Origin of the sequence: Neohoeflea coraliihabitans, assembly GCF_019334345.1 — a bacterium.
GTDB classification, from domain to species: domain Bacteria; phylum Pseudomonadota; class Alphaproteobacteria; order Rhizobiales; family Rhizobiaceae; genus Pseudohoeflea; species Pseudohoeflea coraliihabitans.
Genome location: NZ_JAHWQX010000002.1, coordinates 112623 through 169364 on the forward strand (window position 1 = coordinate 112623; position 56742 = coordinate 169364).

At 64.6% G+C, this 56742-nt stretch carries 55 protein-coding genes (2 of these 55 running past the window's edge); 28 read left to right on the top strand and 27 right to left on the bottom strand.

The annotated features are described in order from the left end of the window. A protein-coding gene (coxB, locus tag KY465_RS06580; protein ID WP_219200901.1) for a cytochrome c oxidase subunit II crosses the window boundary here: on the bottom strand, positions 1-827 show its 5' portion. 61 nt of this gene lie to the left of the window's left edge; only the first 827 of its 888 coding nucleotides appear in the window; its start codon is at positions 825-827; its stop codon lies off the left edge, out of view. A 347-nt stretch (positions 828-1174) separates the two neighbouring features. On the opposite strand from coxB, the gene KY465_RS06585 reads away from it, so the two are divergent. The 3 genes from KY465_RS06585 to KY465_RS06595 all read left to right on the top strand — a co-directional run bounded on the left by KY465_RS06585 (position 1175) and on the right by KY465_RS06595 (position 4477). After that, a complete protein-coding gene (locus KY465_RS06585) occupies positions 1175-1705 on the top strand; it encodes an invasion associated locus B family protein (RefSeq protein WP_219200902.1) in 531 nt (176 codons plus the stop codon). A 182-nt stretch (positions 1706-1887) separates the two neighbouring features. Then, positions 1888-3303, top strand: coding sequence for a metalloprotease TldD (tldD, locus tag KY465_RS06590; RefSeq protein ID WP_219200903.1), 1416 nt, complete (start codon positions 1888-1890; stop codon positions 3301-3303). A gap of 106 nt (positions 3304-3409) precedes the next feature. Further along, on the top strand, positions 3410-4477 hold the full coding sequence (locus KY465_RS06595; protein ID WP_219200904.1) for a polysaccharide deacetylase family protein: 1068 nt from the start codon (positions 3410-3412) through the stop codon (positions 4475-4477). Positions 4478-4510: 33 nt separating this feature from the next. On the opposite strand, the gene pdxH is transcribed toward KY465_RS06595, so the two are convergent. After that, positions 4511-5131: a pyridoxamine 5'-phosphate oxidase gene (pdxH, locus tag KY465_RS06600; RefSeq protein WP_219200905.1), complete on the bottom strand. Its 621-nt coding sequence runs from the start codon at positions 5129-5131 to the stop codon at positions 4511-4513. 41 nt (positions 5132-5172) lie between these two features. Between pdxH and KY465_RS06605 the strand changes: the two genes are divergently transcribed. The 4 genes from KY465_RS06605 (at position 5173) to KY465_RS06620 (ending at position 8309) form a co-directional block, all read left to right on the top strand. Next, the gene (locus tag KY465_RS06605) at positions 5173-5631 is read left to right on the top strand and encodes an RT0821/Lpp0805 family surface protein (protein WP_219200906.1); all 459 of its coding nucleotides are present in this window, start codon (positions 5173-5175) and stop codon (positions 5629-5631) included. Positions 5632-5768: 137 nt separating this feature from the next. After that, complete coding sequence (locus tag KY465_RS06610) at positions 5769-6734, top strand: DnaJ domain-containing protein (protein WP_219200907.1); 966 nt, start codon at positions 5769-5771, stop codon at positions 6732-6734. Positions 6735-6853: 119 nt separating this feature from the next. Beyond that, entirely contained in the window at positions 6854-7672 is an 819-nt protein-coding gene (fabI, locus tag KY465_RS06615) for an enoyl-ACP reductase FabI (protein ID WP_219200908.1), read from the top strand. 43 nt (positions 7673-7715) lie between these two features. Next, positions 7716-8309, top strand: a complete 594-nt coding sequence (locus KY465_RS06620; protein ID WP_255561510.1) for a histidine phosphatase family protein — start codon at positions 7716-7718, stop codon at positions 8307-8309. 4 nt (positions 8310-8313) lie between these two features. Here KY465_RS06620 and KY465_RS06625 read toward each other — a convergent pair whose 3' ends face one another. Continuing rightward, positions 8314-8580, bottom strand: coding sequence for a DUF1344 domain-containing protein (locus KY465_RS06625; protein ID WP_219200909.1), 267 nt, complete (start codon positions 8578-8580; stop codon positions 8314-8316). A gap of 187 nt (positions 8581-8767) precedes the next feature. Between KY465_RS06625 and aroC the strand changes: the two genes are divergently transcribed. Beyond that, positions 8768-9862, top strand: a complete 1095-nt coding sequence (gene aroC / locus KY465_RS06630; protein WP_219200910.1) for a chorismate synthase — start codon at positions 8768-8770, stop codon at positions 9860-9862. A 13-nt stretch (positions 9863-9875) separates the two neighbouring features. Further along, positions 9876-10973, top strand: a complete 1098-nt coding sequence (ribB, locus tag KY465_RS06635) for a 3,4-dihydroxy-2-butanone-4-phosphate synthase (RefSeq protein WP_219200911.1) — start codon at positions 9876-9878, stop codon at positions 10971-10973. A 4-nt stretch (positions 10974-10977) separates the two neighbouring features. On the opposite strand, the gene KY465_RS06640 is transcribed toward ribB, so the two are convergent. Then, positions 10978-12177 (bottom strand): winged helix-turn-helix domain-containing protein, encoded by a 1200-nt coding sequence (locus tag KY465_RS06640; RefSeq protein WP_219200912.1) that lies wholly within the window; start codon positions 12175-12177, stop codon positions 10978-10980. Between the two features lie 101 nt (positions 12178-12278). Between KY465_RS06640 and KY465_RS06645 the strand changes: the two genes are divergently transcribed. The 5 genes from KY465_RS06645 to KY465_RS06665 all read left to right on the top strand — a co-directional run bounded on the left by KY465_RS06645 (position 12279) and on the right by KY465_RS06665 (position 17535). Continuing rightward, positions 12279-13205: a histone deacetylase family protein gene (locus KY465_RS06645; RefSeq protein ID WP_219201699.1), complete on the top strand. Its 927-nt coding sequence runs from the start codon at positions 12279-12281 to the stop codon at positions 13203-13205. Positions 13206-13207: 2 nt separating this feature from the next. Continuing rightward, positions 13208-13453, top strand: coding sequence for an exodeoxyribonuclease VII small subunit (locus KY465_RS06650; protein ID WP_219200913.1), 246 nt, complete (start codon positions 13208-13210; stop codon positions 13451-13453). Positions 13454-13554: 101 nt separating this feature from the next. Next, positions 13555-15471 carry a 1-deoxy-D-xylulose-5-phosphate synthase gene (dxs, locus tag KY465_RS06655; protein ID WP_219200914.1) on the top strand — a complete coding sequence of 639 codons (1917 nt, stop codon included), beginning with the start codon at positions 13555-13557 and terminating at the stop codon, positions 15469-15471. Between the two features lie 37 nt (positions 15472-15508). Then, positions 15509-16279 (top strand): TlyA family RNA methyltransferase, encoded by a 771-nt coding sequence (locus tag KY465_RS06660; protein ID WP_219200915.1) that lies wholly within the window; start codon positions 15509-15511, stop codon positions 16277-16279. After that, positions 16276-17535 carry a class I SAM-dependent RNA methyltransferase gene (locus tag KY465_RS06665; protein ID WP_219200916.1) on the top strand — a complete coding sequence of 420 codons (1260 nt, stop codon included), beginning with the start codon at positions 16276-16278 and terminating at the stop codon, positions 17533-17535. The genes KY465_RS06660 and KY465_RS06665 overlap by 4 nt, the downstream gene beginning before the upstream one ends. 20 nt (positions 17536-17555) lie before the next feature. Here the strand turns inward: KY465_RS06665 and KY465_RS06670 are convergent, their stop codons facing one another. Both KY465_RS06670 and KY465_RS06675 read right to left on the bottom strand, forming a co-directional pair. Beyond that, positions 17556-18308, bottom strand: coding sequence for a crotonase/enoyl-CoA hydratase family protein (locus KY465_RS06670; RefSeq protein ID WP_219200917.1), 753 nt, complete (start codon positions 18306-18308; stop codon positions 17556-17558). 24 nt (positions 18309-18332) lie between these two features. Then, positions 18333-20123 carry an acyl-CoA dehydrogenase family protein gene (locus KY465_RS06675; RefSeq protein ID WP_219200918.1) on the bottom strand — a complete coding sequence of 597 codons (1791 nt, stop codon included), beginning with the start codon at positions 20121-20123 and terminating at the stop codon, positions 18333-18335. A 274-nt stretch (positions 20124-20397) separates the two neighbouring features. Here KY465_RS06675 and KY465_RS06680 point away from each other — a divergent pair, with 274 nt between their 5' ends. From KY465_RS06680 to KY465_RS06690, 3 genes are all read left to right on the top strand, one after another. Then, positions 20398-21387 (top strand): L-threonylcarbamoyladenylate synthase, encoded by a 990-nt coding sequence (locus KY465_RS06680; RefSeq protein WP_219200919.1) that lies wholly within the window; start codon positions 20398-20400, stop codon positions 21385-21387. A gap of 67 nt (positions 21388-21454) precedes the next feature. Beyond that, positions 21455-22897 (top strand): FAD-binding oxidoreductase, encoded by a 1443-nt coding sequence (locus KY465_RS06685; protein ID WP_219200920.1) that lies wholly within the window; start codon positions 21455-21457, stop codon positions 22895-22897. A gap of 218 nt (positions 22898-23115) precedes the next feature. Next, entirely contained in the window at positions 23116-23676 is a 561-nt protein-coding gene (locus KY465_RS06690; protein ID WP_219200921.1) for a DUF6101 family protein, read from the top strand. Between the two features lie 100 nt (positions 23677-23776). On the opposite strand, the gene ubiA is transcribed toward KY465_RS06690, so the two are convergent. Then, positions 23777-24742 (bottom strand): 4-hydroxybenzoate octaprenyltransferase, encoded by a 966-nt coding sequence (gene ubiA, locus KY465_RS06695; RefSeq protein ID WP_219200922.1) that lies wholly within the window; start codon positions 24740-24742, stop codon positions 23777-23779. Positions 24743-24909: 167 nt separating this feature from the next. On the opposite strand from ubiA, the gene purD reads away from it, so the two are divergent. Both purD and KY465_RS06705 read left to right on the top strand, forming a co-directional pair. Next, positions 24910-26184 (top strand): phosphoribosylamine--glycine ligase, encoded by a 1275-nt coding sequence (purD, locus tag KY465_RS06700; RefSeq protein WP_219201700.1) that lies wholly within the window; start codon positions 24910-24912, stop codon positions 26182-26184. A 116-nt stretch (positions 26185-26300) separates the two neighbouring features. After that, on the top strand, positions 26301-26978 hold the full coding sequence (locus KY465_RS06705) for a plant virulence effector HPE1-like domain-containing protein (RefSeq protein WP_219200923.1): 678 nt from the start codon (positions 26301-26303) through the stop codon (positions 26976-26978). 40 nt (positions 26979-27018) lie between these two features. Here KY465_RS06705 and glyS read toward each other — a convergent pair whose 3' ends face one another. From glyS to KY465_RS06745, 8 genes are all read right to left on the bottom strand, one after another. Next, on the bottom strand, positions 27019-29208 hold the full coding sequence (gene glyS, locus KY465_RS06710; RefSeq protein ID WP_219200924.1) for a glycine--tRNA ligase subunit beta: 2190 nt from the start codon (positions 29206-29208) through the stop codon (positions 27019-27021). Between the two features lie 123 nt (positions 29209-29331). Continuing rightward, positions 29332-31254, bottom strand: coding sequence for a DUF2207 domain-containing protein (locus KY465_RS06715; RefSeq protein WP_219200925.1), 1923 nt, complete (start codon positions 31252-31254; stop codon positions 29332-29334). Between the two features lie 40 nt (positions 31255-31294). Then, positions 31295-31855 (bottom strand): LemA family protein, encoded by a 561-nt coding sequence (locus tag KY465_RS06720; RefSeq protein ID WP_219200926.1) that lies wholly within the window; start codon positions 31853-31855, stop codon positions 31295-31297. Positions 31856-32001: 146 nt separating this feature from the next. Continuing rightward, positions 32002-32934 carry a glycine--tRNA ligase subunit alpha gene (locus tag KY465_RS06725; RefSeq protein ID WP_219201701.1) on the bottom strand — a complete coding sequence of 311 codons (933 nt, stop codon included), beginning with the start codon at positions 32932-32934 and terminating at the stop codon, positions 32002-32004. 207 nt (positions 32935-33141) lie between these two features. Continuing rightward, positions 33142-33333, bottom strand: a complete 192-nt coding sequence (locus KY465_RS06730; RefSeq protein ID WP_219200927.1) for a hypothetical protein — start codon at positions 33331-33333, stop codon at positions 33142-33144. Positions 33334-33397: 64 nt separating this feature from the next. After that, a complete protein-coding gene (locus KY465_RS06735; protein ID WP_219200928.1) occupies positions 33398-34258 on the bottom strand; it encodes a S49 family peptidase in 861 nt (286 codons plus the stop codon). A gap of 176 nt (positions 34259-34434) precedes the next feature. Then, entirely contained in the window at positions 34435-35379 is a 945-nt protein-coding gene (locus KY465_RS06740) for a tRNA1(Val) (adenine(37)-N6)-methyltransferase (RefSeq protein ID WP_346432605.1), read from the bottom strand. Further along, positions 35376-35615 (bottom strand): putative signal transducing protein, encoded by a 240-nt coding sequence (locus KY465_RS06745; protein WP_219200929.1) that lies wholly within the window; start codon positions 35613-35615, stop codon positions 35376-35378. The genes KY465_RS06740 and KY465_RS06745 overlap by 4 nt, the downstream gene beginning before the upstream one ends. A gap of 108 nt (positions 35616-35723) precedes the next feature. Between KY465_RS06745 and KY465_RS06750 the strand changes: the two genes are divergently transcribed. The 5 genes from KY465_RS06750 to rnhB all read left to right on the top strand — a co-directional run bounded on the left by KY465_RS06750 (position 35724) and on the right by rnhB (position 42023). After that, on the top strand, positions 35724-36740 hold the full coding sequence (locus tag KY465_RS06750) for a polyprenyl synthetase family protein (RefSeq protein WP_219200930.1): 1017 nt from the start codon (positions 35724-35726) through the stop codon (positions 36738-36740). A 167-nt stretch (positions 36741-36907) separates the two neighbouring features. Beyond that, positions 36908-38857: a tetratricopeptide repeat protein gene (locus KY465_RS06755; RefSeq protein WP_255561511.1), complete on the top strand. Its 1950-nt coding sequence runs from the start codon at positions 36908-36910 to the stop codon at positions 38855-38857. A 9-nt stretch (positions 38858-38866) separates the two neighbouring features. Continuing rightward, positions 38867-39799, top strand: coding sequence for a 4-(cytidine 5'-diphospho)-2-C-methyl-D-erythritol kinase (locus KY465_RS06760; RefSeq protein ID WP_219200931.1), 933 nt, complete (start codon positions 38867-38869; stop codon positions 39797-39799). Between the two features lie 234 nt (positions 39800-40033). After that, entirely contained in the window at positions 40034-41191 is a 1158-nt protein-coding gene (locus KY465_RS06765; RefSeq protein WP_219200932.1) for a PA0069 family radical SAM protein, read from the top strand. Positions 41192-41363: 172 nt separating this feature from the next. Beyond that, a complete protein-coding gene (gene rnhB / locus KY465_RS06770) occupies positions 41364-42023 on the top strand; it encodes a ribonuclease HII (protein WP_219200933.1) in 660 nt (219 codons plus the stop codon). Between the two features lie 142 nt (positions 42024-42165). On the opposite strand, the gene KY465_RS06775 is transcribed toward rnhB, so the two are convergent. The 9 genes from KY465_RS06775 to KY465_RS06815 all read right to left on the bottom strand — a co-directional run bounded on the left by KY465_RS06775 (position 42166) and on the right by KY465_RS06815 (position 49482). Further along, complete coding sequence (locus KY465_RS06775) at positions 42166-42657, bottom strand: F0F1 ATP synthase subunit B (RefSeq protein ID WP_219200934.1); 492 nt, start codon at positions 42655-42657, stop codon at positions 42166-42168. A 12-nt stretch (positions 42658-42669) separates the two neighbouring features. Continuing rightward, the gene (locus KY465_RS06780; protein WP_219200935.1) at positions 42670-43287 is read right to left on the bottom strand and encodes a F0F1 ATP synthase subunit B; all 618 of its coding nucleotides are present in this window, start codon (positions 43285-43287) and stop codon (positions 42670-42672) included. 66 nt (positions 43288-43353) lie between these two features. After that, positions 43354-43581 (bottom strand): F0F1 ATP synthase subunit C, encoded by a 228-nt coding sequence (locus tag KY465_RS06785; protein ID WP_131569648.1) that lies wholly within the window; start codon positions 43579-43581, stop codon positions 43354-43356. Positions 43582-43656: 75 nt separating this feature from the next. After that, positions 43657-44415, bottom strand: a complete 759-nt coding sequence (locus KY465_RS06790; protein ID WP_219200936.1) for a F0F1 ATP synthase subunit A — start codon at positions 44413-44415, stop codon at positions 43657-43659. A 105-nt stretch (positions 44416-44520) separates the two neighbouring features. Next, positions 44521-44925 (bottom strand): AtpZ/AtpI family protein, encoded by a 405-nt coding sequence (locus tag KY465_RS06795; protein WP_219200937.1) that lies wholly within the window; start codon positions 44923-44925, stop codon positions 44521-44523. A 278-nt stretch (positions 44926-45203) separates the two neighbouring features. Then, entirely contained in the window at positions 45204-46382 is a 1179-nt protein-coding gene (locus KY465_RS06800; protein ID WP_219201704.1) for a cell wall hydrolase, read from the bottom strand. An 85-nt stretch (positions 46383-46467) separates the two neighbouring features. Then, positions 46468-47946 carry a ribosome biogenesis GTPase Der gene (gene der / locus KY465_RS06805; RefSeq protein ID WP_219200938.1) on the bottom strand — a complete coding sequence of 493 codons (1479 nt, stop codon included), beginning with the start codon at positions 47944-47946 and terminating at the stop codon, positions 46468-46470. A 147-nt stretch (positions 47947-48093) separates the two neighbouring features. Continuing rightward, the gene (locus tag KY465_RS06810; RefSeq protein ID WP_219200939.1) at positions 48094-48765 is read right to left on the bottom strand and encodes a tetratricopeptide repeat protein; all 672 of its coding nucleotides are present in this window, start codon (positions 48763-48765) and stop codon (positions 48094-48096) included. A 129-nt stretch (positions 48766-48894) separates the two neighbouring features. Further along, entirely contained in the window at positions 48895-49482 is a 588-nt protein-coding gene (locus tag KY465_RS06815; RefSeq protein WP_219200940.1) for an NnrU family protein, read from the bottom strand. A gap of 115 nt (positions 49483-49597) precedes the next feature. Here KY465_RS06815 and KY465_RS06820 point away from each other — a divergent pair, with 115 nt between their 5' ends. Both KY465_RS06820 and KY465_RS06825 read left to right on the top strand, forming a co-directional pair. Further along, positions 49598-49936, top strand: coding sequence for a TraR/DksA family transcriptional regulator (locus tag KY465_RS06820; RefSeq protein WP_219200941.1), 339 nt, complete (start codon positions 49598-49600; stop codon positions 49934-49936). Positions 49937-50053: 117 nt separating this feature from the next. Further along, positions 50054-51043 (top strand): polysaccharide deacetylase family protein, encoded by a 990-nt coding sequence (locus tag KY465_RS06825; protein ID WP_428982982.1) that lies wholly within the window; start codon positions 50054-50056, stop codon positions 51041-51043. Positions 51044-51064: 21 nt separating this feature from the next. On the opposite strand, the gene sbmA is transcribed toward KY465_RS06825, so the two are convergent. The 3 genes from sbmA to KY465_RS06840 all read right to left on the bottom strand — a co-directional run bounded on the left by sbmA (position 51065) and on the right by KY465_RS06840 (position 55728). Continuing rightward, complete coding sequence (gene sbmA / locus KY465_RS06830) at positions 51065-52396, bottom strand: peptide antibiotic transporter SbmA (RefSeq protein WP_219200942.1); 1332 nt, start codon at positions 52394-52396, stop codon at positions 51065-51067. A 284-nt stretch (positions 52397-52680) separates the two neighbouring features. Continuing rightward, complete coding sequence (locus KY465_RS06835; protein WP_219200943.1) at positions 52681-54303, bottom strand: BCCT family transporter; 1623 nt, start codon at positions 54301-54303, stop codon at positions 52681-52683. Between the two features lie 210 nt (positions 54304-54513). After that, the gene (locus tag KY465_RS06840) at positions 54514-55728 is read right to left on the bottom strand and encodes a YbfB/YjiJ family MFS transporter (RefSeq protein ID WP_219200944.1); all 1215 of its coding nucleotides are present in this window, start codon (positions 55726-55728) and stop codon (positions 54514-54516) included. Between the two features lie 189 nt (positions 55729-55917). Here KY465_RS06840 and KY465_RS06845 point away from each other — a divergent pair, with 189 nt between their 5' ends. Further along, positions 55918-56715 (top strand): 3-hydroxybutyrate dehydrogenase, encoded by a 798-nt coding sequence (locus KY465_RS06845; protein WP_428982954.1) that lies wholly within the window; start codon positions 55918-55920, stop codon positions 56713-56715. Positions 56716-56725: 10 nt separating this feature from the next. Beyond that, positions 56726-56742, top strand: the 5' end (the start) of a protein-coding gene (locus KY465_RS06850) for a patatin-like phospholipase family protein (protein ID WP_219200945.1). Its footprint extends 1057 nt past the window's final position; 17 of the gene's 1074 nt are visible here — the first part of the coding sequence; its start codon is at positions 56726-56728; the stop codon falls past the right edge of the window.

A 56742-nucleotide genomic window follows, 5' to 3' on the forward strand; every position in this document is an offset into this window, starting at 1 on the left:
AGGTTCTGGTTGGCGCCTTCGAGATCGTCGGCGGCAGCGGCGAACCAGGTGTTGTACTGTTCTTCCGAGACCACGCGAATGGCGATCGGCATATAGGCATGGTCCTTGCCGCACAGCTCCGAGCACTGGCCGTAATACAGGCCCTCGCGCGTGGCGTTGAACCAGGTCTCGTTGAGACGGCCGGGCACCGCATCCATCTTGACGCCGAAGGACGGCAACGCGAAGGCGTGGATCACATCGGCCGCGGTGACGAGAACGCGCACGGTCTTGCCAACCGGCACGACCACCTCGTTGTCGACCGCGAGAAGGCGCGGATAGTCGGCGAGATCTTCCTTGCCGGCATCGGCGCGGTCGGCATCGGCGAGCATCAGCGAATCGAAGGAAAGTTCGCTGTCGTCTTCGCCCTGATATTCAAAGCCCCAGTACCACTGATAGCCGGTGGCCTTCAAAGTGATGTCGGCCGGCGGCGGGGTGTATTGCGCCGTCAGAAGATTGAAGGAGGGAAACGCCAGAAACAGCAGGATGAACACCGGCGCCAGCGTCCAGACCACTTCGATCATCGTGTTATGGCTGGTGCGCGAGGGCACCGGGTTGGCCGACTGCCGGAAGCGCACGATGACATAGGCCAGCAGCGCCAGAACCAGCAGGGTGATCGGAATGATGAACCACAGGGTGTAGATCTCGAAGGCGATGATCTGCTCCATGATTCCGGAGGCGGCATCCTGGAAACGGATCTGCCAGTCGACCGGCTGGCCGGGTGCGGCCAGCGCCGTTTCAGCCATCGCCGCAGAGAACGCAGCCACGGCTGCGACAAGCTTGCTCTTCACGATATTCTCTCCCTCGAGCGGGTGCCGCACCGGCGAGCGCGGAAACCCTCATTCGCATGGGGCGCTTAAAACCATAGTTTAGCACTGCTCGCAACTCTCCGCATGACATGTTCCTGCGGCATTTTTGCATCCCGCGCGCCAGCCGTGGCGATTGCCGATGCTGCGGCCATGCCAGCAGCACTGCCCGTTGCGGGCGCGCCAGGCCGGCAAACGGCCTCATTTTTGCCGCCCATGCATGGGACAGGGCGCAGAACGGGTTTCAATTTGCCGGCTCCACACTACACAATAGGCAAGTGATTCGCCGCTACGGCAATCCCCAACCGACGAATCCGGGCCATGGGTGGACAATGAAGACGAAGCTAGGGACATTTCTGCAAAGCGCGCTCATCCCGCTGGCGCTGGGCCTCGGCGCGGCGAGCCTTGCGGCCACATCGGCGGCGGCACAGCAGGCCGGGACGGTTCAGTCGACACATGGCGCCTGGTCGGTGGTCTGCGATACGCCGGCGGGCGCGCCCGAAGAGCAATGCGTCCTGATGCAGAACGTGGTTGCCGAGGACCGGCCGGAAGTCGGCCTGTCGGTGGTGGTGCTGAAGACGGCGGACGAGAAATCGAAGATCCTGCGCGTATTGGCGCCGCTCGGCGTGTTGCTGCCGTCCGGTCTCGGGCTGAATGTCGACGGCAAGGATATCGGCCGCGCCTATTTCGTGCGCTGTTTCAGCGATGGCTGCTATGCCGAGGTCATCCTTGATGATGCCCTGCTCGGAACGCTGCGCGGCGGCGCGCAGGCGACGTTCATCGTCTTCCAGTCTCCGGAAGAAGGGATCGGCATTCCTGTTGATCTGGGCGGCTTCAGCGATGGCTACACCGCCCTTCCCTGAGCCGGACTGCTTTCCCCTTTACGGCGCCTGACCGAAATTCCTGGCGAAATTGGCGCTTTGCCCATCGAAATTCGGGGCGATGATTGCCATCTTAGGGTTCTGGCCCTCGAGGCCAGATGCGCGATCTGCGTTGCACGATGCATGATCGCCGGCGGTGCAGTCCCTTGCAGATTGGAGCTTTCATGACCCGGGATCTTCTGAGCGAATTCGACATCGACACGGCGCGCGTGGACCGGCTTGTCGGCGATGCCCTCAAGGGCTCCGAGGACGGCGAGCTTTATTGCGAATTCAGCGAGACGGAATCGCTGCTGTTCGACAATGGCCGGCTGAAATCAGGGGCCTATGCGACGGATCGCGGCTTCGGCTTGCGGGCGGTGGCCGGCGAGACCACGGGATTTGCCCATTCGGGCGAATTTTCGGAAGCGGCGCTGAAGCGGGCCGCGGATGCGGTTTCGGCGGTGGCGCGTGGCGGCGGCGGCACCTATTCACCGCCCCCGCAGCGGACCAACCGGTTGCTTTACACCGAAGCCAATCCGATCGGCACGCCGGGCTTCGAGGACAAGGTGGCGCTGCTGCAACGGGTCGATGCCTATCTGCGCGACAAGGATGAACGGGTGCGCCAGGTCACGGCGTCACTGGCGGCGAGCTGGCAGGTGGTCGAAATCCTCAGGGCCGACGGACACCGGGTGCGCGACATCCGGCCGCTTACGCGCATCAATTTCAACGTCATGGTGGGTGAAGGCGACCGCCAGGAATCGGGCTCGTTCGGCATGGGCGGGCGCAAATTGTTCGGCGATTTCCTGACCGAGGAAAGCTGGCGGGAGGGCGCCGACGAGGCTTTGCGCCAGGCGCTGGTCAATCTCAGCGCGATCGACGCGCCGGCCGGTGCGATGGATGTGGTGCTCGGGGCCGGCTGGCCCGGGGTGATGCTGCACGAGGCGGTCGGGCACGGCCTGGAGGGGGATGCCAACCGCAAGAAGACATCGGCATTTGCCGGGCTGATGGGCGAGCGCGTTGCCTCGAAGGGCGTGACCGTGGTCGATGACGGCACGATCGCGGATCGACGCGGATCCCTTTCGGTCGATGATGAAGGCACCCCGTCGGGTTACAATGTGCTGATCGAGGACGGCATCCTCGTCAACTACATGCAGGACCGGCAAAATGCCCGCCTGATGGGCATGAAACCAACTGGAAACGGCCGCCGGCAGTCCTATGCGCATCAGCCGATGCCGCGCATGACCAACACCTACATGCTGTCGGGCGAGGCCAGCAAGGACGAGATGATCGCGGCGGTCAAGAAGGGGATCTATGCGGTCTCGTTCGGGGGCGGCCAGGTGGACACGACGAGCGGCAAATTCGTCTTCGGCTGCACCGAAGCCTACATGATCGAGGACGGCAAAATCGGCGCTCCGGTGAAGGGGGCGATGCTGATCGGCAACGGTCCGGAAGCGATGCAACGTATTGCCATGGTCGGCAATGACATGGCGCTCGATCCGGGCATCGGGATGTGCGGCAAGGCCGGACAGAGCGTCCCGGTCGGCGTCGGGCAACCGCATGTGCTGATGAATGCGATCACCGTCGGCGGCACGCGCGTGTGAGTGCCGATGCTGCGGCGCGATCCCCGAAATCTGCTCCACATCGCGTTTTAAGTTCGATTAAGGCCTGTCTGCTAGAACGATAAATGAGAGGGAGACAGGTCTTCGAATGTTGCACGGTCCACATGCGATCGCGGCCCGGCGCTGGCTGAAACATGCCGCCATTTCCGGCGGTCTCGATGTTCTCGGCGTGGCGGCGCGAAGCGGGCTCGGCGGGAGGTTGAGCGGGCGCGGCGCGATCTTCACATTGCACCATGTGCGGCCGGCGGAAGACAGTGATTTCGCGCCGGCGGCGCATCTGGAAATCACGCCGGAATTTCTCGATGCGGCAATCTGCAGCCTGAAGGCCATGGGGCACCAGCCCGTATCCCTGCTGGATCTGCCGGCACATCTGGCCAGGGGGCCGGAGGCGGGGCCGGCCATGGTGTTCACGCTGGATGATGGCTACCGGGACAATCTGCAGCACGCGCTGCCGGTGTTCGAGCGGCACGGCATCCCGTTCACGGTCTTCGTGACCGGCGGCTTCATCGACCGGACCCATTCGATCTGGTGGAAGACGGCGGCGGCGCTGATCAGCCGCGTCGAGCGTTTCGACTTTGCCTTTGATGGCACGGAAGACAGCGTTTCGACGCGCACATTGCGTGAAAAATATGCCGCCTATGACCGGTTGCACCGCACACTCGGGGCGCATGACCAGGCGCGCTTCATCGAGGATCTGGACAGGCGGGCGCGAAAAGCCGGCATCGAGCCCCTGGACATTGTCGATCGCGAGGTGATGACCGATGCGGATCTGCGCTGCCTCCTGCAAAGTCCGCTGGCGACACTCGGCGCCCATACGATCAGCCATTGCAGCCTGGCGCATATCGATGCCCAGGCACTGGAAGCCGAGATCGGCGAGTCGGCCGAACGCGTCGCGGCAATCACCGGCCGCTGCCCGCGCGCCTTCGCCTATCCCTATGGCGATCACCGCGCCGCCGGCGCGCGTGAATTCGAGGCGGCGCGCGCGTTCGGCTTCGATCTGGCGGTGACGACCAATGCCGATGTGCTGCGCGGCTCGGCGCTGAAGCGTCTGCATGCCCTGCCGCGCATTTCGCTCAATGGCTATTATCAGAAGGCGCGGCACGTCGCGGCGCTGGCATCGGGCCTGCCCTTTGCGGCGCGCCGGCTGTCGGCGTGACCGGATCCGGGCTGCCGGCCCGGGCTCATCATCCTAGGGGTAGAGTTGCGCCCGTTGCCAGTCGCCGGCAAGGTCGGTGCGGCGGAATTCCAGCCGGTCGTGCAGGCGAAACGGCCGGTCATGCCAGAATTCGATCTGCAGCGGCCTGATCCTGAAACCCGACCAATGGGGCGGGCGCGGGATGTCGCCGAGCGGATATTGCGCCGTCACCCTGGCCACCGCCTTTTCCAGCGCATAACGGCTTTCGAGCGGTCGAGACTGGCGCGAGGCCCAGGCGCCGATGCGGCTGCCGCGCGGGCGCGAGGCGTAGTATTCATCGGCCTCGGCGTCGGAAACGATCTCGACCGCACCGCGCACGCGGATCTGCCGGCGCAGACTTTTCCAGTGCAGACACAGGGCTGCCTTTTTTGTCGCCAAGAGTTCGCGACCCTTGGCACTTTCGAAATTGGTGTAGAACACGAACCCCCGGGTATCGAAATCCTTGAGCAGGACCATGCGCACGTCGGGGAGACCCTCCGGATCGACAGTCGCCAGAGCCATCGCCGTCGGATCGTTGATCTCGCTTTCAACGGCATCGTCAAGCCATTGCCGGAACAGCGCGAAAGGGTCGTGCGCCTGCGTGAAGTCATCACTTGTTAACCCTGTTTCTGGCATGATCGGCCTCTTGTGTTTCCGGCGCGGAATGATTGCAGACGATGGATGACCTAGCAAAAGCCCTGGTTGCAGGAAAGAGGCGCGCCTCGGGCAGCCCGTTGCGCCGCGTGCTGGTCGCCACGCTGGCCGTGCCGCTGCTCGCCACGGGCGGCTGCATGAGTTCGAGCTCCGATCCGGTCGCCGCTTTGAAAATCGATCCGTCGATTACCGGCTCGATCACGCCCTTGTCGGTGGATGCCGATGTGATGTCCGACGAAAGGGTGATCGCACGAGCGGTCGGTGCCGCCGACCCGAAGGTGCCCTCGCCCTGGGCCAACAACCAGACCGGGGCCGCCGGGGTGATCAGCGCCGTCTTCGAGATCCGCAAGGGCAAGGGCAATTGCCGCAGTTTCCGCACCAGCCGGCACGGTTTTGACGGCATCGCGCTCTATGAGGGCGTGGCGTGCCAGGCTCCGGACGGCGCTTGGACGCTGTCAGCCTTCGAGCGATCGGAAGGTTAAGGGGCGCCGGCCCTGGCCGCCTTTTCATCCGCGCATCTGCGGACACGGTGCGCATATACCGATGGTTAGCAAATCGCATCTAGACTTGCCGCTTTGAACCCGCCTGTGGCGCGGGTCCCTGAGCACGGGAACAAGTTATGCGTAGCCCCTATGCGGTTCTGGGTGTCGCCAGGACTGCTGATACCAGCAGCATCAAGGCCGCCTATCGCACGCTGGCCAAGTCCCTACACCCGGACCAGAATCGCGATGATCCCGACGCCGGGTCGCGTTTCGCGGAAATCACCCAGGCCTACAAGGTGCTGATCGATCCGCAACGGCGACGGGCTTTCGATCGCGGCGAGATCGATGCGGAGGGCCGGCGCCGGCCCCGCCGGGGCACCGCACGGGGGGCCGCCAAGGCGAGAAGCGCGCGCCCGGCCCAGACGGGGGCCGACAGTTTCGATGCCATGGTGCGCGAGATCTTCGGCGAAGACGCGGAGACGGCCGCACCCGCTTCCGGCAGCAAAGCGCCGGATCGCGATCCCCTTTCGGCGCTTGACGGCCTGTTCGCCAAGTGGAAATCCGTGCATCGCGCCGCCCGCGAGAACGCCGCCGAACCGCGGACGGCGATCAGCGAAGTGCATGTCAGCGCTGAAATCGAGCTCGAATCGGTTCTGACCGGGACGACTTTGCAGGTGCCGCTCGAGGGTGGCGGCTCGCTCCCCCTGCCCGTTCCCGCCGGGATCGCCGATGGCAGCGAACTGACCGTGGCGAAGCCGGACATGAAGGTGATCGCCACCGTGCGATATCGCCCGCATCCCTCGTTCCGCGTCGATGGCGCCGACCTGCACACCGACCTGGCTATCGAGCTGAACGCGGCGGTGCTGGGCGGCCGGCAGGTGGCAAGGGGACTGGACGGGCCGGTCAAGATCACGCTGCCGGAATGGACAACAGGCAGCGAACCTGTCCGCATCGCCGGACGCGGGCTGCCGCGCGGTGGCCTGGAAACCGGCGCACAGGCTCGCGGTGATCTCGTGGTGCATCTGCATATCCGCCTGCCCGGACAGCCCGATGCGCATCTGGTCGATCTTCTGCGTTCAAAGCGCTCGTCGTTTTTCATTTAAAGCGGGTAAAACCTGCTTTTTCCAAGAGTGGAAAATTGCAAAAGCCAGTAATCCAGCCGGTTGTGCCAATCGGCGGGCTGTGCAATAGCCAAAGCAGACCAGACAGGATGGAGATTGTGATGGGTGGGACTTCCGGCCTTATGCAGGGTAAGCGCGGGCTTATCATGGGAGTTGCCAACAAGCGCTCGATCGCCTGGGGTATTGCCAAGGCCTGTGCAGACGCCGGTGCCGATCTCGCGCTGACCTATCAGGGCGATGCGCTGCGTCGCCGCGTCGAGCCGCTGGCCGAGGAGCTGGGCGCCGTGGCGATCGGCCATTGCGATGTCACGGATATCGGCACCATCGACACGATCTGCGATAACCTCAGGTCGCACTGGGGCAAGATCGACTTCGTGGTGCACGCCATCGCGTTTTCAGACAAGGATGAGCTGACCGGTCGCTATGTCGACACCAGCCGTGACAATTTCGCCAAGACCATGGACATCTCGGTGTATTCGCTGACCGCCCTGGCCAAGCGCGTCGAACCGCTCCTGAGCGACGGTGGCTCGATCCTGACACTGACCTATTACGGCGCCGAAAAGGTCATGCCGCACTACAATGTGATGGGGGTCGCCAAGGCGGCGCTGGAAGCGAGCGTGCGCTATCTCGCTGTCGATCTGGGTGGCGGCAATATCCGCGTCAATGCGCTCTCGGCAGGTCCGATCAAGACGCTGGCCGCATCGGGCATCAGTGATTTCCGCTATATTCTCAAGTGGAACGAGTACAACTCGCCGCTCAAGAAAACCGTGTCGATCGAGGAAGTCGGCGATGCGGCGCTCTATCTGCTGTCCGATTTGTCGCGCGGCGTCACCGGCGAAGTGCACCACGTGGATTCGGGCTATCATACCGTCGGCATGAAAGCCGTGGATGCCCCCGATATCACCGTCGACAAGGAGTAGCAGCCACCCGCCCGACCGGGTTCCGGCTGTCTTGGATGTACCCATGGCTGCACTTGATCTCTACATGATCCGCCATGGCGAGACCGATTATAATCGCGAGGGCCGGCTGCAGGGTGCCCGCGATATTCCGCTGAATGCCCTCGGCCGCCGGCAAGCGGCGCAGAACGGCCAGGCGCTCGCCGCCCTGCCCGGTTTCGATGCCTCAAGATTTGACTGGATCGCCAGCCCGCTGTCCCGCACCCGCGAGACCATGGAGCTGTTGCGGCAAGGGGCCGGACTCGAGGCGGCGGGCTACCGCATTGTCCCGGAACTGATCGAGGTCTGTTTCGGCGATTGGGAAGGGTTCACGCTGGCTGACATCGAAGCCGAAACGCCCGGCACGATTGCCGAGCGGGAGGCCGCGAAATGGCACTTCCGCCCGCCGGGAGCCGCGGCCGAGAGTTACGAGGTGATGGCGCAGCGGGTCGAGGGTTTTCTGGCAACGCTCCGGCAACCGGCGGTGATCGTTGCGCATGGCGGAACGATCCGCTCGATCTTTCAGCGGGTTGCCGGACTGCCGGAAGCCGAGGCGGCGATGATGGAGATTCCGCAGGACCGGATCCTGCAGATCAAGGGCAACCAGGTCGCCTGGCTTTGACAGCTCACTCGCCGTCGATGACTTCGAGATCGTTGATGACGCGCTTGCCGTCGATGACCGTATAAAAGACGGAAACGCGCACGCCGCGCTCAAGACCCTCGAAGTTGAATTCCGACGGCGTCTGATAGCTTTCGCCGTCATCAAGGATGATGGTTGCCGTGTCGGTCGAAACCTCCTTGATCTTCGCCTCGATGTCGGCGCTCTGGGCCGAGGCGATGAGCGGCGACAAGATGGCGGAGACGGTCAAAAGAACGGCAATGGCAAAACGCATGATGATTCCCTGCGGCAAACTGATTTCGTCTGTTAGACGCAGCGATTATGGCAAAATTGTCCCGCGCGACGCCGGTATGCGCGAAGCGAACCGGCGCCTTGGCATTTGACATGCCGAACGCATCCGCTAGAAGTCGGGCACGCCAGATCACGCCGGCCGAGCCCGGCCAGCCAGCCGGTACGGGGACATGTCACACAACAGTTTCGGATACCTTTTCCGGGTCACCACCTGGGGGGAAAGCCACGGTCCCGCGATTGGCTGTGTCGTTGACGGCTGCCCGCCTGGACTGCGTTTTTCCGAGGATGAGCTGCAGCAGTGGCTCGACAAGCGCAAGCCCGGTCAGTCGCGATTCGTCACGCAACGGCGCGAGGCCGACCTCGTGCGGGTGCTCTCCGGCGCGATGCCGCAGGAAGATGGTACCTTCATTTCCACCGGCACGCCGATCTCGCTGATGATCGAGAATACCGACCAGCGGTCCAAGGACTATTCGGAGATTGCCCGGCGCTTCCGGCCCGGCCATGCCGACTACACCTATGATGTGAAATACGGGATTCGCGACTATCGTGGCGGCGGCCGCTCTTCGGCGCGCGAGACGGCAACGCGGGTGGCAGCCGGCGGGCTGGCGCGCAAGGTGGTGCCCGGCCTGAAGGTGCGCGGCGCGCTGGTGCGCATCGGTGAACACGAGATCGACCGGTCGCGCTGGGACTGGGACGCGATCGACAGCAATCCCTTTTTCGCCCCCGATCCGGAGATTGTGCCGGTGTGGGAGAACTATCTCGACGACATCCGCAAGAAGGGCTCGTCGGTTGGCGCGGTGATCGAAATCGTCGCCGAGGGCGTGCCGGCGGGTATCGGCGCCCCGGTCTATGCCAAGCTCGATCAGGACATCGCCTCGAACCTGATGTCGATCAATGCCGTCAAGGGCGTGGAGATCGGTAACGGTTTCGCGGCGGCGAAGATTACCGGCGAGGCCAATGCCGACGAGATGCGCATCGGCGCCGATGGCAAGCCGCAGTTTCTGTCCAACAATGCGGGTGGCATTCTCGGCGGAATCGCCACCGGCGAGCCGGTGGTGGCACGCTTTGCCGTCAAGCCAACCTCGTCGATCCTCACCGAGCGACGGTCGGTCGATGCAGACGGCAACGAGGTTGATGTGCGCACCAAGGGGCGCCACGATCCGTGTGTCGGCATCCGCGCCGTGCCGATCGGCGAAGCGATGGTTGCCTGTGCCATCGCCGACCATTATCTCCGGGACCGCGGCCAGACCGGCCGCCTGACGTAAAGAGAATCTTTTGATGAGTTATGACCAGAAACGGGTGATTGATGCATTGCGCGCCTTCGAGGCCGGCGAAATCGTTGTCGTCACCGATGATGACGGCCGCGAGAACGAAGGCGACCTGATCGTCGCCGCCGTGCACTGCACCCCGGAAAAGATGGCGTTCATCGTCCGGCATACGTCCGGCATCGTCTGTGCGCCGATGCCGCGCGAGGAAGCGCGGCGGCTCAATCTGACGGCGATGGTGGCGGAAAATGACGCACCGCATTCCACGGCGTTCACGGTCTCGGTCGATTACAAGCACGGCACCAGCACCGGCATTTCCGCCGATGATCGCACGCTGACGGTGCGCAATCTGGCCAATCCGAATGCCGGCGCCGTCGATTTCGTGCGGCCCGGCCACATCTTTCCCCTTGTGGCGCGCGAGGGCGGCGTGCTGATGCGTTCGGGACATACGGAAGCGGCCGTCGATCTTTGCCGCCTTGCCGACCTGCCGCCGATCGGGGTGATCTGCGAACTCGTCAATGATGATGGCACCGTGACGCGCGGCGAACAGGTCACGGCTTTTGCCGAGCAGCACGGGCTGAAAACGGTATCCGTTGCCGATCTGATCGCCTTCCGGCAGCGCAAGGAAACGCTGATCGAGATGGTCGAAAGCTTCGAGCAAGCGACCATCGCCGGCCCGGCCAAGGCCTATGCCTATGCGCTGCCGTGGGATCCGATGCATCACCTTGCCATGGTGTTCGGCGACATTCGCGATGGCGAGGACGTGCCGGTGCGGCTGCATCTTGAATCGGTGGTCACCGACGTCTTCGGCCAGGATCGGGTGATGGACACGATCATGCGGCGCATCGCTGACGAGGGCCGCGGCATCATCGTCTATCTGCGCGAAGGCTCGGTCGGCGTGGGGCATCGCGCGCCGCGGCACACATCAAGTGAGAGCGAAGCGCATGAGGAGGCCATGGCGCGCGAGAACGAATGGCGCGAGATCGGGCTTGGGGCTCAGATCCTCAGGGATCTCGGCGTGTCGTCGATCAAGCTGTTCACCTCGCGCGAGCGCCATTATGTCGGGCTGGAAGGGTTCGGCATCAAGATTTCAGCAACCGAGATCATCTGAGCACTCAGGTCTCGCGCCAGTCCGGCGCGTAGGACACGCTCTTCACACCGGCGAAGCGGGCGATGCGCACCAATTCCGCCTGCAACCGATCCAGACGGCCGGTCGCGGCCCGCACACCCGGCTCGAGCCACAGGCGGCGCACGGCGAGCGTTCCGGATGCACGCTCGGCCTTCATGTCGATACGGCCGACCAGCCGGTCGCCTTCAAGCAGCGGGAAAACATAATAGCCGTAGCGTCGCTGCGCCTCCGGCACGAAAATCTCGATGCGGTAGGAAAAGCCGAACAGACGCTCGGCGCGTTTGCGATCCCTGAGCAGCGGATCAAACGGGCTCAGCACACGCAGCCGGCGGGGCGGCTCGGGCCAGTCGCCAAGATCGCAGGACAGATCCTTGAATGCCAGTGACGCACGCCCCCTGCCATCCACTGTTTCGACCAGCACGTCCTTGAGATCCTGGGCATTTTCCGAGGCCCAGGCTTTGGCTTCCTGCGGCGTGACGAGATTCCAGAAGGCGGCAATCTCGCCCGGCGTGGCAAAACCAAGCCGCTCGAGCGCCGCGCGGCAGGACCAGTCGATAAATTCTGAATGGCTGACTTCACGTTGACGCTGCGCATCGGGGATCACGCGTTCGGCGAGATCATAGATCTTCTGGAAATTCTCGCGTCCGGCAACCGCCAGCCGGCCGGTGTGCCAGAAAAATTCCAGCGCCGTCTTGGAGGGATGCCAATGCCACCAGCCGCCGGATCTGTGGTCCTGATGCGCTTCCGCCTTCAACTGCCGCGCCATTACCGGGCCGCCTTCCGCCACGCGGCGATAGGTTTCGGCAAAGGCGCGATCGTACCCATTGCCGCGCCACTTGCCCCAGCGCTTGCGGATCTGCGCTTCGCGACGGCGGAAATAGTGCTTCCAGTAGGGATAGAAGGCGGTCGGCAGAATGGAGGCATCGTGGGTCCAGTGTTCGAACAGCGCCCGGTCCTGTTCGAGAAGCTGGCGCAGATGCGCGCGGCGGAACGTCTGGTTGCGGGAGAACAGGATCTGATCGTGGGCGCGGGCCACGGTGGCGATGGAATCGACCTGCACGAAACCGATGTCGGTAATCAGGTCGAGAAGGCCCGCTTTCGTCAAGGCCTGGCCGGGCGCGGCGCACAGTCCCTGGCGCGTCATGAAGATACGGCGGGCAAGTTCATTGGAAAGCGCGATCGACATGCGGCCACTGTGCACATGTTCCTATTTTGTTCAAGGGGTGAGCGATGCTCCTGCCGGCAGATGCGCCCTTTCGGCGGCGCGAAATTCTGCTACAAACCGGCATGACCACATTTCTGTATTCCAATCCGATCTGCCTTGAGCATCTGACACCCCCCGGCCACCCGGAGCGGCCCGACCGTCTGCGGGCGCTGGAAGCGGTGTTCGAGCACGAGAACTTTGCGCCGCTGAAGCGCCTTGAAGCCCCGATGGCCGCCGAGGACAGCGTGCTGCTGGCGCATCCCGAGCGCTTCCTGGCGCGCGTCAAGGCAGCCATTCCCGAAGAAGGCCGGGCGCGCATCGACGAGGATACGTCCGTCAGCCCGCGCAGCCTCGAGGCGGCGCTGATTTCCGTTGGCGGGGCGCTTGCGGCGGTCGATGCCGTGATGGACGGCGAGACCGACAATGCCTTCGTGATGACGCGGCCGCCCGGGCACCATGCCGAGCGCGACAAGGCGATGGGGTTCTGCCTGTTCAATCAGGCAGCGATCGCGGCGCGGCACGCGCAGAAAAAATACGCCGTCGAGCGGGTGGCGATCGTCGACTGGGACGTGCACCACGGCAACGGCACGCAGGACATCTTCTACGACGACAAGTCGGTGGTCTATTGCTCGACGCACCAGATGCCGCTTTATCCGGGCACCGGGGCGCTGAAGGAAACCGGCCAGGGCAATATCTTCAACGCGCCTCTTTCGGCGAATGACGGTTCGGACCATTTTCGCGACGCCTTCAAGAGCCGCATCCTGCCGGCGCTGGAAAATGCGCGTCCGGACCTGATCATCATTTCCGCCGGCTTTGATGCGCATCACCGCGATCCGCTCGCCGAGATCAACCTGGTGGCCGACGATTTCGACTGGGCGACCGGAAAACTGATGGATATCGCCTCGCGCTACAATGGCAACCGGGTCGTCAGCCTGCTGGAAGGCGGCTATGATCTGCTCGGGCTGGCCGAGTCGGCGGGCTCGCATGTCCTGCGTCTGATGAGAGGGTGACAATGAGCGAAGCGAACGCAGTGTCCGCAATGAGTTTCGAGGCGGCGGTGGCGGAACTCGAACGCATCGTCGATCAGCTGGAAAAGGGCGATGTGCCGCTCGACAAGTCGATCGAGATCTACGAGCGTGGCGAAGCCTTGAAAGCCCATTGCGAGAAGCTGCTTGGCGCTGCCGAACAGCGTATCGAGAAGATCCGGCTCGACCGCGAGGGCAAGCCGGCCGGCGTCGAACCGCTCGACCCGGAGTAGGGTTTTGCCGGTAGACCTGCCGGGCCGATAGGTCGCCATTCGCGCATATTCTTTACAGTGATGGCATTCCGGGATAGGCGGATGCTGGAAAGGGATGATGTGTGAGCCAACGCCCCGATACCCCGCTTCTCGACCGCGTCAGCACCCCGGCCGACCTGAAGAGCATTGATGACCGGCACTTGCCGGACCTCGCCGCGGAGTTGCGTGCCGAGATGATCGATGCCGTCTCGCAGACCGGCGGGCATCTCGGCGCCGGCCTCGGCGTTGTCGAACTGACGATCGCCATCCACAAGGTTTTCAATACACCTCATGACCGGCTGATCTTCGATGTCGGGCACCAGTGCTATCCGCACAAGATCCTGACCGGCCGGCGCGATCGCATCCGCACTTTGCGCCAGGAGGACGGGCTGTCGGGCTTCACCAAGCGCGACGAGAGCGAATATGACCCGTTCGGGGCGGCGCATTCCTCAACGTCGATATCGGCCGGTCTCGGCATGGCGGTGGCCAGCGAATTGCAGGACGTAAAGCGCAACGTCATTTCGGTGATCGGCGACGGGGCGATGTCGGCCGGCATGGCCTATGAGGCGCTGAACAATGCCGGAGCGCTCGATGCGCGGCTGATCGTCATTCTCAACGACAATGACATGTCGATCGCGCCGCCGACCGGGGCGATGAGCGCCTATCTGGCGCGGATGGCCTCGGGGCGCACCTATATGGGGTTCCGCGATGTCGGCAAGAAGCTGACCGCGTATCTCGGCAAGCAGATGGATCGGGCCATCACCCGCGCCGTCGAGCATGCGCGTGGTTATGTCACCGGCGGCACGCTGTTCGAGGAACTGGGTTTTTATCACATCGGGCCGATTGACGGGCACAATCTCGAGCATCTGCTGCCGGTGTTGCGCAATGTGCGCGATCATGCCGACGGGCCGGTGCTGATCCATGTGGTCACGCAAAAGGGCAAGGGCTACGCGCCCGCCGAGCAGGCCGCCGACAAGTATCACGGTGTGGCGAAATTCGATGTCATCACCGGCACGCAGGCGAAAGCCAAGCCGAACGCGCCGAGCTACACCAACGTCTTCGCCGAGGCGCTGATCGCGGAAGCGCGCGAAGACGAGCGGGTGGTTGCGGTGACGGCTGCGATGCCTTCGGGCACCGGGCTCGACACATTTGGCGCGGAATTTCCGGCGCGGACCTTTGATGTCGGCATTGCCGAGCAGCATGCGGTGACATTCGCGGCCGGACTGGCGAGCGAGGGACTGAAACCGTTCGCCACGATCTACTCGACCTTCCTGCAGCGGGGTTACGATCAAGTGGTGCATGATGTCGCCATCCAGAAGCTGCCGGTGCGCTTTCCCATCGACCGGGCCGGCTATGTCGGCGCTGACGGCGCCACCCATGCGGGCGCCTTCGATGTCGCCTATCTCGCCTGCCTTCCGGGCTTTGTCGTCATGGCTGCCGCCGACGAAGCGGAACTGAAGCACATGGTGCGCACGGCCGCCGCCTATGACGAAGGGCCGCTGTCCTTTCGCTATCCGCGCGGCGAAGGGGTCGGCGTCGATCGGCCGGAGCGCGGCGATGTTCTCGAGATCGGCAAGGGACGGATCGTCAAGCAAGGCGGCAAGGTGGCGCTTTTGTCGTTCGGCACGCGGCTTGCGGAATGCCTTGCCGCCGCCGAGGAGCTGGACGCGGCCGGGCTGCCGACGACGGTTGCCGATGCCCGGTTTGCCAAGCCGCTGGATGCGACCCTGATCCGCCAGCTCGCCACCCATCACGAGGTGCTGATCACCATCGAGGAGGGCTCGGTCGGCGGGTTCGGCAGCCATGTGTTGCATTTTCTGACCAGCGAAGGCCTCCTCGACCACGGCCTGAAAGTGCGTCCGCTGGCGATGCCGGATATCTTCATGGATCAGGCCAAGCCGGAAAAGATGTATGCCAAGGCTGGCCTTGACCGGACGGCCATTCTTTCGGCGGTGTTTGCGGCGCTCGGCGTCGGGGGCGCGGACAGCATCCGTGCCTGATGCCCAGCCGCTGCCTGGCCCGCGAGGTGTGGCGCCGATGACCAGCAAGGTTTCCCCAGCAGGTGATGCCAGCCGCCAGCGGCTTGATCAGCTTCTGGTCACGCGCGGCCTTTATGCGACCCGCTCACGCGCCCGCGACGCCATCGTGCGCGGTACGGTGCGGGTCAATGGGCAAAGGGTGGCCAAGCCGGGCACGCTGGTGCCCGGGGATGCGGCGATTGAAGTCGATGATGCGGCGTGTGGCTATGTCTCGCGGGCCGCCCTGAAGCTCAGTGCCGGGCTGGATGCATTCGGGTTCGAGCCGCGCGGGCGGAACGGTCTCGACATCGGCGCCTCGACCGGCGGCTTCACGCAGGTGCTGCTTGAACGCGGGGCGCGGCATGTGACCGCCATCGATGTCGGGCATGGCCAGTTGCATGCCGACATAGCGGCCGATCCGCGTGTTACCAATATTGAAGGTCTGAATGCACGATCGCTGACGGCGGCGCAGCTCGACGGCCGCCCGATCGACATGGTGGTCAGCGATGTCAGCTTCATTTCGCTGAAACTGGCGCTGCCGCCAGCGCTCGAACTGGCGGACAAAGGCGCTTTTGCGGTGCTGCTCGTCAAACCGCAATTCGAGGCGGGGCGGCAGGCCATCGGCAAGGGCGGGCTTTTGAAGGATGCGGCGGGCGCGGCGGCGATTGCCGAGAGTTTGCGCGACTGGCTTGCGGCGCAGCCCGGCTGGCGGGCGACCGGGCTGATCGCCTCGCCGATCGAGGGCAGCGACGGCAACAGTGAATTTCTGCTTGGAGGCGTGAAGGCGTGAGCGCACAACGGATCGAGATCAGCGAGCTTGGCGCGCAGGGCGATGGCATTGGCGCGGGCCCGCACGGGGCGACCTTTGTGCGGTTTTCCGCACCGGGTGATGTCATCCAGGCCGCGGTCGAGGGCACGCGCGGCACGTTGCTATCGGTGCTTGAGCCAGGCGATGCGCGCACGCTACCGCCGTGTCCGCATTTCGGGCCGGATGGCGAAAATGCGGCCTGCGGCGGGTGCGCCGTGCAGCATATCGGACGCGATTTCTACACGGCCTGGAAGCGCGATCTGGTCATTTCGGCGCTGAAAGCACGCGGGCTCGAGACGGAGGTGGCGCCACTGGTCGAGGCGCATCCGGGCGAGCGGCGGCGGGTGGTTTTTGCGGCGCGGCGAAGTCACAACGGCGGGATACTCGGCTTCCACCGCGCCGGCACGCACGAGATCGTCGATATCGCCACCTGCTTGATCGCAACACCGCGTATCGTCTCGGCCCTGGCACTGCTGCGCGCGCTGGCCGCTCAGGCGGCAGTGAGTCCGAAAGCCTTCCAGATGGCCGTTCTCGACAGCCAATCCGGCTTCGACATCGCCTTTGACGCCCCTTTCAAGCTGGCGGACACGGACCGGTTGCGGCTGGTGGCGGCGGCGCGCAAGGCGGCGAGCGTTGCGCGCATCGCCTTCAACGGCGAAGTGCTGGTGGAAAAGCAGCCGCCGCAGCTCGATTTCGGTGGCGTGAGCGTGACACCGCCGCCCGGCAGCTTCGTGCAGGCGAGCGCGCGGGCCGAGACAGTGATGGCCGATCTGGTCAGCGCGCATCTGAAAAAGGCCAAGCGGGTGGCGGATCTTTACGCCGGCTGCGGCACCTTCGCGGCGCGGCTGGCGTGCCAGCAGATCGTGCATGCGGTGGAGGGCTTTGCGCCGTCGCTGGCGGCGCTCGACCGGGCGATGCGGCGGGTGCAGGGCTTCAAGCCGGTCAGCACCGAAGCGCGCGACCTGGCACGGCGGCCGATGATGGCGGCGGAGCTGAAAGCCTATCAGGGGCTGGTGTTCGATCCGCCACGGGCCGGTGCCGAGCGGCAGGCGCAGGAGATCGCCCGCTCAACGGTGAAACGGGTGGCGGCGGTGTCGTGCAACCCGGCGACGCTGGCGCGTGATCTGCGCATTCTCATTGATGGCGGCTATCGGCTGATGTCCGTGACACCGATTGACCAGTTCCTGTGGACACCGCATGTGGAGGCGGTGGCGCTGCTTGAGCGCCCGAAGTCATAGTTCAACTCCCTGACGCGCAGCTACTTCTTCCGCGCCATGAAGGCCTGAAAGGCGGCCAGCGCCTCGGGAGACTTGAGCTGCTGACCGAACAGCGCCACCTCTTCATCGATGCGGGCCGCCACGGCGTCACGGCCGGTTCTTTTGAGAAGATCGCGGGCCAGGCGCAGCGCCTTGGGCGGTTTTCCTGCCAGTGCCGCGGCCGCGTTGAGCGTTTCGGTTTCCAGTTCCGCCGCATCGACCACTTTCCAGATTATGCCGGCATCACGCGCCTCTTCGGCGCTGAACGGAATACCGGCACAAAGCAGGGCGAAAGCCCGCTGGTGGCCGGCCATTTGCGGCAGCAGAAGGCTGGAGCCGGCTTCCGGCACCAGCGCCAGGTCGACAAACGGTGTATGAAAGCGCGTCGCCGGCGTGGCGAAGGTCAGATCGGCATGGAAATGGATGGTGGCGCCGATGCCCACGGCGATGCCGTCGGCACCGGTGATCAGCGGCTTGGTCAAACCTGGCAGAAGCTCGAGAAACCGCCGCGTCGGCTCGGCGAGACTGCCGCCCTGGGCGACGGCCATGAAATCGGCGATGTCATTGCCGGCGGAGAAGGCGCCGGGCGTGCCGAACAGGACATGCACGCGCACATTGTCATCAGCTTCGGCGGCCTGCAGAGCTTCGACCATCGCCGTGTACATGGCCTGGGTCAGAGCGTTCTTTTTCTCAGGCCGCGCCATGCGCAAAATGTGAACGCCGTCGCGGTACTCGCTCTCGATGTGCTCGCTCATGCCATGTTCCTTGCTTTGACGTGTTTAACCGAAAACGGCACTTGCCGCAGCTGCGACCGTATCGCTGCCGCCGGTGACTGTCGCGCGAAGGCTGGCGGTCTCGGGCAACAGGTTCGTGGCGGCGAAACGGGCGAGCGCGGCGCGGGTGGCGGCGGCCGCATCATCGCCATCGCCGCCAACAATGGCGCCGCGCGCCAGATAGGCGCCGCCGGCGACGAGACCGAACAGGCGCAGATACGGGGTCGCGCCGGCCAGCGCCTCGGCCTTGCGGCCCTCCTGCAGCGCCTCGGTCAACCAGCCGGTGGTGGCTTCAAGATTGTCGAGCGCGGCATCGAGCCGTTCGGCAACACCCTCAAGGCCGTCGCGGTTGGAGGCGCGCACGGCTTCGGCGTCATCGCGGTATTCGGCGATCAGAGCCGCAACGGCACCGCCGTCCGAAAGCGGCAGCTTGCGGGTGACCAGATCGATCGCCTGGATGCCGTTGGTGCCTTCATAGATCGGCGCGATGCGGGAATCGCGGAAATAGCGCGCCGCGCCGGTTTCCTCGATGAAGCCCATGCCGCCGTGGCACTGCACGCCGAGCGAGGCAACCTCGACACCGATATCGGTGGAGAATGCCTTGGCGATCGGTGTCAGGATGCCGGCGCGCTCGCTCCATGTGCCGGCCGCCTCGCCTTCGCTGGCGTGGCTCATGTCGATGGCGTGGGCGCAGGCATAGCAGATGGCACGCGCAGCCCCGGTCAGCGCCTTCATGGTCAACAGCATGCGCTGCACATCGGGATGTTCGATGATCGGGCTCATGCCCTCACCCTTGTGGCCGGGCGCCCGGCCCTGGGTGCGCTCACGCGCGTATTCGAGTGCCTTCTGGTACGCGGCCTCGGCGGCCGATACGCCCTGGATGCCAACATGCAGGCGGGCATTGTTCATCATCGTGAACATGCAGGCCAGGCCCTTGTTTTCCTCGCCGACCAGCCAGCCGATGGCGCCCGGCGTGTCGCCGAAGCTGCCATCGCCATAGACCATGGTGCAGGTCGGAGAGGCATGGATGCCGAGCTTGTGTTCGAGCCCGACGCATTGCAGATCGTTGCGGGCGCCCAGCGAGCCATCGTCATTGACGAGAAATTTCGGCACCAGGAACAGCGAGATGCCACGCGTGCCGGCCGGTGCGTCCGGCAGCCGGGCGAGCACCAGATGCACGATGTTGTCGGTCAGATCGTGCTCGCCATAGGTGATGAAGATCTTCTGGCCGAAAATGCGGTAGCTGCCATCGCCGACCGGTTCGGCGCGGGTTTTCAGGGCGCCGAGATCGGAGCCGGCCTGCGGCTCGGTCAGATTCATCGTGCCCGTCCACTCGCCGGACACCATCTTCTCGAGGTAAATCGCCTTCAGTGCCGCATCGGCGTGCTTTTCGATCGCCTCGACGGCGCCGACGGTCAGTGTCGGGCCGATGGCAAAACCGAGAGAGCCGGAATTCCACATCTCGAAAGCGGCGACCGACATCATGATCGGCAAATCCTGACCGCCGAATTCGCTCGGGCCGGTCAGCGCGTTCCAGCCGCCCTCGGTCCAGTCCTTGTAGAGCTTCTGCCACCCCGGCGCCGTCGTCACCGCGCCATTTTCAAGCCGCGCACCGTTGGTGTCGCCACCTTCATCGAGGGGGGCGATCTCGTCGCTGGCAAAGCGGCCGGCCTCGGTCAGGATGGCATCGACCAGATCTTCAGACAGGTCCTCGAAACGGCCGTCCTCGATGGCTTTGTTGAGGCCGGCGACGTGTTTGAGGGCATGGGAAATCTCATCGACGGGGGCGCGGTACATCTGTCTTCCTCCTGGCGGGCCGGCGGCGGTCGGGCCGGCTTTTGATCTCGGGACGGAGCGCTGCCGCCCTTTGAGGTTTGGCTAGGGGATTTTGACGTGCACGTCAATCAAAGCTGCTTTGTCGCGCACGGTTTTCGCGCCGTATCGCATTAAAGAATCGGCAGGCGAAGGCCTCCTTTTCGGCGCAACGATCTGGCACAAGCCCATGGCTTCGTTATAGGTTGGCGGAGATATTTTAAAGCGCCGGGGTGGCGCGCATGAAGCGGGACGGGGCATGACTGCTGAGATCATTGACATCAAGGACAACGAGGAGGCGGCGCTGGCACGCGCACTGGCAGCGCTGGCGGACGGGCAGCCGATCGGGTTGCCGACGGAGACGGTGTATGGTCTTGCCGGCGATGTATCCAACCCCGCGGCGCTCAACCGCATCTACGCCGCCAAGGGCCGGCCGCGCTTCAATCCGCTGATCGCGCATGTGGCCAGCCTGGAGATGGCCAGGCAGCATGCCGTGTTCTCACCCCTGGCGGCGGGGCTGGCTGCCAGTTTCTGGCCCGGTCCGCTGACCCTGGTGCTGCCGCTTGCGGACGGTCATGGGATTCACGAACTGGCAACCGCCGGGCTCGACACGGTGGCGGTGCGCATGCCGCGCGGATTCGCGAGCCGGGTAATCGCGGCGTTCGGCAAGCCGCTGGCGGTGCCGAGCGCCAATCGGTCCGGCCGCATCACGGCAACCAGCGCCGCACATGTCGCCGAAGATCTCGGGGCCGATATCCCGCTCATCCTCGATGGCGGGCCGACACCGGTGGGCGTGGAATCAACCATTCTCAAGGTCGATGGCGATGCCTTGACCCTGCTGCGGCCCGGCGGCATCGCCACCGAGGCGATCGAGGCGGTTGCCTGCTTTCCCGTTGCGCGTCTGGCATCGAGCCCGCAGGGAGTCGATGGCAGCGTCATTGCGCCCGGCATGCTCAGTTCACACTACGCTCCGGCGGCGCAACTGGTGCTCGAGGCCGATGCCTGTCAGCCGGGCGATGCGGTGATCCGTTTCGGCGGCCGGGCTCTTGGCGGCGAGGCGGATGCGCGGCTCGTTCTCGATCTCAGCCCGGCGGGGGATATCAATGAAGCGGCGACCAATCTGTTTGGCCATCTGAAGGCGGCGGATGCCAGCGGCGCGGCAACGATCCGCGTCGGCCCCGTGCCGCATGAGGGGCTTGGAGAAGCAATCGCCGATCGCTTGCAGCGGGCCGCGGCGCCACGCCCCTGAGCGATGCCGAGGATCGCCGGTCCGACCTGTCTCGACAGTCCTGCCCGCCAGGGCTAAAAGCAGGCTCATGAGCGCCCAGCCCCCCTCGCCCGTGCCGCCGATCGAGCGATTTGCCGCCATTGTCGGGGCACGCCATGCGATCACGGATGCGCAGGAGATCGCGCCGCATCTGATCGAGCCGCGCGGCCTCTACCATGATGCCAGCCCTCTGCTGTTGCGGCCGGGCAGCCGCGAAGAAGTCGCGGAAATCCTGAAACTGGCCAGCGCGACCGGCACGATTATCGTGCCGCAGGGCGGCAATACGGGGCTGACCGGAGCGCAGGTGCCGCAGCAGGGCCGCAGCGAGGTCATCCTGTCGTTGTCACGGCTGAACCGTATTCGCGACATCGACGCAATTGGCGGCACGCTGACGAGTGAAGCCGGCGTGGTGCTGGCATCGGTGCAGGAGGCGGCGGAGACGGCGGGGATGATGTTTCCGCTGTCACTGGCCTCGGAAGGCTCGTGCCAGGTGGGCGGCATCCTGTCGACCAATGCCGGCGGCACGGCGGTGCTGGCGCATGGTTCGATGCGGCATCTGTGCCTGGGACTGGAGGTGGTGCTGCCAAGCGGCGACATCTGGAACGGGCTCCGGCAGTTGAAGAAGGACAATACAGGCTACGATCTGCGCGATCTGTTCATCGGCGCCGAGGGGACACTCGGCGTGATCACCGCAGCGGTTCTGAAACTGGCGCCGCGGCCGCGCGGCCGGCAGACCGTTCTCATCGGGGTCGACGATCCGGCGGCGGCGCTGGCGCTGTTCCGCATTGCGGCAGATATTTGCGGATCGTCGCTGACCGGGTTCGAACTGATGCCGCGCATCGCTCTCGATTTCGTTATCCGCCATACCGAAGGTGGCCGCGATCCCCTGTCGGCGGCGCATCCCTGGTATGCGCTGGTCGAGATTTCCTCCGGGCAGTCGGAAGAGGCGGCGCGCGGATTGCTGGAGACGCTGTTCATCGATGCCGATGACAAGGGCCTCGTGCGCGACGCCGTGGCGGCCGAGAGCGAGGCGCAGCGTGGCGAACTGTGGCAGTTGCGCGAGGCGATATCCGATGCGCAGAAGCCCGAGGGCGGGTCGATCAAGCATGACGTGTCGGTGCCGGTGGCGCGGGTGCCGGCCTTCCTGGCAGCGGCTGACAAGGCGGTGCTTGCCGCGATACCGGCCGCGCGCATCGTCGCCTTCGGGCATATGGGCGACGGCAATATCCATTATAACATCTCGCAGCCGGTGGGCGCCGACAAACAGGCTTTCCTGGCGCGCTGGCGCGAGGTCAATGCGATCGTTCATGCCATCGTCATCGACATGAACGGATCGATCTCCGCCGAGCATGGCATTGGCCAGCTCAAGCGCGATGAACTGGCCAGCATCCGCCAGCCGATCGAGATCGACCTGATGGCGCGCATCAAGGCCGCCTTCGATCCCGCCGGCATCCTCAATCCGGGCAAGGTTCTGGCGCCGCGCCGCCCTTGAAAAACGGGATCAGCGGGCCATCGCGCGCCAAAGCTGAACAGGCCGTTACACCCGGTCGGGTTTCGCTAACCATTTGCCAGATCGAGACTTTTTTAACCCTGTAATTTAAGAGGGCGAGAAAGGAACGGCGCTATCTTGTCGTCATCAGAGAGCGGAAAACGCTCCGACCGAAAGAAGACCGGATCACCGGCTCTCAAGGGCACTGGAAGGCGACAGACATGAGCAATACCAATAGCAACATCAAGCCGGAGTGGGCCGGGTACGAACTCCGCCTGGATCCCAACCATTTTCCCCAGAAAGTGTCCTATGCGGGACGCGACGAACCCGCGGAAGTCACCGTCACGCTCGACGCGCGCGGCGCGGTGATGAAGAAGACACTCTGCAAATCCGGATTGCCGCTGTCGATCGCCCTGCCGGCACGCGCCTTTTCCGGTGTGGCAGCCCGCGCAATCGACCATGGCGACGGCACCATCACGGTGACGCTGGAACTGCATCACAGCGATCCCGGCCTGTCGGTGCCGCTCCTGGTGGCGCACGATCTCGCCGACATCGCCGCCGACTGGCGACTGTGGTCGGAACTCTACCAGATTCCGATGATGATGGTGGAAGCCGATGGTGTGGCGCGGCCGCTGGACAAGGAAAGCTCGCAGCCGCCGAAAGCCCGCCGCCGCGGCTCGAACGCCGGCCCGCGCCGCCCGCGCTTTCTGGTGCGGCGCAAGACCGGTGGCAGCGGCCTGCGCATGAAGATCAAGGGCCGCGAGATCATCGCGCGCGGCTGAGGCCGACGGCGCAACGCGGACGGCGCAGATTCATTCCTGATCTCCAGTCAGGCGAACCCGGATCCTTGAAACGGTCCGGGTTTTTCATGTCGCGCTGGATCTAAAGGGCGGCGAGAACAAAGGCTGCGGCAAGGCCGGTAAACAGCACCAGGCCAACGCGGGTGTTGGTCTTGAACAGGGCCAGACAGGATTCCGCGTCATCGATTTCGAGATGACGGATCTGCCAGCCCAGCATGGCGGCAGCCAGTGCCAGGCCGAGCCAGGCCGGCCAGAGAACATCTGCGAGCGCGAAGGCAAGCGCGGTCAGGACAACAAAGGCGGCGTAAAAGCCGATCAGCCATTGCGCCGTGCGGTCGCCGAACAGCCGCGCCGTCGACTTGACGCCGACCAAAGCGTCATCCTCCTTGTCCTGATGCGCATAGATCGTGTCGTAGCCGATCGTCCAGCAGATGGCCGCCGCGTACAGCGCAAAGGGGGCCAGCGCCAGTTCGGCGTGCAGCGCCGTCCAGCCGAGCAGTGCGCCATAGGAAAAGGCAAGGCCGAGAATCAGTTGCGGCCAATTGGTAAAGCGCTTTGCGAAGGGATAGGCGGCGACGATGGCGAGCGAGGCGATGCCAAGCAGGATGGTGAAACGGTTGAACTGGATGAGCACCAGAAGACCGACAAGCGCCTGGGCGATGAGGAAGGCATAGGCCGCCCGGCGGCTGATGCGACCGGCCGGCAGCGGCCGCGAGCGGGTGCGGGCGACCTCGGAATCAATGCCCTGATCAACGAGATCGTTCCAGGTGCAGCCGGCCCCGCGCATGGCGATGGCGCCGATGGTGAAGAGCAGAAGGTGCCAGATCACCTGCAGGAGCAGACCGGCAGAAAAGGCGCCTGTGGCGAGCAGCGCATTTGCGGCCAGCAGGGTTGACCACTGGCATGGCCACAGCAGCAATTGCCAGCCGATCGGCCGGTCCCAGCGGGCAAGCTGGGCATGCGGCCAGAGGGCACGCGGCAACAGCCGGTAAACGAAATTGTCAGATGGCGCATCGGCTACGCGGTCGCCGGTATCTTGCGGTGTCATGGAGCTGTTCATTGCGCCTTGTTGGCAGCGGATGGCAGGCGGGTCAAGATTTCTCCGGCCAGGTTCCGCATGCCGCAGCCAGGGTGACCTGACCGGCGCTTGACGCCCGGGTTGCTTCGCCTTACCCACAGCCCAGCAGAGGAAAGGGACTGGGCATGGCGGAAAAAATGAACGTGCTGTTGATCGGCTCCGGAGGGCGGGAACATGCTCTCGCCTGGAAGCTGAAATCATCGCCGCGCCTGCGCACATTGTTCATTGCTCCCGGCAATCCCGGAACCGCCGCATGCGGCGAGAATGTTGCGCTCGATGCCAGCGATCACGGCGCCATCGTCTCCTTCTGCCGGGAACGCGCCGTGGCGCTGGTGGTGATCGGACCGGAAGCGCCGCTCGTGGATGGCCTGGCCGACAGCCTCAAGGACGCGGGCGTCGCCGTGTTCGGGCCGAGCGCGGCCGCGGCGCAACTCGAGGGGTCGAAGGGATTCACCAAGGATCTATGCGCCCGCTACGACATTCCGACCGCCGCCTATCAGCGCTTCAACAATGCGCCGAAAGCCAAGAATTACCTGCGTCAGACCGGCGCGCCGATCGTCATCAAGGCCGATGGCCTGGCGGCCGGCAAGGGTGTGACGGTGGCCATGAGCGAGGCCGAGGCGCTGGCCGCGATCGATGATTGCTTCGAAGGCGCATTCGGGGACGCCGGCACCGAGGTGGTGGTCGAGGAGTTCCTGACCGGAGAGGAAGTCAGCTTTTTCTGCGTGTGCGACGGAGACCGGGCGGTGGCGCTGACCAGCGCCCAGGATCACAAGCGGGTCGGAGATGGCGACAGCGGCCCGAACACCGGCGGCATGGGTGCCTATTCGCCGGCCCCGGTGATGGACGCGGCGCTGATCCGGCAGACGATGGATGCCATCATCGCGCCGACCATGCGCGGCATGGCCGAGATGGGCCATCCGTTCACGGGCGTCTTGTATGCCGGCCTGATGCTGACGGCGGACGGACCGAAACTGATCGAATACAATGTCCGCTTCGGCGATCCGGAGTGCCAGGTCCTGTTGCCGCGGCTGCGCGATGATCTCCTGGCGCTGCTCGACGATGCCGCGCATGGCCGGCTCGAGGAGACTGCCCTGCACTGGCGGGCGGAAACGGCGCTGTCCGTGGTGCTGGCCGCCGAGGGTTACCCGATGAAGCCGCGCAAGGGCGGCAGGATCGACGGCATCAGCGAAGCTGAGAAAGACGGCGCCCTGGTGTTTCACGCCGGCACACGGCAAGAGGACGGGGTGCTGACGGCGGCGGGGGGCCGGGTTCTCAACGTCACAGCGCTCGGAGAGACGGTGAGCGATGCGCAGGCGGCAGCCTATCGTGCCGTCGATCTGATCGACTTTCCCGAGGGGTTCTGCCGGCGCGACATCGGCTGGCGCGAGGTCGAACGGGAGCGCTCCTAGGCGCTGCGCCAGGAGCCAGCGTTAACGCCATCTTTACCAGCTTCCCAAACCTCCTTGTAACGGAAGGTTGCTAGGCTCTTTCGATGAACCGGTGAAACCGGAGAAGGAGAGACCGAATGCGTTCCATCCTGTTTGCGGCGATGATGTCGGTTCCGGCCGTGCCGGCACTGATGGCGGTGACGGCCCTGCCGGCCGTGGCCGGATCGATCGAAGTGCTCGAGGTTTCCGCGAAGACCGGGAGCGTGATCACGATCGGCTGCCCGATCTGCAAGGCCCAGAGAGAAGCCGAGGCGCGCGCCGAGAAAATGTTGCCGCCCGGCACGGTCCTGAACGAGTTGCGGCAGATCGGCGAGGAGACCTATCTCGCGACAACCGAGAACCTGCTTGGCGGCAGCCCGGTAACGATCCTGCGCAAGGCGCGACCAGAAGAGATCAGCCTGTACGGTGCGGACAGCGTGGATAGCGATCCGAAAGCGCCTTCCCTGTCTCCTGCCCCCCTGTCTCCTGCTCCCCTGTCACTGGCAGCCGTGGCGCTGCCGGTGCTGCCCAAGGCGCCGCCGCCGGAATTGCAGATGGCCGCACCGGGCGAGATGCCGTTGCGGCCGGTGACCGCAAGCACGCTCCCCGTTCCCGCCCTGATCCCGGCAGAGGCAGAGGCTGACGCCGAGTTGGAGATTTCGGCGCCGGTCCCGGTGATCGACACGACGACGACATCGGCGCTCGAACGCAGCGCCGAGGGAGACGCGACGGCGCCGATTTTCGATCCCTCGTCCTACAAGCTGCGCGTGAACTGAGCGCTGGCGCTGGCCGGCGGCTGAGCCCACGGCACGGCGTTTATCCGGAGATGCGCGCGAAATCCGCGACCTTGCTCGTGGCGCTGCGGATCATGCCGACCAGTGCCAACCGATTGCCGCGCAGATTCTCATCGTCGGCATTGACGAGCACAGCTTCAAAGAATGAATCAACAGGTTCACGCAATCTGGCAAGAGCGCCCATTGCAGCGGAAAAGTCTTCGTTCTCAATAGCCTGTTCGGCTTCGCTGGCAGTTTGATTCACCGTCTCGAACAGTTTCTTTTCTTCTTCCTGCTGCAACAGGCCCGCATCGACTTCGCCGGCGATGGTCGTTCCCTTCTTCTCCTCGGCGGCCAGAATATTGGCGGCACGGCGGGCGCCGGCGAGAAGGTTGGCGCCATCCTCGCTGGCCAGAAAACGGCCGAGCGCGTCGACGCGGCTGGTGACCGAGAGCAGATCGTCGGCGCTGGGCGAGATCACCGCATCGATGAGATCGTGGCGGGCGCCCTGGTCGCGTAGATAGACCTTCAACCGATCGTGGAAAAAAGACAGAAGATCGGTTTCCAGACCCCTTTTCCGGCCGCCATCTGTCCCCTCCCCGTCAATATCAATCCCATCCTGAGCGATGCGGTCGGCGGCGGCCGCCAGCAGGCGGCGCAGGCGAACAGAGACGCGGTTCTCAACGAGGATGCGGATCACCCCGAGTGCGGCGCGGCGCAATGCATAGGGATCCTTCGAGCCGGTCGGCTTCTCGTCGATCGCCCAGAAGCCGACGAGCGTGTCGAGCTTGTCGGCGAGCGCCACGGCGATGGCGACGGGATCGGAGGGCACCGCGTCGGACGGGCCCTGCGGCTTGTAATGCTCCTCGATGGCGGCGGCGACCGCGGCGTCCTCGCCCTGCAGGCCGGCATAGATGCGCCCCATGGCGCCCTGGACTTCGGGAAACTCCTGCACGACTTCGGTCTGCAGATCGGCCTTGGCGAGCGTGGCGGCGCGGCGGGCCTGTTGCGGATCGGCGCCGAGCAGCGGTGCGAGGCCGGCCGCCAGATCAGCAATGCGGGCAACTCGCGCGCCCTGGGTGCCGAGACGGGCATGAAAGGTGACAGTCAGGGCGTCGAGCCGGGCCATGCGCTGGTCGAGCGGTTTGGCAATATCGAGGCGATGGAGCGCGGCGCTTTTCTCGAGGTCGGCGCGGTCGGGCAGATCGCGCTGGTCGGTGGTCCAGAAATACAACGCATCGGACAGCCGCGCCCGCACCACCTTGCCGTTGCCGCGGGCGATCTCGGCGCCGCCGTCCCGGGCCTCGATGTTCGAGACAAGAATGAAGCGGTTGGCGAGCTGCCCTTCGGGCGTGCGGGTGACAAAGCACTTCTGGTTGGTCTTGATGGTCAGGCGGATGACGTCGCCGGGGATTTCAAGAAACTCCGACTCGAAATCGCCCATCAACACCACCGGCCACTCGACGAGGCCCGAGACCTCATCAAGCAGAGCCTCGTCCTCGACCAGTTCGAGGCCGGCGGCGAAAGCCAGGTTGCGGGCGTCGCTGAGAATGATTTCGCGGCGGCGGGCCGCATCGAGCACCACCCTGGCGGCCATCAGCTTGTCGACATAATCATCAAAACGCCGCACGACGATCTCGCCAGGTGCGTGGAAGCGGTGACCGACCGTGGTGTTGCCGGCGGTCAGGCCGTCGACCTTGAAATCGATGACCGTGGGTTCTTCGGTTTCCGGCCCGAAGGTGCAGAGGATCGATTGCAGCGGCCGGACCCAGCGCAGGCTGCCCGGCTCGGCCGATGCCCGGCCCCAGCGCATGGATTTCGGCCAGGGAAAATTGCGGATGATGCCCGGAAGGACGTCGGCGATGATCTCCTCTGCCGGCCGGCCGGGGCGGCTTATCACCGCCACGTAGAACTCGCCCTTTTTCGGATCGGAGCGGACTTCCGCCTCGTCCACCGAGGACAGCCCGGCGCCGCGGAGGAAGCCTGCAATCGCCTTCTCCGGCGCATCGACGCGCGGCCCCTTGCGCTCTTCGCGCTGGTCGGCCGAGCGTGCCGTGACGCCACGAAGATCGAGCGCCAGACGGCGCGGGGTCCAGTATTCACGGGCCGCCTCATAGGTCAGCCCTGCCTCGACGAGCGCATCGGTGACCAGCCGTTTGAGATCGCCGGCCGCCCGCGCCTGCATGCGGGCCGGGATTTCCTCGGAGCGGAGTTCAAGCAGAAGATCAGGCATACGCACCACGCGGCAGAGAGTTGGAAAGGCTGGCGGGACTTAGCAAGACCTTGTGCGCTTGTCACCTTCCGATCAGGAGGCGGCGCACACCGCATGCCGGTGCGGCGGCCCTCACCCTTTGCGCTACCAGCCGCCGCCGCCACCACCACCGCCGCCGCCGCCGGAGAAACCGCCACCCGAGGAGCCGGACGAACTCTTCGGTGCCGGCATCGCCGCGGCCATGGCCGAGGAGACTGCCGCGACCGAGGCCGCCGCCGTGGCGCCGACCCGGGAGGGCGACCAGTTGCGGCCGCTGTACCAGCCGGGCCGATAGGCGTTGGCATCGTCGGGTGCGACGCGCTCAAGATGCGCCGCCCAGGCTTCGGACCACGGCTGCTCGACGCCAAGACCTGCCGCATAGGGCAGATAGCGCTCAAACAGTTCCTCGCTCATTTGCGGGGCGTTGCGCAGATTCAGCCGGGCGCTCTCGGCGGTCACGAGATAAAGCTTGAAGCCCTCGATGCGCGCCAGCATGTCGGCACCCAGCGGCGTCGGCGCCTCCAGCAGATGCAGCATGGCCGCCGCAATCGCCACGCCGAAAACGAGGAGCAGACTGACAATGCGGTAAAGCTCCGGTCCTTCACTGACCAACGGCAACAGCAGGCTGCCGGCAAAGAACGCGGTGCCGATGGCGAACATCAGCACAGCCAGTCCGCGCATGGCCCAACCGCGCAACGGGTCATTCCAGATGCGCGAGGCCAGCACGGTCGCCGCCGCACCGGCGATCGCGGCGCCGAGAACCGGGATGATGAAGACCAGGCCCTCGTCGGGTGGCTGCTGCAATACCAGCCCGCCGGCCAGCGTGGCAATGCCGAGAACCAGGCCGGAGATGAACCAGCCGCGATTGAGCCGGTAATATCTGTTCTTGTAAAGCCGGCTCAACGCCTTGCGAAAGCGCATCTGCGCCGACAGCAGCGTCTTGCCGTTGCCGCGGTCGAGGGCGATCTCCTGGCGGTGGCCGAGAAGCGCATCATAAAGCGCCGCTTCGCCGACGGGCAGCGGATCTGCGGCCGGCGGCGCGGCGGCCCGGCGCAGCGTGATGCCCGCGGCGGCGTCCTCAGCGATGACGAGCCGTTTCCTGACGCCGAGCGACAGCAGCGCGGCGATAAAGGCGAGATGGCGCTTGCCGTGGGTCCTGAAGCCGTGGAAGTGAATGTAGGAGATGGCCGCCGGCTCGAGATCGCCCGGCGGATGGAACAGCGGAATGACGGTGCGCGGCGGCGGGTCGCGGCCGATGCGGTGCCAGGCAAAGAGAAAAAAGAGCGGCATGATGATCCAGCCCGCCAGCAGCACGAGCAAGCCGGCATTGCTGAGCAGCATGGTGCGCAGCGTGTCCTGCTGAACTGCGACGACGCCGCTGGTGAAGCCGACGGCAACGGTGAGACCTTCCTGCGGCGCCAGCGGCCGCGTCATTTCGAACACGGCGCGCGAGGTCCCCTCGCCGCTGGCGCGATAGTCGCGGCCCTGCGTACCGTACCGTCCGGTACTGGCCGCCAGGCGCTCGGCGGTTGCACCTGCGGGCAAGATGATTTCCGCCGAGGCGGCGAGGATCGGAAAGGCCCAGAAATTGCCGGTGACGTTCCAGTAGATCTCGTCGAAATCCTCGAAATAGCGCAGCTGGCGTGTTGTCTGATAGCGGATGCTGTAGGTGTGCGATCCCGGTGGCAGCAGCGTGTCTTCCTCGCCGATGTACAGGCGCAGGAACCGGCCCGGCCACTCGATATGATGCGGCTCGGGATCGCCATTGCGCGAGACGGCGAGGATTTCAAAGCCCTTGTCGAAGCGCAGGCCCCGCTCGTCGGTGTGGCTGACGGGGATGTCGCGGTAGATGCCGCGGCGTATATCGCGCCCCTCGGCACGGACGCGGATCGTCTCGGTGACGTCGAGCGTGCCGTCGGCGAGCACCAGAATTTTCGCATGGAAGTGCTCGATCGCCTCACGGGCGGCGGCCGGCCCTGCCGCGAGGCAGATGAGCAGGAGACCGGCGAGGAGAGCGATCCGCGTCATGCGGTGCCCGCCACCGCCGTATCCGAACGCTGCGGCTTGATCATCCGAACGAGACCTGCGGGGTGGCGCGGTCCGAGGTGTCCTCGATCTCGAAATATTCGACCTTGTCGAAGCCGAACTGCCTGGCGATCAGCACCGAAGGAAAAGCTTCGGCGGCAATATTGAGATTGCGGGCCGCGCCGTTGTAGTAGCGCCGCGCCAGCGAGATCTCGTTTTCGGTCTCCTCGAGGGCGCGCTGGAATTCGAGAAAGTTCTGGCTGGCCTTGAGATCGGGATAGTTCTCGGCGACAGCCATCAGGCGCCCGAGGGCGCCCGAGAGGATATTCTCGGCGGCGGCACGCTGGCCCGGACTGCCATTTTGCGCGGCCATCACCTGCGCGCGGGCCCGGGTGACATTTTCCAGCACTTCCTTCTCGTGCTGCATGTAGCCCTTGACGCTTTCGAGCAGATTGGGAATCAGATCGGCACGGCGCTTGAGCTGCACATCGATGCCCGACCAGCCTTCGGCCGCCATCTGCCTGAGCTTGACGAGAGTGTTGTAAAGATAGATCGCGTAAAGGACGATTGCGCCCAGAACGACGAGCGTGACGATGGTGCCCATGTCTCAAGTTCCCGTTTGCCCCGGCGGCGCCGGACCCTTTGCCCCGCGACGAGTTTAGCGGCAGACGGGCTTAATTCAAATGGCGGGACCGGCGCTTATTGCGGCTCATACAGGCCAAATCCCTGCCAAGCCTGGGTGGCGATGTCTCAGGCGGCGTCTGACCGCCAATTCGCGCCACCGGCTTCGGTGCGCAGGAAGGCCTCGCCGCACTGGCGCGCCAGATTACGCACCCGCAGGATGTAGCTCTGCCGCTCGGTGACGGAAATGACACCGCGCGCATCAAGCAGGTTGAAGACGTGCGAGGCCTTGATGCACTGATCGTAGGCGGGCAACACGCATCGGTGCAGTCCGGCGCCGGCTTCGCCGGGAGAGCCGGCGGCGAGAATGGCCTCGCATTCCTTTTCGGCATCGATGAAATGCTGCAGCAGAATGGTGGTGTCGGCGATCTCGAAATTGTAGCGCGAATATTCCTGTTCGGCCTGCAGGAAGACGTCGCCATAGCTGACTTTCTCGGCGCCTTCGCGGCCGTTGAAATTCAGATCATAGACATTGTCGACACCCTGCACATACATGGCCAGACGCTCGAGACCATAGGTCAGCTCGCCGGCGACGGGCGCGCATTCGATGCCGCAGACCTGCTGGAAATAGGTGAACTGCGAGACTTCCATGCCGTCGCACCAGCACTCCCAGCCGAGCCCCCAGGCGCCGAGCGTCGGGCTTTCCCAGTCATCCTCGACAAAGCGGATGTCATGCAGCAGCGGATCGATGCCGATGGCCTCGAGTGATCCGAGATACAGCTCCTGCAGGTTGGACGGGTTGGGCTTGAGGATGACCTGATACTGGTAATAGTGCTGCAAGCGGTTCGGATTCTCGCCGTAGCGGCCATCCTTCGGACGGCGCGACGGCTGGACATAGGCGGCGTTCCAGGGCTTCGGCCCGAGCGCGCGCAACGTCGTGGCGGGATGAAACGTGCCGGCGCCGACCTCCATGTCATAGGGTTGCAGAATGGCGCAGCCGTGCCGGGCCCAATAGGATTGCAAGGTGAGGATCAGCCCCTGAAAGGAGCGGGTCGGATGCATAGGGTCAAGCTGGTCGGCGGACATGGTGGATTCCCGAGGGCAGCCGAGGGTCTTGATCACGATCGTGCAGTGACTTGAAAAGGATCGCCATCGCCGCAACGGACCACGGGCGCGCCGGGCTGCCGGCTGCGCGCCTGTTGGCGGCGACGGGTGCCATGAATGCCCGACACGGTCAAGGCCGCGGGCCGGTGCGCGACAAGTGCCGGTTCAAACGTCCGGCTTGCGCACACGATACTCGCCCGTGCGCGGATCCTCGATCAGGGTGCCCTGCGCGCCGCTTTGGCGCTCTTTCTCGGCCTCCCGCACGCGCGTGCTGACGCGCTCGGCCTCGGCAACGAAGCGTTTGTAGCCGAACCAGGCAACGGCGCCGAAAGTCGCCAGTAGCAGGAATTGCGGCACGATCAGAACTCCCGAGATTGCAGGACGCGTGGCGGCACGCGAACCGGTGCCGAAAAATCTTCGGTCACAGCCCGTACCGGCCCCATAATGCGCGCTCTTCCAGCACATTCAAGCCGGATTCGATGGCGCCGGCCAGCATTTGAGCCTGCAGACCGGCGGCATTGCCCGCGACGCGGCGGCCGAGAAGATTGCGCGGGGCCGATACGACCCGCATCTTCACCTTGTCGCCGTAACGGGCGCGCAGGACCGAACGCAGATCCCCCAGTTCATCGACAAGACCGAGATCAAGGCCGGACACGCCGCTCCAGAACTTTCCGGTGAACAGATCCGGCTCATCGGACAGCTTGTCGCCGCGCCGCTGCTTGACGAGATCAATGAAGGTGCGGTGCACCTCGAGCTGCAATTCCTTGAGATGTTCGACATCCTCCTCGCGCTCCGGCTTGAACGGGTCGAGCACCGACTTGTTCTGCCCGGCCGCATAAATGCGGCGTTCGACGCCGATCTTGTCGATCAGATCGACGAAACCGAAGCCGGCGGAAATCACGCCGATCGAGCCGACGATGGAGGACGGATCGGCGATGATCTCATCGCCGGCACAGGCGATCATGTAGCCGCCGGACGCGGCAACATCCTCGAGAAAAACCAGGACCTTCTTGTTTTTCTCCTCGGCCAGATCGCGGATCCGCCGATAGATCAGCCGCGACTGCACCGGCGAGCCGCCAGGGGAATTGATCAGTATGGCGACGGCGGGAGCCTTCTTGTCGGAAAAGGCCTTGTCGAGCTGGCCGGCGACATTGGCGAGCGAAAGATGCGGGCGGAGCTGGCTGCCACCGGTCTGGATCGTGCCCTGCAGCCGCACCACCGGTATGACGGTCGTGTCAGAGCGGAACCGGGCCGGCAGATACTTCTCGAACTTCGCCTTCATCGCAAAACCTCGTTGCAGTCAAACATGCTTTCGCGATCCGGCTTGCCGTCGCGTTCACCGGCAGGCGCCGGTTCCCATCCGATGTATGTCGTCTCCACCGCAATACAATGGGGGCGGCGCCGCGAAAGGCATTCATCCTCGAGGCGCTCTGTGGCCAGGTGGTGCTCGTAGGGAAACTACGGCTTGCGGCTTGGACGTTCAGTGGAGCGTTCTGTGGGGCGCTGGCTGCGACAGGGCGGTGCCGGCCGGCGGCGCGGCAATGCGGCGCGTCCATTGTTGAGCGCGTCGACATATGGTGCGAAGGCGTGGCCCGGACCATCATGCAGAACGAGTGGCGGGCAGAGGGTCAGACGGGCGCGGCTCTGCTTGATGGCGGTGACGAGAATGCGCATCGCCTCATCATCGACGCGCGGATGCACGGGCGTGACTTCGGTGGCGCCGAAGCGGCCAGCCAGCGCATCAAGTATCGCACCTAGCGAGCTTGGGCGGGCGATCAGGCTGACCTGGCCACCCGGCTGCAAGATGGCACCGGCGGTGCGCAGCCAGCTGTCGAACAAGGTCGGCCCGGTCATGGCGTGGGCCTCGGCCTTCAAGGCGTTCGGCGTGCGGCGATCGTCGGGCTCGTTATAGGGCGGGTTGAGGATCACCCAGCGATAGGCCTCATCCTGCAGGCCGGCGGCACGCCGGGCATTTCCGGCAACGGTTACATCGGCACCGACGATGTCGACGCGTCCGGTTGCCCATGCATTTTGCTCAAGTGCCAAGGTCCGCCTGGCATAATGCAGCATGGCGGGAGAGCGCTCGACGAGGGTCACCGCCACCTTCGGCACGCGCGCGGCCACGGCAAGGCCGGCCGCCCCGGCACCCGCCCCGAGATCGGCGACATGGCCGGTGGCGTCGCCGGGAATGGTCGCGGCCAGCAGCATCGCATCCATGCCGGCGCGGTGGCCGCCCTTCTTTGGCTGCACAAGATAGAAGTGGCCATAATGGAACGCATCGATGGTGCATTCGACGTCAGCCCCGGCCGCCCCTGCCGTTTCGACCACAGGAGCAATCGGCGGTGCCGGCGGCTTGGCCTGTTCGGCAGAAGGGGCGCCCATATGCTGCTTGAGGCCGCTCACCGGTCATCTTCCTGCCAGGGACGGAGCTCATGCGCCAGACCGGCCTCACGGGCGATGCGGCGGGCCAGAGCCGCCTTGGAGGGATCGACGAGGATGCGGCGCGGCAGCATGCCGATCGATCCTTCGAGAATGCTCATATTGGCGTCTGCGATGAAATAGCCGACCCCGGCTTCCTCCATCAACGTCTCGACGAAGGAAATCAGCACTGCATCATTGGTCCGAATCAATTCGTGCATATAAGAAGCTGTCCTCGGGTCCGTCGCCGGAATGCGCCATTTCGCCGCTTGCCGGCTTCCGGGTCGAGACCTATTGTTAACCGCAATTGGTCACAGGGAGTATCGGGTTTGGGCGTAGTCATACCACTGAAAGAAGGAAACGACCGGCAGGCATCCGTCAAGCCCCTCGTTGCCGTGACGAAAGCCGACATGGACAGGGTCAACCAGCTTATCCTGGCGCGCGCCGGCTCCGACGTGCAAATGATCCCCGAGGTTGCCAATCACCTGATCTCGTCGGGCGGCAAGCGGCTGCGCCCGATGCTGACGCTCGCTTCTGCCGCGATGTTTGCCTATCGCGGCGAGGATCACATCAAGCTGGCAACCAGCGTCGAGTTCATGCACACGGCGACGCTACTGCATGACGATGTCGTCGATGAAAGCGATCTGCGGCGCGGCCGGTCGACGGCACGCATGATCTGGGGCAACCAGGCGAGCGTTCTGGTCGGCGATTTCCTGCTCGGCAAGGCCTTCAAGATGATGGTCGAGACCGGCTCCCTGGAGGCCCTCGACGTGTTGTCGACAGCGGCATCGGTGATCGCCGAGGGCGAGGTCTTTCAGCTGTCGATCGCCAAAAACATGGAGACGACAGAAGACGACTATCTGGCCGTGATCCGCGCCAAGACAGCGGCGCTGTTCTCGGCGGCGGCGGAAGTCGGACCGATCATCGCCGGAATGGGGACAGCCGAACGCAATGCGATGCGCTCTTACGGCATCAATCTCGGGCTGGCCTTCCAGCTGATCGACGACGTGCTCGATTATGGCGGGACGGCGAAGGATCTCGGCAAGAATGTCGGGGACGATTTCCGCGAGGGCAAGATCACCTTGCCGGTGGTGCTGGCCTACCGGCGCGGCACCGAGGATGAGCGCGCCTTCTGGCGTCAGGCCATCGAAAAGGGCGAGAATAACGATGCGGCGCTGCAGCGGGCGATCGAACTGATCAGCGAATATGACTGCCTGCGCGATACGGTGGCGCGCGCAGAGCATTATGCCGCGATCGCACGCGATGCGCTGGCGCCCCTGCCCGACAGCGCCGAAAAAGAAGCGTTGCTCGAGGTCATCGCCTTCTGCCTGAGCCGGGCGTCCTAAGGGCAGGCCCCCTGCCCCCGACCCGCTGACGGGTTCCCGCGCCGGCCTGTCTTGAAGGGCTGCAACAAAAAAGCCATGGTGCCATGCGAATGGGATCATTCCCCAATTGGTCTGCCCGGCCACGGTCGTCACCGGCGGTCGAGACGTCAACCAGCACGAGGTTCTTCATGCGCAAAACGATCGTCCGCACCCGGAAGACGGGTCGCATCCTGATGTCCGGTGTCGCTCTGGGTGCCGCCGCGCTGGCCGGAGTGATCCTTGTCGACATGGCAACGCCCGGGACGGGCTGGATCGGATCGGGCAGCATGACGAGGGCGCATGCCGCGCCGGCGCAGGAGGACAAATCGGTCGAGGTGAACATTCGCAGCTTTGCCGCCGCTTTCCTGGCCGCCCAGACCGCCGATGCGCAGTTCGATCTGGCCTCGGCGATCACCTTCTACCGCAAGGCGCTTGAATTCGATCCCACCAATGAGCGCATTCGCGAGCGGCTGATGGTCGATCTGTTCATGGATGGCCGGTTCGATGAGGGGATCGAGATCGTCCGCTCGCTCGAGGCCGATGGCGCCGTCGATCAATTGCGCGACCTGGCCCTGGCGGTCGATGCCATGCGGCGCGGCGACTATGACAAGGCTGTCGATCATCTCGACACCGCATCGACCAACCCGATCGACCGCTTGCTCAACACGCTGATCGCCGCCTGGGCCGACGCCGGCGCCGGAGACGGTGCCAAGGCGCTGGCCAGTCTCGAATCGCTGGAGGGCCCGCCCTGGTACCCGGTATTCACCCAGTTCCACGCGGCCGCAATCGCCGAATTCATGGGCGATATCGCCAAGGCGCGGCAAATCTACCAGACGGCGGTGACCGACAAGTCGACCGGCAGCGCGGCCCCTGACACCTTCGTGCGCACCGTGATGGCGCTGGCGGCGCTCGAGGCCCGGCAAGGCAACATGCGGGCGGCCCTCGACACGCTGGCGCTCGGCGAGGAGTTCAGCCCCGGTTTTGCCCCGATCACGGCCATGCGCCAGAGCATCAAGAACAACGACCTTCCCGATCTCGACGTGACCGACGCACGGCAGGGGGCGGCGGCCGCTTTGTTCTCGCTCGGCAGTGCGGTCAACCGCAAGGGTGCGGAGGAAACGGTGACCCTTTACCTGCAGCTGGCGCGGGCTCTCGATCCGGAGAATGCCGCGACGCTGGTGACGCTCGGAAACCTGAAGGAAACGCTGGGCAAACGGGAAGAGGCAATCGCCATCTACCGCCAGGTTCCGAAGGATTCGCCGATGCGGCGGATCTCGGAGCTGCAGCTTGGTCTGGCGCTGTCGGATCTCGGCAATCATGAGGAGGCGCGGGCGCATCTGAAAGCGCTGATCGAAGCCGATCCGAGCGATCTGCGCAGCTATCTCGCCTATGGCAGCGTCCTGTCCAGCGACGAAGATTACGAGGCGATGGCCGAGACCTACGAGAAAGCAATCGCCATCGTCGGCGCCGTGCCGAGCCGCAACGACTGGAATCTGTTTTTCCAGCTCGGCATCGCCTATGAGCGGCTGAAGCAGTGGCCGCGCGCCGAGGCTGCTCTCCAACGCGCCTTGCAGCTTTATCCGAACCAGCCGCAGGTGATGAACTATCTCGGCTATTCCTGGATCGACATGAACATCAATCTTGAAGCCGGCATGGAGATGATCCAGGCCGCGGTCGATCTGCGGCCCAATGATGGCTATATCGTCGATTCGCTCGGCTGGGCCTATTACCGGCTCGGAGCCTATGAAGAGGCTGTGCAGGAACTGGAACGTGCCGTCGAATTGCGGCCGGCGGACCCAACGATCAACGATCATCTCGGCGATGCCTATTGGCGGGTCGGGCGGAAGATCGAGGCTGGCTTCCAGTGGAACCGCGCCTTGATCCACGAGCCGACACCCGAGCTTGAAGCGGAGATCAAGGCGAAGCTGAAGGATGGCTTGCCGCCGGTGGAGCCGAGCCCTTCCGTTCCCAGTGCCAATGGCGAGCCGAAGACGACGCCGCGGGCTCCCGAACCAAGGGCACCGGCGACCGGCTCCGACGATCTGCCGGAAAAGACCGAATGGCGCCCTTTGCGTGGCAACGCAGCGCATTTCGGATAGAGACGGCACATGCAGGCAGATACCGCAATTGCGGCCAGCGCGGTCGAACTGGCCGCGGCGAAGATCAATCTCGGGCTGGCGGTGACCGGCCGGCGCGCGGACGGCTATCACACGCTCGACAGCATCGCCGTGTTCACCGAGCTCGGTGATCGCGTCGTGGCACGCGCCGCTGACCGCGACAGTCTGGTCGTCGACGGGCCGTTTGCCGCTGCGCTGACGGGCGGCGATGCCGGCAGCAATCTGATGATCCGGGCCCGCGATCTGTTGCGGGCGCATCTTGGTGCGAGCAAGGCCGGGGCGATGAAGGATGCGCCTCCGGTGGCGCTGAGCTTGACCAAGCGCCTGCCGGTGGCCGCGGGCATCGGCGGCGGCTCGGCGGATGCGGCAGCGACGTTGCGCGCCTTGTGTCGTCTCTGGCAGGTCAGGCCGCCGGCGCCGGATCTGCACAAGATGGCCTGCGCGCTGGGCGCCGATGTCTCGGTCTGTCTGGCCGGACAGCCGGCACGGATGAGCGGCATCGGCACGGAGCTGAGCCCGTTGAACCCGTGGCCGGCGCTGCCGATCGTGCTGGTCAATCCGTTGCTGCCGGTTTCCACCTCAAGCGTGTTCGAGCGGCTCGTGCGCCGCGATGCCGGCCCCCTGCCGCCCCTGCCCGTCCAGCGCGATGTCGCCTCGATCGCAGCATGGCTGAATTCCAGCCGCAACGATCTCGAGCCTACGGCGACGCAGCTTGTGCCGGAGATTGCCGCCGGGCTGGCCGGCCTGCGGCGCAATGCGGCGCTGGCAACAGCGATGTCCGGCTCGGGCGCCACCGTATTCGGCCTGTTTGCCGACGCGGCGGCGGCTCGGGATGCCGCGACCGAGATGCGCAGGGAGCGTCCGGACTGGTTTGTCGCAGCCACGTGCAGCCATGCGGCCATGCCGAAGCTTGATCTCTGCTGACATACGGCGGGTGCCGGACTGCCGGTGACGCTGCGGCGGCGCTGCTTCCGGCCGCCTGAACAAAAAACCCGCAAATCGTCCGATCTCTGCAAAGCCGCCTGCATGGCCGCATGGCAGCGTGCGCTCCATTTTGTTCTTGCTTTGTTCGACTTGATGATTTAGGAATAAATTCATCAACAGCGGGCGAGTCGGTTCACAGACCGTCGCCCGGAAATGCAGGGAAGGGAGACGGCAATGCGTGCGAGCGACACGGGAACGAGCACCGCTTTTGATCCTGCCCTGACGGCCGGACAGGCCAATCAGCGGGCGGCCGAAGCGCTGTTGCGCCCGGATGCGCGGCGGCGGCGCGGGCGCGGGGCCGGCCTGAATATCGCCGGCCGCTACGAGGTGGAGACGCGCGAGGTCTTTGATGATGGCTGGAACTCGCTGGATGAGCTGCCGCCGTTCAAGACCGAAGTGCAGGTGGAGAAGCCGCGCAAGATCATCACCCGCAACGAGTCCCCCGACATTTCCTTCGATCGTTCGATCAACCCCTATCGCGGCTGCGAGCACGGCTGCGTCTACTGTTTCGCGCGGCCGAGCCACAGCTATATGGGGCTGTCGGCCGGGCTCGATTTCGAAGCGCGGCTGTTTGCCAAGCCGGATGCCGCCCGGCTCCTGGAGCGGGAACTGTCCAAGCCCGGCTACCAGGTGCAGCCGATTGCCATCGGCACCAACACCGATCCGTATCAGCCGATCGAGCGCGAATGGCGGATCATGCGTCAGGTGCTCGAGGTGCTGGAGGCGGCCAATCATCCGGTCGGCATCGTCACCAAGTCGGCGCTGGTGACGCGTGATATCGACATTCTCGAACGCATGGCGGCAAAGGGCCTGGCGCGGGTGGCGATGTCGGTGACGACGCTCGATCGCAAGCTGGCGCGGACCATGGAGCCGCGCGCGGCAACACCGGCCAAGCGGCTGGAAGCGATCCGGATGCTGACGCAGGCCGGCATCCCGACCTCGGTGATGGCGGCACCGATGATTCCGGGCCTGAATGATCATGAACTCGAGCGCATACTCGATTCGGCGCAGGCGGCCGGCGCCAGCGCAGCGAGTTATGTGATGCTGCGCCTGCCGCACGAGGTCAGCCCGCTGTTCCGCGACTGGCTGCTGCGCCACTACCCGGACCGCTACCGGCGTGTGATGTCGCTGATCCGCTCGATGCGCGGCGGCAAGGATTACGATGCGGAGTTCGGCAAGCGGATGCGCGGCAGCGGCCCCTATGCCTGGCAGATCGGCCGGCGCTTCGACCTGGCGGCCGAACGGCTCGGGCTGAAGCGGCGCAAGGCGCAGATGCGCACCGATCTGTTCGTGCCGCCGAAAAGTGACGGCGTGCAATTGTCGCTACTCTAGATTCCGGGTTGCGCAGTGCCAGCTGCTTGCGACCCGAGCGAAACGACCGGATCGTCCATCCGCCATGACCGGGGCCCCACCCGCCCCTGAGGATCCGGTTGCCCGCGTGCGGCACCCCGTCCCCGCCGCCCGGGACTTGCGGGGAATCGGCCGGTGATGCAAAAGCTCATTGATGAGCTTGCGCATGCCGTCCGATTCCCTGTTTTCTGCCGAGGCGCTGCCGCAGCGTACGGCGCCGGACTTCACCCTTGAAAGCGGGCTGATGCGCGATGGCTTCCGCCATGTCGCAGGGCTTGACGAGGCCGGGCGCGGCCCGCTGGCGGGACCGGTGGTGGCCGCAGCGGTGATCCTTGATTGTGAGCGTGTTCCGGACGGGCTGAATGATTCCAAGCTGCTGACGCGGGACCGGCGCGAAGCGCTGTTCGAGACGATTCTCGCCAGCGCCATCGTCTCCGTCGCCTCTGTCTCGGCCGCCGAGATTGATCGCACCGATATCCGCAAGGCCAGTCTCATGGCCATGGTGCGCGCAGTCGCGGCCCTGCCCAACGAGATACACTTCGCCTTGGTCGACGGGCGCGACGTGCCGCCAGGTATCGGCTGCGCGGCCAAGGCGGTGGTCAAGGGTGACGGGCGCTCCTGCTCGATCGCCGCCGCTTCGATCGTCGCCAAGGTGATGCGCGACCGGATGATGGTGCGCGCCGGGGGGCTGTTTCCCGACTATGGGTTCGAGCGCCACATGGGCTACGCCAGCGCCTTTCACCGGGCGGCAATCGCCAGCAAGGGGCCCTGCGCCCTGCACCGCATGAGCTTCCGTCCGCTGCGGCCGGATTGAGCGGCCTGCGTACCGCTGCTGCCGGCACATTTCTGCAATAATTTAGCGTCTGGTCGTTATCGGACGGGCATGCGCAGACGCAAAAAGGGCCCGGCGCGGTGCGCCAGGCCCTTTTGTCGGTTTTGATGCTCTCGCAGCCGCTTCAGTTCAAGCGGGTCTTCAACTCGCCAAGCGAGGACTGGAAGAGGTCACCGGCCTTGGCCGTATCGACTTTCTCCGCGACCAGCTTTTCGGCAGCGGCAACGGCGAGTTCAACGGCCGAAGCCCGCACCTCGTTGACCGCTTCGGTCTCGGCCTGACGGATCTTCTGCTCGGCCAGCGCGGTGCGCCGGGCAACATAGTCTTCCGTCTTGATCCGGGCTTCCTCACGCAGCTGCGCGGCTTCCTTCTCGGCGGAAGACAGGATCGAAGCCGCTTCCTTCTCGGCCTCGTTGCGCTTGCGCTGATACTCGGCAAGCAGCTGCTGCGCTTCCTCGCGCAGCTTCTTGGCCTGATCGAGTTCGTTCGAGATGTCGGCGGCCCGCTTGTCGAGGCTCTTGCCGATCATCGAAGGCACCTTCACATAGACGAGGATGCCGAGAAAGATCAGAAGAGAGACGAAAGCCCACAAAGAGGCCCAGGATGTCGCGTCCATTGCGGTTGTCTCCTATTTCGCCTGTGCGTCGCGCACGGCGGCGGCGGCCTGCGCCTTTGTCACCTTGCCGCCGAGCAGGTGTTCGACCAGCTCGCTGACGACATCGGTGGCGATGGCATCAACCTCGCCGAGCGCTTCCCCCTTGATGGCGGAAATGTGCGTCTCGGCTTCCGCCATGCGGGCAGCCAGTTCGCCTTCGACCTTGGTCCGCTCGGCATCAGCCGCGGCCTTGGCCTTGTCGCGCGCCGCCTGGGCGATCTCTGCCGCCCGGTTACGCGCTGTCGCCAGTTCCTGCTCATAGGCCGCGATGGCGTTGTCCGCCTCTTCCTTGAGCCGGTTGGCTTCCCCGAGATCCTGAGCGATACGATCGCGCCGGTGCTCGAGAATGCCGCCGATCCGCGGCACGATGACGCGGTTCATGAACAGGTAGAACAACCCGAAGGTGATCGCCAGCCAGAGGATCTGCGAGGCGAAGGTCGACGAATCGAACGGCGGGAATGCGCCATGCGCTTCGCCGTGATCGGCCACGCCGGTCTCGGTCTGCACCTCGCCCGCAGCGGGTGTGGTGTCCACCGGATCCGGTAGCGCACCATCTGAGCTCTGCTGGGCAAATGCCGGGGTTACAAACATATACGCCTCCAAAGTGAGCAGCCACGCCGAAAGACGGCGTGGCGCGCGGTCACTGTCCGTCGATGATCAGACGGCAAAGAGGAGCAGAAGGGCCACGAGCAGCGAGAAGATGCCGAGGGCTTCCGTCACGGCGAAGCCGAAAATCAGGCGGCCGAACTGGCCATCGGCAGCGGACGGATTGCGCAGGGCGCCCGACAGGTAGTTGCCGAAGATGGTGCCCAGGCCGATGCCTGCGCCGCCCATGCCGAGGCAGGCGATACCGGCGCCGATGTACTTTGCTGCTTCTGCTTCCATGATTGATCTCCTTTGGAATGGATTGCTTGCAACTGGAGTGTGGCGGCTCGGCCGCCGGTGAGGAATGATCGTCTTCTAGTGTCCCGGATGCAGGGCATCATTGAGATACATGCAGGTCAGGACCGCGAAAACGTAGGCCTGCAGGAAGGCGACGAGAAACTCGAGACCGGTCAGCGCCACGGTCATGGCCAGCGGCAGGATGGCGCCGCCAATGCCAAGCGCGCCGAGCGTGCCGAGCGAAAAGACGAAACCGGCAAACACCTTCAACGTGATGTGACCGGCCAGCATGTTGGCGAACAGGCGGACCGAAAGGCTGATCGGACGCGACAGGAAGGAAATCACCTCAATGGCAACAACCAGCGGCATCAACAGCATCGGAACGCCCTGGGGCACGAAAAGATTGAGGAAGTGCAGGCCGTGCTTCCAGAAGCCGTAGACCACGACCAAGCCGATCACCAGCATCGAGAAGGCAAAGGTGACGATGATGTGGCTGGTGACGGTGAAGAAATAGGGCACCATGCCGAACAGGTTGGCGATCAGGATGAACATGAACAGCGAGAACACCAGCGGGAAGAAGCGCATCCCCTGCGAACCGGCCCCGTCGCGCAACATCGAAGCGACGAATTCATAGGACATTTCCGAGATCGACTGCATCCGGCTCGGCACCAGGCCGCGCGTCGAGGTGGTCAGATACAGAAACGCCGCCGTGGAGACGACGACCAGCACCATGAACAGCGAGGAATTTGTGAACGACAGGTCCAGACCGCCGATCTCCACAGGGATCAGCTTGGTCAGGTTGAACTGGTGAATGGGGTCGACTTTATCCGTGGCCACCTGCCGCCTCTTCGATCTTTCCGCTCCGCATCTCGCGGAGACCTTGTTGCGTTTTGCCGCCGGCGGGAGGACGAACCGTTCCCGTCAATCCGGACATTCGCCGTTCTACTCGTCGTCCGGCTTCGCCTTCCAGGAGCTGTTGCGCTGCCCCGGAGCGGGGGTCGAAACAGCGCCCGTCGAGCGCAGCACGTTCAAAACACCGGCACAAAACCCCAAGAGCAGAAGCACGATCATGCCCCAGGGCGCCGTCCCGGCGAACCGGTCGAGAAGATACCCGAGAAACGCACCGACAAGCACGGCGGCGATGAACTCGCTCGACAGCTTGACGGCCAACGCGTAGCCCTGTCTGCGCTCTCGACCTTCCTCCCGCGGCTCAACTTTGCCGCCGCGGGTGGCAAGATCAGCGGCCAGGCGCCGGCGTCGTGCCTCGAGACTTTCCCCACCTTGTTCCGTCTGTCTGTTGCCGGCCGGCGATTCACCGGACGAGCCCTGCTTGTCGCTCTCGACCACCGACCGTCCTCGCACTGCCCGCAACGACCGGAGAAGGCCGTTTTGAAGTCGGGCGCAACATAGTTTTAGGCTCTGCCATAGTCAAGGCGATAGAAGTCCGCAGCGGGGTGAGAATTTTCTTTTTAAATACAGAAAGTTAGCAGGCTCGCGCCACCTGCTGCGCTGTCGATGATCGAATTTCTGACAGGCTGGTGGCGGGCGGCGAGAGAATCCCCCGCTCCCTGCGCCGCCGGGACGCTTGCCTTTCCGTCATGCGGGATCGGCACCGGCGTCGGTGATCAGCTCCAGCCGCCGCCATGGGTGACGAAGAAGATGTGCTGCCCGATGCGGCCGACGCGACGCATCTTGCGCGCCCAGGGGGGACGGACATAGGTGGCGTGGTAATGGGTGGAGGATCCCACCTCGGTCAGCCAGATCTTGCCGGCGGAGACGGCGATGGCAATCTCCTCGGCCATGTTCCAGTGGCGCGGCGACTTGATGCGGTCGCGGATCCCATCGCAGGCGAAGGAGAACTGGCAGCGGTTGCGCCAGGACTGGTTCTGGTAAACGACGCCGCAGATGCTGTCGGGATAGGTGGGATTGCGCACCCGGTTGAGGATCACCTGCGCGACGGCCGCCTGGCCCTTGAGGCTTTCGCCGCGCGCTTCGAAATAGATGCCGGCGGCCAGGCAGCGCTGCTGCTTGGCGCTGAAGGCAGAGGCGGGCAGCGGACTGGCGGCCCAGGCGTGATCGCGCTCGCCGATCGGCGGGATGAAGCGGCCGCGGCGGGTTTCGGTCTGCAGGATCGAGGCAAAGGGCGACTGGCGGGAGTAGTCAGGCGGCGGCGGCGCATAGGCGGTGGCCAGGATGTCGGCATCGCGGTTGGTCACCAGTTTGGCAAGCATCGGCGAGACCTGTGGATCTACCACCTTCGGCTTGCGGGCGTAGAAGGCGCGGGCGACCTGTACTTCGCGGCCCTTGATGTCCGGATCGACGAACGCCATCGGCTTGTTCAGTTCAAGGGTGGGTCGCAGAAGGTTGGACTGCCGCTCGAGCACCGAGCCGGCCGAGAACTGGCGCGGCGGCGCGATCGGGGCGACGGTGACGACGCGGCCCTTTTTCTGCGAGCGGGTGATGCGCTCGGAATCGGGGCGGGGATCATCGGCGCCGACCTTGCCGGAAAAGGCGATCACTTCGCCGCTCGGCAGGGTGATGCCGCCGCCGCCGGTGGTCGAATTGGTCAGGATCGGATCGACGAAGGCGAGATCAGCGGTCTGCACGGCGCCGGCGGGCGCCGCCGTCAGATGGGTTTTCCACCGCCCCTGCCCTTTCTCGAGAGCGGCGATGTAGGAGCCCATATCGGCGAAATCGGTGGGTGTGGGTGAAGCGGCAAAAAAGCCGAAACCGATCAACAATGGCGCAAAAAGGCGATGGCCTGGACCCTTGCGCAACCCCTTGCGGTCAGGCCGACGGTGCATGAAATGGCGCACGCAAACTCTCCGGTACACTTACTCGCGAAACAACAACAGCTTCGCAAGGTGGATCATTAACCTTGATTTACCGTTAACCGCGCCGGCTGCCGGAGGGGGCTTTCTTCTTGCCCCAGCGCGCCGCCTGGCGGCGAGCCGGTTTATCGCTGGGCGCATAGGGATTTTCGCCGCCGCGATAAAAGATGCGAATCGGCACGCCCGGCATTTCGAAATCGTTGCGCAATCCGTTGATCAGATAGCGGGTGTAGGATTCCGGGACAGCATCGGGACGGGTGCAGGAGATCATGAAACCGGGGGGCCGGGCCTTGACCTGGGTCATGTATTTCAGCTTCAGGCGCCGGCCCGAAACCGCCGGCGGCGGGTGATGGCCCTGCACGAAATCGAGCCAGCGGTTGAGCTTTGCCGTCGAGATGCGCTGATTCCAGATGCGATGCGCGAAGGTGACGGCTTCCATCAGCTTGTCGAGCCCCTCGCCGGTCTGCCCGGCCATCGGCACGGCACGGATGCCACGGATCTGCGGCAAGAGACGCTCGGTCTTCTCGCGCAACTCCTTGAGCACTTCCTGGCGATTGTCGATCAGGTCCCACTTGTTGAAGGCGATGACCGGGGCGCGGCCTTCGCGCACGACGAGATCGGCAATCTGCAGATCCTGCTTTTCGAAGGGGATCGTCGCATCGAGAACGATGACGACGACTTCGGCAAAGCGAATGGCGCGCAGCGCATCGGCGACCGACAATTTTTCCAGTTTCTCCTGGACGCGCGCCTTGCGCCGCAGCCCGGCGGTATCGAACAGCTTGATGTCGCGGCCGCGCCATTGCCATTTGACGGAGATCGAATCGCGCGTGATGCCGGCCTCCGGCCCGGTCAGCAGGCGGTCTTCGCCAAGACAGGTGTTGATCAGCGTCGACTTGCCGGCATTGGGGCGCCCGACAATGGCCACCCGCATCGGCTTGCTGGTGTCGTATTCCGGGCCTTCATCCTCGTCGTCGACCGGACGCGGGGCGATATCGATATCGGTTGCCGCCTCCTCCGGACGGTCTTTGGCAAACGCCCGCTCCTCGCCAATGGCGGCAACGATGGCATCGCGCAAATCGAGCATGCCACCGCCGTGCTCAGCCGAAATCGGCACCGGCTCGCCGAGCCCGAGGCGATAGGCATCGAACATGCCGGCTTCGGCGCCGCGCGCCTCGGCCTTGTTGGCGACGAGAACGACCGGTTTGCCGCGCTTGCGCAAGATCGAGGAGAGCATTTCGTCGACCGGCGTCAGTCCGCTCTTGGCATCGACAAGAAACAGCGCCAGATCGGCCTCGTCGATGGCGGCCTCGGTCTGGGCGCGCATGCGACCCTCGAGTGTTTCAGGCGCGGAAATTTCCAGGCCAGCGGTATCGATCATGGTGAAGCGCAGATCGACAAGGCGGGCGTCGCCCGGCCGGCGGTCGCGGGTGACGCCGGGCGTGTCGTCCACCAGCGCCAGCTTGCGGCCGGCCAGGCGGTTGAACAGCGTCGATTTGCCGACATTCGGTCTGCCGACAATGGCGAGAGTGAAGCTCATATTCGTCCTTGCCCTCCCCGGGGCCCTGTCACCAAAGCGCGCGACCGGTCATTGCGGCCCAGTCCCTGCAGCCCCTGCCACACGCTGCAAACCGGCACGGTCGGTCCGGCACCTGACGACGCGCCCGGGGCGGCATCGCCGGTCCGGTCAGGACTGCGGCAGGCGCGCGGTGATCAGATCCAGCATGATTTGCGCCCGGCGGCTGATATTGGCCGGAGACTCGTCGTCGGACAGGATTTCCGCGAACCAGTCCCGGGCGCGCGCCAGCTCTTGCACCTGAAAAGCGGCAAGACCAAGGATTTCGCGAGCCGAATGTCGATAAGCGTGGCCGGGGACGGCAAGCAGCTCGACGGCAGCGGAGGCGGCCTCGTAGCTGCCGGTGTCGACGAGAAGGTAGCCGGCGCGCACCCGCGCCACATCGCGCACGGAATCGGCGACGCCGCTGTCCTGGGCGATGGCGAGAAAGGCGCGGGCGGCGGCTTCCTTATCGCCTTCTTCGGCGGTGACGGTGGCGGCGCGCATGCGGGCGAGCACCGGATAGGCGCCGTGCCCTTCCTCTTCGAGCGCGTTGAAGGCGGCGAGAGCCTCCTCGTTCTTGCCCTGGCGGGCGAGTTCGAGGGCGACGAGATACTGATCGCCGGAGCGTGCCGCAGTGACATTGCGCCAATATTCCCAGCCGCGCTCGGCGGCGGTTCCGACGATGATCAGGATCGCCAGGCCGATGATGAGAAAGCGCCAGCGCTGCCAGAAGGCCTTCAGCGCATCGGAGCGAAGCTCTTCATTGACTTCGCGGATAAAGGTGGAATCATCGTTGCTCATGTCACTCGCCCGGTCATCTGCCCGGGTTGCGGCCCGGACGCCATTTGCCGCCTTCTAGTGTCAAACAGGTTTCAATGGAAGGGAAAAGGCTGCGGCAGTGCCTTTCGCCGCTTCCAGAGCCGGGTCGTGTCAGCGCATGACAATCGGCGCGACGCCGAACAGCCATTCGTGCAGGAACAGGACAAAGGCGAGGTAGACGAGCACGCCGACCGCCACCGAAATGACATCCCAGCGCACCGGCCCCGGCCGCGGCTCGACGGCTTCGCCAGCGCGAACCCGGCGCTTGACGGCAATGCGGTCCAACACCGCCCAGACGAGAAAGCCGCCGAACAGCAGCAGCGATGCGAGATCGCCATTCACCAACAGATGGGCAGGCGCCCAGATCTTCACCGCCAGCAGCATCGGATGTTTGACTGCAGCCTTGATACGGCCGGGCGGAAATTGCGAGACGACGAGCAGGATGATCGACACCAGCATCAGCAAGGCGGTGACATGACTCATCCACAGGGGGGCGACCCAGAGCACGACCGGATTCATCCGGGCCATTCCATAGCCCCAGACGATCAGCACCAGGCCAACCAGGGCGATCACCGAATAGACGGCCTTCCAGGGCCCCTCACCGAGTTTGGCGACCTGTGCGTCGCGGAAATCCGATGCGGCAATGCGGACCGAATGAATGCCAAGGAAGATGACGAGTCCGAGGATGAGGATCAGCACTTAAGCGCTCCATGATCGAGATGTGTTGCAAAGCTATAGCGGTTGCGGCGCAGGAATTGAACAGGCGCCGGGCCGGGTTGTTGGCGTTTTCACCATTGCCGCCTACCATTGTCGCATGACAGTTGATCTTGCAGCGGCGCGCGCCCGGCTCAACGATGTGAAGAACGAACTCGAAGCGATGTCCGCGTTATCACGGGCCGCGCGGGCTCCGGTCGAGCTTGATCAGCAGTCGATCGGAAGGCTGTCGCGCATGGATGCGATGCAGCAGCAGGCGATGGCGGCCAGCCAGGAACGCACGCGGCAGCGGGATCTGGTGCGCATCGAGATGGCCGAACGTCGCCTTGCGGAGGGCGACTACGGCTATTGCGAGGACTGCGGCGAGGAGATACCCGACCGGCGCCTGGCCATCGATCCGATGGCCGAAACCTGCGTTCGCTGTGCCGCTGCGCGCTGACAAGCGCATACAAATCTGCAACTCAAAGCCATTACGGGAACCTGCGGGACGCCCGCGCCGTTTCCCCTGATGTTTACCGGAGTCTTGTCCTTGCCGCGTTTGTCCGGCCTTCGTGCCCTGTCCCGTCTCAGCCTCGCTGCCAGCGTCGGTCTTGCCGCCATCCTCTTGCAACCGGCGCAGCCGCGTGCCGCGCAGGCAGGCACCGATCCGCAATTGATCATCGTCTCGTTCGACGGCGCGCATGACAATGCCTTATGGGAGCGCAGCCTGGCCATGGCGCGGCGCACGGGCGCGACCTTCACCTATTTCCTCGGCTGCACGTTTCTGATGACCCGCGCCGATGCGGCATCCTATCAGGCTCCGGGCGAGAAACAGGGCGCATCGAATGTCGGCTTTGCGCCGGACCACGCTGATGTCAGGGCGCGGCTCGGACACATCTGGGAGGCCTACCGGGCCGGCCACGAAATAGGCAGTCATGGCTGCGGCCATTTCGATGGCAGCGCCTGGACGGCGCGGCAATGGCAGGAGGAATTTTCCCAGTTCGATGCGGCGCTGAAGCGCGCCTGGACCGTGAGCGGCAATGGCGGGTCCGAGCCGGCCGGCTGGCAGGACTTTGCCACGACGGCGATCCGGGGATTTCGCGCGCCTTATCTTGCCACCGGGCCGGGACTGTTCGAGGCCCTGGCGCGGCACGGCTTTGCCTATGATGCCAGCACGGTGTCCGACGGGCCGGAAACGCCGCGGCTCGGCGCCAAGCCGGTGCGGTTTTCCCTGCCGATGATCGCCGAGGGGCCAAAAAACCGGCCGGTGATTGCCATGGATTACAATTTTTTCGCCCGCCATTCCGGCGCCAAGGAACGCCCCGAGGACGCCGCCGCGTTTCGCGAGCGGACACTGAAGGCCCTGCGCTCGGCACTCGAACGCGAGTATCAGGGCAGCCGGCAGCCGCTGCAGATCGGGTATCACTTCGTCGAAATGAATGGCGGCGCCTACTGGGATGCGCTCGACATCTTCCTGGAGGAGAGCTGCGGCAAGGCGGAGATTGCCTGCGTCAGCCACGCCGAAGCGCTCAGACGGCTTGCCGCCGGCGATGATTCCCCCAGCTGATGCGCCGGCCGCCTTGTTCTGCTAGCGCGGATCCTCGATGGTCTGGATCGCGTCGGGACCGCCCTCGCCCGGCGCCGGATCGGCGGCGCGCTGGGCGTAGCCACCGCCGGTGCCGATGCCCGAGAGATAGCGCTGTTCGAGATCGGACAGTTCCTCGCCGCGGAACACAGCCTCGAAGGCGCGCAGGCGTTTGTAGATCGACAGCAATTCGACGATCGTCGTCCAGGAATTGACGAGAAACTGGAATGAATTGGAGACCTGGCTGAAGGCGGTGAGAATCTGCTGCCAGATGCCCAGCGTGATCTTGCCGGCAATGACGGTCGGCACGAGGATGATGTTGACGTAAATGGCATCGGCCTGGATGTAGAATCCGCGCGCGATGTTGAAATACATGTAGTGAAAATACAGCCTGAAATAGTTCTTGCGGACGTTTTCAAACAGCTGCCGGACGGTTGGCGGCTGCGCCCGGTCCGGATCATCCTCGCCGTAGACCAGTTCCTTGCGGTAGGCCGCCTCGACTCGCTGATTGCGAAATTCGAGCCCCGGCAGCTTGATCCCGACAATGGCCAGCAACGCCGTGCCAAAAGCGGCCCAGAACAAAAGCGCGGTGAAGAGCGCATGCGGAATGGCGCCTACCAGCGGCAGCTCGGTGACATATTGCGACAGTGCCCAGAGCACCGGCAAGAAGGCGACGAGGGTCATAATTGCATCGACGAAGGCAACGCCGAGCCCCTCCATGATCGAGGCAAAGCGCATGGTGTCTTCCTGAACACGCTGGGAAGCGCCCTCGATGTGGCGCACGCGCGGCCAGCGATCCATGTAGAAATCGTTCATCGCGGTGCGCCAGCGGAAGATGTAGTGGCTGACAAAGAAGCGCGTGACGACGAACACGCCCATGGAGACGAAGGCGATCTCCGCGAAAATGATCAGGAGGCCGTAAAGGTCGGCCTGGGTGACCGAGCCATCGCCGGAGAGGGCCTGCTGGAACTGGTCGAAGAACGGCCGCCGCCAATTGTTCAGCGCAACACTGACCTGGACGCCGAAATAGGTGGTGAAAAGGATGAAGATCGATCCGAAGATCGACCACCATTGCCAGCGGTGCGGCGAGAAGAAGAGCCAGAAGAAGCCGAAAGCGCAGGACCAGATCAGGTAGAAGAAATAGAACCACATGAAGGACGGCGTGTAGAAATAGCGCAGCCCGACGATCGGTTCATCGGTCTCAGATGCCAGCGGAAAGCCGAGCGCCTGGCCGATCGAGTCGCCGATCGTGTACCAGAGTACGATGCCGAGCGCGGTCCAGAGCAGGGCCGAGGAGAAGAAGAGCTTCGGCCGGGGAAAGAATGATTCGAACACAGAGGGCCTTCCGGGAAGCGGAGCGGTAATGCCTGCGGGCGATGACCGTCCATCTGATCGGGGGTTCTTGTTAGGCCAAAGGCCGGGAAACGACAATTGCTGTCATGAAAATATGAGCAAAGCTTGTCGGCGGCGGGCGGGCGCTGCGTATCAAGCCGGAAAATGACACGGCCCGCCTTGCTTGCAAGGCGGGCCGTCTGTTGCATGGGGGCGCCGTCAAGCGCCTGGGCCGTGTCCCGAAGCGCCCAGATTGCCGGGGGCGCCCGGGGATACGATGCCGCTGGTCAGTTGTTCTTGAGGAACCGGTGCTCCTCGCTCAGCCCCTTGTAGACAGACCAGATCATAATCACCAGGAGCAGCGCGAAAGGCACGCCGGTGGTCACCGCCGCCGCCTGCAGCGCGCCAAGCCCGCCGCCGATCAGCAGCACGATGGCGACAACGCCCTCGAACGTGGCCCAGAACACCCGCTGGGCAACCGGCGGATTCGGGATGCCACCGGCGGTGATGGTGTCGATGACCAGCGATCCGGAATCAGAGGATGTGACGAAGAACACCATCACCAGCACGATGCCGATGAAGGAGGCGATCTGCGTCATGGGATAGGCGCGAAGCATCTCGAACAGCATCACTGCCTGCGGCGCGTCCTTCACAGCCTCGTTGCCCTGCGCGATGACCTGATTGATTGCCGAACCGCCGAAGGTCGACATCCAGATGATCGACACGACGGTCGGGACGATCAGCACGCAGGTGATGAACTCGCGCACTGTGCGTCCGCGCGACACGCGGGCAATGAACATGCCGACAAAGGGCGACCAGGAAATCCACCAGGCCCAGTAGAAGGCGGTCCATCCCTGCATGAAGTTGGTGTCTTCCCGCCCGAACGGATTGGAGAGCGGCAGGATTTCCTTCACATAGGCCACGGTGTTGTCGAGAATGCCGGTTGCGATCACCGCCGTCGGTCCGGCGATGAAGATGAATCCGAGCAGCAGTAGCGCCAGGATCATGTTGAGTTCCGACAGCCGCTTCACGCCGGCATCGAGACCGGCGACAACCGAGCCAAGAGCGATCGCCGTGATGAACAGGATCAGCACCACCTTGGCGGTGCCGGTGATCGGCACGCCGAAGAGGAAGTTGAGGCCGGACAGGGCCTGCTCGGCACCAAAGCCGAGCGAGGTGGCGAGACCGAACAGCGTGGCAAAAACCGCCAGGGTATCGATGATGTGGCCGGGCCAGCCCCAGATGCGTTCTCCCAGCAGCGGATAGAAGGCTGAGCGCAAGGTCAGCGGCAGGCCGCGATTATAGGAGAAGAAGGCGAGTGCCAGCCCTACCACGGCGTAGATTGCCCAGGGATGCGCGCCCCAATGGAAGATCGTTGCGGCCATGGCGTTGAGCCGCGCCGCCTCGGCATCGCCGGCCGCGCCGGCCAGCGGCGCCCAGTCGGTGCGCGCGCCGTTCTCGACGACCACACCGCCAATGGAACTGGCATAGTGAGACAGCGGCTCGGAGACACCGAAGAACATCAGGCCGATGCCCATGCCGGCGGCAAAAAGCATCGAGAACCAGGCGAGATAGCCGAAATCGGGCCGGGCATCGATACCGCCGAGGCGGATCGAGCCGAGCGGGGTGACGACAAGCAAGAGAGCAAACAACACGAACAGATTGCCCGCCAGCAGCAGGGGCCAATCAAACGTGTTGGTCATCGCCGGGCGCAGCCAGGCGAAAAAGTCGGTCGCCGTCTGACCGAACATCAGCGTCAGAATGACGAAAGCGACGATGACAACCGCCGAGATGAAGAAGACCGGGTTGTGAATATCGAGGCCGAGAACCTGGACATTGTCCTGCCCCGCCTCGAAGTCGGTATCAACCTCCAGGCTGGTGGCTGGTTCGGTAATTGGTTCGTTCGCCATGGCGACCCCCTGTTCGAACTGTGTGACTTCGCGATTTCGATGCCGAGAACTGCCCGCCCCGCAACGGAACTCTCTCGGCCGAACGATTAGCTCCATGTTAAAATGAACTGACCGTTTCTTCGGCTGTCCTACCATGAAACAGCGCCTTTTGCGACATGGGCGCAGGCGTTGTATGGGCTGTGGAAAACCGGGCGGGAGCAGGACCCGGGGTCAGGACCGTCCAACTGCGACATCCGCGTCGCGCAATCCGGCTGCGTAAAGGGCCGCAGACATGAGCAGCGCCGCAACCGCCGAAAGACTGGCAAGAACGTAATTGCCGGTCAATTGGGCAAGGCCGCCGGCAACGAGGGGGCCGAGGATCTGGCCGATGCTGAACGCCACCGTCATGGTCGCCAGCACGCGGCGCGGGCTTTCCGGCGCGAGGATGCGACTGGCCTGCAGGCCTTGCGCGGTGATCAGAATAAACGTGCCGCCGAGCATCACCCCGCCGATCAGCGGACCGGCAGGGAGCGGTAGCAGAACGCTGGCGGTGACGCCGACCGCCTCGATCAGGCAGGCCCAAACGATCGTGCGCACCTTGCCAAAGCGCCGTGCCGCCAGGGCGCCCAATGCCACAGACGGCACGCCGGCGAGGCCCGTGACGAGCCAGACGAGAATTTCGAAGCTGCTGCTGCCGCCCGCTTCGCGGACAATGGCAACGAGAAAGGTCGCCGTGACGATATAGCCGAAACCGAAGATCCCATAGGCGAGCATCAAAGCGATCAGGCGCGGCGTCCAGACAAGCCGCGGCTCCCTGTGCGAGGTGCCCTGCCGCAACACGCGCGAGGGCAGATATCGGGCCACAGGCAGAATGCTGAGCAGAGCCAGCACTGCCGCCGCGAACCAGGCGGTGCGCCAGCCCCCGCCGGCGTAGATCAGCGCGGCGAATAGCAGCGCCGATCCGGCGATACCGATGCCAACGCCGCCGAAGTGGGATGACTGCACGTCGTCGCGGCGGCTGACCGGACCGGCGGAGAGCACCAGCGCCGTTGAAAAGACCATGACGAGAGCACTGACAATTCCAGCCAGCAGGCGGACAAGGGAGAGGACCATGACGTCCGAGCCGAGGCCCATCAACGCCAGCAGCGCCGCTGTCATGGCCAGCCCGAATAGAACCATGCGCCGTTCTATGCCCTCGGCCCAGCCATAGGCGGCCGCGAAGGAGCCGAGCAGGTAGCCAAGATAATTGGCCGATGCGATGAAGCCGGCATCGGCCGGTCCCATCTCAAGATCGCTCATCATCGCCGGAAGAACGGGGGTGTAGAAGAAGCGCCCCAGCCCCATGACCACCGCCATGCACAAGGCCCCGGCCAGCGCGATGGTCCAGGGGAACGCATCGCCGGGGACCTGCGCGCGGTCGTCGCGGGATGGGGATGATCGCAGCATTGGCGGGATCTGCTCCTTGCGGCACATGCCGGTGACGTTCCTGCCGTCAAACGCCGCGCCTGGCAAGTGCTGACGCAAACCCGGCGCTGCGCAACCGCGACAATATCGGCCGTGCCGCTTGAACTTCACGGGCGGTTGCTATTTGACTCGTTAATTATTGTGCAATGCACCATGGAAAGGACATGAGCCATGCAGTCAGACCCAATGTCGGCCAGACGAACGGCGCTGATCACCGGATCGACCAGCGGCATCGGCTATGGAATTGCCGCGGAATTTGCCCGCAAAGACTTCAATGTGGTGATCAACGGCCTGGGCGATGCGGCCGAGATCGAAGAAAAACGCCAGGCGCTCAGCAAGCTGGGCCAGGGTGAGGTTCATTTTGACGGCGCAAACATGCTGGCCCCCGATGAGATCGCCGCCCTGGTCTCGGGTGCCGAGCAGCGATTCGGCTCGGTTGATGTGGTGATTCCGAATGCCGGCATTCAGCATGTGGAAAAGATCGACAGTTTCCCGGTGGCGAAATGGGACGCGATCATCGGCATCAATCTGACCTCGGCGTTTCACCTCATCCGGGCTGCGCTTCCGGGCATGAAAAAGCGCCAGCACGGGCGGATCATCGCGATGGCCTCGGCGCATGCGCTGGTCGCTTCTCCCTACAAGAGCGCCTATGTGGCGGCGAAGCACGGGCTGCTCGGCCTGGTCAAGACAGTGGCGCTGGAAGCGGCGGAATCCGGCATCACCGCCAATGCCATCTGCCCGGGCTATGTGGAGACGCCGCTGGTGCGCGACCAGATCGCCGACACGGCCAAGGCACGCGGGATGTCGGAAGAGGAGGTCGTGCAGAAGGTGATACTCGAGGCGCAGCCGACAAAGCAGTTCGTGCAGGTGGAGCAGATCGCCGCACTGGCCCTGTTTCTGGCCAGCGATGCCGCGGCGCAGATCACCGGCTCGGCACAGGTGATCGACGGCGGCTGGACCGCCCATTGAGGAGGTCGCGATGACCACCAAGACAGT

What these genes read in the sequence shown, in the direction of transcription:
- KY465_RS06765 (WP_219200932.1), top strand. Translation starts at nt 40,034, where the DNA reads ATGCGTGCGAGCGACACGGGAACGAGCACCGCTTTTGATCCTGCCCTG.
- KY465_RS06840 (WP_219200944.1), bottom strand. Translation starts at nt 55,728, where the DNA reads ATGCTGCGATCATCCCCATCCCGCGACGACCGCGCGCAGGTCCCCGGC.
- KY465_RS06720 (WP_219200926.1), bottom strand. Translation starts at nt 31,855, where the DNA reads ATGGGCACCATCGTCACGCTCGTCGTTCTGGGCGCAATCGTCCTTTAC.
- der (WP_219200938.1), bottom strand. Translation starts at nt 47,946, where the DNA reads ATGAGCTTCACTCTCGCCATTGTCGGCAGACCGAATGTCGGCAAATCG.
- KY465_RS06775 (WP_219200934.1), bottom strand. Translation starts at nt 42,657, where the DNA reads ATGGACGCGACATCCTGGGCCTCTTTGTGGGCTTTCGTCTCTCTTCTG.
- fabI (WP_219200908.1), top strand. Translation starts at nt 6,854, where the DNA reads ATGGGTGGGACTTCCGGCCTTATGCAGGGTAAGCGCGGGCTTATCATG.
- KY465_RS06760 (WP_219200931.1), top strand. Translation starts at nt 38,867, where the DNA reads ATGCAGGCAGATACCGCAATTGCGGCCAGCGCGGTCGAACTGGCCGCG.
- KY465_RS06745 (WP_219200929.1), bottom strand. Translation starts at nt 35,615, where the DNA reads ATGCACGAATTGATTCGGACCAATGATGCAGTGCTGATTTCCTTCGTC.
- KY465_RS06755 (WP_255561511.1), top strand. Translation starts at nt 36,908, where the DNA reads ATGCGCAAAACGATCGTCCGCACCCGGAAGACGGGTCGCATCCTGATG.
- KY465_RS06785 (WP_131569648.1), bottom strand. Translation starts at nt 43,581, where the DNA reads ATGGAAGCAGAAGCAGCAAAGTACATCGGCGCCGGTATCGCCTGCCTC.
- KY465_RS06605 (WP_219200906.1), top strand. Translation starts at nt 5,173, where the DNA reads ATGGATGACCTAGCAAAAGCCCTGGTTGCAGGAAAGAGGCGCGCCTCG.
- KY465_RS06810 (WP_219200939.1), bottom strand. Translation starts at nt 48,765, where the DNA reads ATGAGCAACGATGATTCCACCTTTATCCGCGAAGTCAATGAAGAGCTT.
- ubiA (WP_219200922.1), bottom strand. Translation starts at nt 24,742, where the DNA reads ATGACACCGCAAGATACCGGCGACCGCGTAGCCGATGCGCCATCTGAC.
- KY465_RS06640 (WP_219200912.1), bottom strand. Translation starts at nt 12,177, where the DNA reads ATGTCGATCGCGCTTTCCAATGAACTTGCCCGCCGTATCTTCATGACG.
- KY465_RS06625 (WP_219200909.1), bottom strand. Translation starts at nt 8,580, where the DNA reads ATGCGTTTTGCCATTGCCGTTCTTTTGACCGTCTCCGCCATCTTGTCG.
- tldD (WP_219200903.1), top strand. Translation starts at nt 1,888, where the DNA reads ATGACCCGGGATCTTCTGAGCGAATTCGACATCGACACGGCGCGCGTG.
- KY465_RS06685 (WP_219200920.1), top strand. Translation starts at nt 21,455, where the DNA reads ATGAGCGCCCAGCCCCCCTCGCCCGTGCCGCCGATCGAGCGATTTGCC.
- KY465_RS06735 (WP_219200928.1), bottom strand. Translation starts at nt 34,258, where the DNA reads ATGAAGGCGAAGTTCGAGAAGTATCTGCCGGCCCGGTTCCGCTCTGAC.
- KY465_RS06715 (WP_219200925.1), bottom strand. Translation starts at nt 31,254, where the DNA reads ATGACGCGGATCGCTCTCCTCGCCGGTCTCCTGCTCATCTGCCTCGCG.
- KY465_RS06670 (WP_219200917.1), bottom strand. Translation starts at nt 18,308, where the DNA reads ATGAGCGAGCACATCGAGAGCGAGTACCGCGACGGCGTTCACATTTTG.
- KY465_RS06800 (WP_219201704.1), bottom strand. Translation starts at nt 46,382, where the DNA reads ATGCACCGTCGGCCTGACCGCAAGGGGTTGCGCAAGGGTCCAGGCCAT.
- KY465_RS06660 (WP_219200915.1), top strand. Translation starts at nt 15,509, where the DNA reads ATGACCAGCAAGGTTTCCCCAGCAGGTGATGCCAGCCGCCAGCGGCTT.
- KY465_RS06705 (WP_219200923.1), top strand. Translation starts at nt 26,301, where the DNA reads ATGCGTTCCATCCTGTTTGCGGCGATGATGTCGGTTCCGGCCGTGCCG.
- KY465_RS06725 (WP_219201701.1), bottom strand. Translation starts at nt 32,934, where the DNA reads ATGCATCCGACCCGCTCCTTTCAGGGGCTGATCCTCACCTTGCAATCC.
- KY465_RS06820 (WP_219200941.1), top strand. Translation starts at nt 49,598, where the DNA reads ATGACAGTTGATCTTGCAGCGGCGCGCGCCCGGCTCAACGATGTGAAG.
- KY465_RS06620 (WP_255561510.1), top strand. Translation starts at nt 7,716, where the DNA reads ATGGCTGCACTTGATCTCTACATGATCCGCCATGGCGAGACCGATTAT.
- KY465_RS06690 (WP_219200921.1), top strand. Translation starts at nt 23,116, where the DNA reads ATGAGCAATACCAATAGCAACATCAAGCCGGAGTGGGCCGGGTACGAA.
- rnhB (WP_219200933.1), top strand. Translation starts at nt 41,364, where the DNA reads ATGAGCTTGCGCATGCCGTCCGATTCCCTGTTTTCTGCCGAGGCGCTG.
- ribB (WP_219200911.1), top strand. Translation starts at nt 9,876, where the DNA reads ATGAGTTATGACCAGAAACGGGTGATTGATGCATTGCGCGCCTTCGAG.
- KY465_RS06650 (WP_219200913.1), top strand. Translation starts at nt 13,208, where the DNA reads ATGAGCGAAGCGAACGCAGTGTCCGCAATGAGTTTCGAGGCGGCGGTG.
- KY465_RS06845 (WP_428982954.1), top strand. Translation starts at nt 55,918, where the DNA reads ATGCAGTCAGACCCAATGTCGGCCAGACGAACGGCGCTGATCACCGGA.
- KY465_RS06680 (WP_219200919.1), top strand. Translation starts at nt 20,398, where the DNA reads ATGACTGCTGAGATCATTGACATCAAGGACAACGAGGAGGCGGCGCTG.
- pdxH (WP_219200905.1), bottom strand. Translation starts at nt 5,131, where the DNA reads ATGCCAGAAACAGGGTTAACAAGTGATGACTTCACGCAGGCGCACGAC.
- aroC (WP_219200910.1), top strand. Translation starts at nt 8,768, where the DNA reads ATGTCACACAACAGTTTCGGATACCTTTTCCGGGTCACCACCTGGGGG.
- KY465_RS06675 (WP_219200918.1), bottom strand. Translation starts at nt 20,123, where the DNA reads ATGTACCGCGCCCCCGTCGATGAGATTTCCCATGCCCTCAAACACGTC.
- KY465_RS06585 (WP_219200902.1), top strand. Translation starts at nt 1,175, where the DNA reads ATGAAGACGAAGCTAGGGACATTTCTGCAAAGCGCGCTCATCCCGCTG.
- KY465_RS06595 (WP_219200904.1), top strand. Translation starts at nt 3,410, where the DNA reads ATGTTGCACGGTCCACATGCGATCGCGGCCCGGCGCTGGCTGAAACAT.
- purD (WP_219201700.1), top strand. Translation starts at nt 24,910, where the DNA reads ATGAACGTGCTGTTGATCGGCTCCGGAGGGCGGGAACATGCTCTCGCC.
- glyS (WP_219200924.1), bottom strand. Translation starts at nt 29,208, where the DNA reads ATGCCTGATCTTCTGCTTGAACTCCGCTCCGAGGAAATCCCGGCCCGC.
- KY465_RS06780 (WP_219200935.1), bottom strand. Translation starts at nt 43,287, where the DNA reads ATGTTTGTAACCCCGGCATTTGCCCAGCAGAGCTCAGATGGTGCGCTA.
- KY465_RS06835 (WP_219200943.1), bottom strand. Translation starts at nt 54,303, where the DNA reads ATGGCGAACGAACCAATTACCGAACCAGCCACCAGCCTGGAGGTTGAT.
- KY465_RS06610 (WP_219200907.1), top strand. Translation starts at nt 5,769, where the DNA reads ATGCGTAGCCCCTATGCGGTTCTGGGTGTCGCCAGGACTGCTGATACC.
- KY465_RS06645 (WP_219201699.1), top strand. Translation starts at nt 12,279, where the DNA reads ATGACCACATTTCTGTATTCCAATCCGATCTGCCTTGAGCATCTGACA.